The following is a 56423-nucleotide window of genomic DNA, read 5'->3' as shown; positions in this document are numbered from 1 at the left end:
GGGTCTTCTTTTTTATTGCAAAAAAATTATATTGGTAGGAAAAAATTAATACTTAAAAAGAAAAGCATATGCAAAACATAAAATTAAATAGTTTTGAAATAATTATTTAAAGAAATTTTTATAAAAATCAATTCTTACTCTTTATAAATTTTGCTAGTTTAGTTTAAAAATATTTTTAAATCTTCAGATACCTTAAATGCTTATTAATTTAAATTTATTTGTAATTAAATTACCAATTATAGATTTTTATTTTCATAAATTTTACGTAGTTTTTTAATATTTGAAATAAATATTGAATCAATTAAGTAATAATATAAATTAAATTATTAAATATAGCTGTAAAATTTTATGTTCTAATTGTGATTAGTTCTAGTTTACTAAGTTTAATCATTAAAAATTTATTTATTTTATAATTTGATATGTAAAAAAGACTAGTTATTTTATTAAACTAGTCTTTTTATTTTTATTTTTGTTTTAAGTTTTTAATAGGATTATTTATGTGATCTATTTATTTTCTTCTTTTAAAATAAAGTCTATTGTTTCGACAAACATTTGATAACCTATATACAAGCTGTTTTCGTCGATATCAAAAGCGTTATTATGGTGAGATGCGGCTGTGTCTGATCCCAAGATAAAGTGTAGTGCCTTGCCACCATTTTCTTCTACTGCAGCAAGTAGATAGCAAATATCTTCTGATGCATTCATTGCTGGAGCAATTTTAGTATTAAAATCTTTTTCTAAATACTTATTTAAACTATCTCTAAAATCTTCATTTTTTGTATCAAAAGTGATTGAAGATCCCATAAGTTTGATGTCGTATTCAAGGTCATAAGCAAGGCTGATGCCCTTAGTTGAATTTCTAACTTTCTTTTCTAATTCTTTTACTATATCGTCGTTTTCGCCTCTGATTTCAAGTTCAAGATGGGCAAAGCCTGGAACTATATTTCTTTCACTGCCAGTGTTTAAAAGTCCCACATTTAATCTTGTCATGCCTTTTGAGTTTTGAAGTTCGCTGTGTAAGATTAAGCTAAGGCTAGCTGCTCCTAAAAGGGCGTTCTTGCCTCTTTCTGGGAATATTCCTGCGTGTGATGCTTTTCCTTTTAAGTCTATATCAAATTTTTTGGTTGCTAAAAATTTTCTAGTTCCCACGCCGATTGTTCCTGTTGGAGTTCTCATTCCAATATGAAGTCCAAATAAATAGTCTACGCCGTCAACTGCACCTGCTTCTAAAAGTGATTTTGCTCCATGTACTCCTTCTTCTGCTGGTTGAAAGATTATCCTGTAAGAGCCAGAAAGATCCTTATTTTGAATTATATATTTAGCAAGGCCAAGTCCTATTGCCATGTGGCCGTCGTGTCCGCAAGCGTGCATGGTTTCTTTAAATTTAGATTTAAAGTTTTCTTTGTTTGGTATATGAGAAGAATCTTCGGTTTCTTCTATTAAGAGTCCATCTATTTCAAATCTAAAGGCAATTTTTGGGCCAGGTTTTTTGGTATCGTAGTCTACTATTAGTCCAGTGTAGCCTTCTTTTATTTCAGATAGATCAAAGTCTTCTTGGTCTTCTATCATCTCAGCGTGAGCTTTTATTTTTTCATCATTAGGTAGACCTATCCTATCTTTATGGATTTCTTTTCCGTATCTAATATCAGTAAATCCAAGCTTTTTTATTTCTTTAATTAATTGTATTGTTGTTAGCATTTCAAGGTAGCCAGCTTCTGGTATTTGATGAAGTTTTCTTCTATAATTTATTAATTGATCTTTTATATTTTCCATTATTCATCTCCTTTTTATCATAAAAAAAGCATTAGAAATCAATCTAATGCTTAAAAATTATTTTTCAACAGATGCCTTATAGATTTCTTCTATAGAGGAGTCTAGTTTTTTATTAAATTCATCATCGCTTTGATCTGCTTTTAGGCCTTCTGTAAGGGCTCTTGAGAATGAAGCGATTGTGCTTTTGTTTGCTTTTAGAAGTTTGTTTGATTCTTCTCTAGAATATCCACCTGATAGGGCAACAACTCTTAGAGTTTGGTCGAAGTCGTAAAGTTCTTCGTATAGGTTAGCCTTGCTAGGAAGGGTCAATTTAAAGATTACTAAAACATCTTTATCTAATTCTTTTAGGTGTTTTACAAGTTCTTCTTTTAAAAGTTCTTCTATTTCTTCTTTATCCTTAGCATGAATATCAACTTCAGGTTCAATTATTGGAACAAATCCAGCATTAGATATTTTTTTAGCAAGTTCAAATTGTTGGTCAACAACTTTTTTTATGCTTTCTTCGTTAAGTTCTTTTATAACTGATCTCATCTTTGTGCCAAAGATATTTCTTTCTTTAGCATTTTCAAGAAGTTCGTCTAGGTGTTTCATTGGTTTCATAAGTTGAACGCCATCTTTTTCTACATCAAGACCTTCGTCAATTTTTAAGATTGGTAGTATTTGCTTCTTTTCCCAAAGATAATCGCCTGTGTACATGCCGTCGATTTTTGAGTTCATTGTAACTTTAAATAATATAGCTGCAAGTATTCTATCTGATGTAAAAGCAGGAGATTTTATTATTCTAGATCTCATCTTATGAACTAGGTCAAACATCTCTTCTTCGTTTTTATATTGGTCTTCATCGATTCCATAAAGTCTTAAAGCCTTAGGAGTTGATCCACCACTTTGATCTAGAGCAGCAATAAATCCCTTACCATTTTTTATTCTTTCTATTTTTTTACTATCCATAATACCTCCATTAATTATCTAATTACTTATTTAAATTATATCATATATTAGGTAAAATTTGCTTTTCTTGTTTAAGATCAAGATTTATTGTAAAATTCTTCTAGGTGATAAAATGTATTATGCAGTAAAAAAGGGTCGCGAGCCGGGCATATATGAAAGCTGGGATGAATGCAAAAAGATGGTCATGGGCTATAGTGGTGCCATCTATAAAAAATTTAAAAATAAAGATGAGGCTCTTAATTTTATAAATGACCAAGAAGAAATTTTAGAAATAAAGGAAGATGAGATAGAGTTAAAAGAAAATGAAATCATAGCCTATGTTGATGGGTCTTATGATAAAAAAGACAAGTCATTTTCATATGGAACTCTTTTATTTGATAATGATAAAATTTATGAAACAGCATCAAAAAGATTTTGGAAGGAAGATGCTGAGATGAGAAATGTTGCAGGAGAAATTAAGGGCAGCCAATATGCTATGCAAAGAGCCATAGAACTTGGGAAAACAAAGCTTTACATCCACTATGACTATACTGGCATAGAAAATTGGGCAAAGGGCAATTGGAAGGCAAATAAAAAGGGCACAAAAGAGTATGCTGCTTATTATTCTTCTATTAAAGATAAGTTAGATGTGGTTTTTATAAAGGTAAAAGCTCATAGTGGAGTAAAATACAATGAGCTGGTGGATAAATTAGCAAAGGAAGCGAAATAAGTGAGAAAATCTTGGGATGAGTATTTTTTAGAAATAACTGAAATGGTGGCGACAAGGTCGACTTGTGATAGGGCATTTGTTGGATGCGTGCTTGTAAATGAGGACAATAGAATAATATCAACTGGTTATAATGGATCTATAACGGGAAATAAACATTGTGATGAAGTTGGACATACAATGAGAGATGGGCATTGTATAGCGACAATTCATGCTGAAATGAATGCTCTTTTATATTGTGCAAAAGAGGGAATTTCTGTAAAGTCAGCAAAATGCTATGTTACACATTTTCCTTGTTTAAATTGTACTAAGGCTTTGATTCAGGCAGGAATTAAGGCTATAATATACAAGGAAGCTTATAGGGTGGACGATTATGCTCTTGAGCTTTTAAAAAGGAATAAAATAGAAATAAAACAAATAAGTGAGGTGTAAAATGAAAAAATTTATTGGAGAATTTAAAGAATTTATTTCTCGCGGAAATGTTATGGACATGGCAATAGGGGTTATCATAGGTGGAGCATTTGGTAAAATCGTATCTTCACTTGTAGATGATGTTATTATGCCAGCTATAGGAATGCTTTTAGGAAATATTGATTTTTCAAATATCTTTATTGCCCTAGATGGAGCAAATTATCAAACTTATGCTCAAGCCAAAGAAGCAGGGGCAGCAATTGGTATAGGTGTATTTATTAATAACATAGTAAACTTTTTAATTATAGCACTTGTAATATTTTCAGTTATAAAACAAATAAATGCAATGAAAGATAAATTTGCCAAAAAAGAAGAAGAGGCAGCAGCAACTACAAAGACATGCCCGTTCTGTAAGACTGAAATTGCAATAGATGCAAGTAGATGTCCAAACTGCACAAGCCAGCTTGAAAAATAATTACGGACTCGTTTTAGAAGGCGGGGGAGCAAAAGGAGCCTACCAAATAGGCTCCTATTTTGCTTTAAAAGAACTTGGTTTTGAATTTAAATCTGCTGTTGGAACATCAATTGGATCAATAAATGCTGCTATGATAGTGATGAATGAGCCAGAAAAGTGTGCAGAGTTATGGCGAAATTCCAACATGGATTCTTTTATGGACCAAGATAAGAGAAATAAAGTTAAGGAAATATTAAATAACAACAAAATCCAAGATGAAAATATCTTCGATATTCTAAAAAGAAAAGCAAAAGAAAAGATCGATGGAGCTACGATAGATGTAGAACCGCTTAGAAACTTAGTTTTATCTAACATAGATGAAGAAAAAGTTAGAAAATCTGATATGAATTTTGGACTTGTTACCTTTAATTTGACAGATAAAAGAGGAGAAGAGCTATATATAAAAGATATAGCAAAAGGAAAACTTCACAATTATATAATAGCATCTTGCTACTATCCGATTTTTAAACTAGAAAGTCTGGATGGTAAATACTATCTAGATGGAGGATTTTACAATAATCTTCCATATAATATGGTGGAAAGGTTAGGGCAGACACCAGTAATAATAAGAACTCACCCGAGCAAAGTAAAAAATATTTATATACCTAAAAATGCCATAGTTATTGAGCCAAGAAAAACTTATACATCTGCCATGAACTTTGACCCAATCAAGGCTGAGAAACTGATGAGAATAGGTTATTTTGACACTTACAAAAAGATTAAGGGACTTCTAGGCCAAAAATATTATATAGAGCCTTTTGATGAAGATAGGGCATTTAAAATAATAAATGTACTTTTGGATGATGTATTTAATAGTTATATTAATGAAGAAAAATTTAAAAACATATCTAAATATAGAAGATATTTTGAAGAAGTCTTGCCAGAATTTGCAGAAAGTTATGGCTTAGCAGATGATTATAGTTATGTCAAACTTTTGACAATAATATTAGAAAAAGTTGCGGAAAAATTAGATATTGACTACTTAAAAATTTATCAAGCAGAAGAATTACTAGAAGAAATAAAAAAAAGAAAAAATATGCTAGACAATAAAAACAAGAATATTATAGAAAAATTTATAGATGATGTATTAAGAGGTTGATAATTTGAAGATAGATGATATTGTAAAAATTTCAAAAGGCTTAAAGCCAAAAGCAATAGGCATAAATAGAAAATATTCAATTTTCATACCGTTTATAGAAGTTGATGGTGACCTACACCTACTTTTTGAAGTAAGATCAAAAGATTTAAGATCTCAGCCTGGAGATATATGTTATCCAGGGGGAAAAGTAGAAGAAAATGAAGGACCGCTTTTAGCAGCAGTAAGAGAAACAAAAGAAGAATTAAATCTTTCAGACAAGCAAATTGAAATAATTACAGCCTTCGATTATCTAGTAAGTCCTTATGGATCTATAATTCATACAAATATTGGATTTATAAAAGAAGATGTAGAAAATATAAAGCCCAACAAGGCAGAAGTAGACCATATTTTTACTGTACCTTTTGACTATTTTATAGACCATGAGCCACAAATCTATACAGTTAAATTTGATGCAAATAGGGATACAGATTTTCCTTATGATTTAATAGAGAATGGCAAAAATTATAAATTTAAACAAAGTAAAGATAAAGTCATGTTTTATTTATATAAAGATAGAGTAATTTGGGGATTTACAGCGAAAATGACAAATAATTTAGTAAAAAGAATTGTAAATAATTTGTAATATACTTGTAACCTTAAAAGATAAATGGCTTGAAATAGCCATTTGTTTTTTTGACAAGATTAAGCAAAGGTTACATGAAAACATATAAAAGTCTAGAAGCTAGTAATATCAAGCTATAGAGAATTAGTTACAAAATAATTACAAAAAATTTGACAATATAATGAATAACCTTTATACTAAGCAAGTGATTTAAATTAGTTACAAAAAAGTTACAAAAATAACAAAATTGTAATTTTTTAAATTTTAGGAGGTTATTATTTAAGATGGAGACGACAAATTCGTTCAGAAAAAAATTACTAATTATCGGGATACTTGCGATATTTGCTGTTTCAGCTCTAATCATGGGTTTCTCAACAGTACTTGCTAAAGATGTAAATTTAATTGTAGACGGTGAAGAAGAAGTGATTTCAACTTATGCTAATACCGTTGAAGATTTTTTAATATCAGAAGATATAGAATTATCAAAAGATGAAGCAGTTTTTCCTACAAAAGATACAGAAATAACTGATGGAATGGATATAAAAATTGCAAAATATAAAACTATTACATTAAAGATTGGCGATAATGAAGAAAAGAAAAAAGTTTTATCTGAAACTATAGACGATCTTATGGAAGAATTAGGCATAGAGCTTGATGAACATGATGTAGTTACAACAAAACCTGCAAATGAAATTGTAGACAAGGGAATTGTTGGAATTGAAAGAGTAGATAAAAAACAATTTAGTAAAACAGAAGAAATTCCTTATGAATCAGAAGTTATAGAAAACGATGAAATGTATCAAGGAGAAACAAAAGTTGTACAAGTTGGTGTAAAAGGAGAACAAATCCACACTATGCAAAATATATTTGTAAATGACAAATTAGTTTCTATTGAAAATTTAGATACAGAAGTTGTAAAAGAACCTGTAAAAGAAATTGTACATAAGGGAACAAAAGAAGTAGAAGGCTTAAACGGTAAAAAGGTAAAAAAAGTTATAGTAATGCAAGCTACTGCTTATGACCCATCAGCTGGATCAAAAACAGCAATGGGAACAAGAGCAAGAGTAGGAGCTGTTGCAGTAGATCCAAAAGTTATACCACTAGGATCAAAACTTTACATTGAATCTATGGATGGATTTCCAACCTATGGATATGCAACTGCAGAAGACACAGGTGGAGCAATAAAAGGAAACAGAATAGATTTATTCTATAGTACAAATTCACAAGCATTAAAATTTGGTAGAAGAAACGTAAAAGTTTATGTATTAGATTAGAATAGCAAAAAAGCATCTCGCAAGAGATGCTTTTTTTAGGTTGGAATAATATAAAATTTAATAAAGTATCTATTAAATATATTTCTATATGCCGAGCATTTAACCCGCTAATCTAATAAAAACAATGGCAAACTTTTAATAAATTAGCAAATCAAGAAATATATTCAATATAAATATTTATTCATTAAACAAGTTCTTATTATTTATTACCCAAATTTATGAAAATATATCAGAAATTAAAAATTATAGAATTATTATCAAAAATGATATAATAAATTAAGGTGATAGTATGATAAACAAGGAAGAGGTCCTGGAAATATACTTAAGAGAGATGACCAAATACATGACCTATGAAAATTCATTGCAAGCAAGAGATGATTTCATATATATATTAGAAGAAAATATAGGAAAAGACTATTCAAAAGAAAAATTAGAAAATTATTTACAAGATTTGGGCAGCCCCTATTCACTTGCAAGTTCTTATAGAGATAATAAAGATATATTAATTACAGGGAAAAATTATGTGATTTTAAATAAATTGTTAAAAACTTTTTTCCTTTCTTTTATTATAAGTATAGTTATTAGTTTCTTTATAAAAAATATAGCAGATGAAAAATTATTATATTTTTTTGAAGTGTCTAAAAGTTTGATTTTAACAATATTTCTTTCCTCTGTAATAAGTGCCTGGATTTCAGAAAGGGTCAAAAACACAAAAATACTAACCTCGCTATTAAAAGCTTTTTCTATAAAAGAACTCTATAATTATAAAAATACATACAGGATAAAAAATTCAAGATTTATAATTTGTTTTGTATATTCATTTATCATATTTATATCGGCTTTTATGGAATATGATTTGGACTTAAAAAATTATATATTTTTATTAGAACTTGCTTTCTTTTTTCTAGTTTTTAGAGATTTTTCTTATTTTTCAGAAGGAAGCTATGGAAGATATGTAACAATGGTAAACATAGCAAGCAATACAATAGCCATATTAATATTTATGAATTTAGCTAAAAATGTCATTACTTTTAAGGCTATAAAACTTGCTTATTATCTACTTGTAATCTTGGGAATATTAAAGATATTAACTGCTTTAAAAAGATCAAATAGAACGTTTTATCAGCTTAAAGATTGATTTTAGACAAAAATCGGGTATAATAAAAATAGTTTTATATTATATATTTTAGGAGGATTATAATGATTAAAAAAATAACATCAGTTACTTTAGCAAGTGTTTTACTACTATCAGTAGCAACACCAGTAAAAGCTGAAGAAGCAAAAGAAGTAAAAGAAGAAGTAAAAGTTGAACAAAAAATTGAAGACAAAAAAGAAGAAGCAAAAGAAGAAATTAAAGAAGTAAAAGAAGAAGCAAAAGAAGTTAAAGAAGAAGTAAAAGAAGAAGTTAAAAAAGAAGAAGTTAGAAAAGTTAAAGCAACTACTCAAAAAGTAAGACTTGACGACAAAGATGTTGTAATCTATGGATACAATATTGATGGCGAAAACTATTTCAAATTAAGAGATGTAGCTGCAGTATTAAAAGATAGCAAAGTTAAATTTGGCGTAGAATATAAAGATGGTCTAGTAACTCTAACTAAAGGAGCAGACTACAAAGTACTTGATACTGACCAAAAAGAAGTTAAAGCAGAATCAGAAGCAATGCTAACAAATGATAAAGTAAAAGTTGGCGAAACTGATTTAACAGCAAAAGCTTTCAAAATTGACGGAAACAACTACTACAGAGTAAGAGATCTAGGTAAAGCTCTTGATTTTGGAGTAGACTATGATGAAGAAGCTAACACAGTTCTTCTAAGCTCTGAAAAAGTTGCTGAAAATAAAGAAGTAAAAGAAGCACTAAAAAAAGAAGTAGCTAAAGAAGAAACTGTTAAAGCAACAAAAGAATTTAAAGAAGCTAAAGTAGAAGATCAAGCTAAATACGAAGAAGCTCTTGCAGCAGCAAAATCTATAGTTGATGATAAAATCGCAACAGATGAACAAGTAGAAAATGCTTTAAAAGCACTTAAAGAAGCAGAAGAAAAACTTGGTCTAAAAGAAGAAAAAGCTGAAGTAAAAGAAGAAAAAAAAGCTGAAGACAAAAAAGAAGTTAAAGAAGACAAAAAAGTTGAAGAAAAAGAAGTTAAAGAAGCAAAATAATTTAACTTATAAAATTACTTATAAACACTAAAGAGGACCTTAATTGGTTCTCTTTTTTTTATTTATGGATAATTTATTTAAACTTTTAGAAATATAATGCAAATAAAAAGCTTGTCAATCCTAAAAATACAAAGAATAAATATAAATTTTCAAATATAAAAATTTTATTAATTTTAATCACACAAAACTTGACATTCTTTGACCTTTAACCTATACTATAAATAGATTAGCAGTCAAGCTAATCGAGTGCTAAAAAATTAAAGGAGATGTTGATATGAGTATTAGACCATATAGAAGAAGTGATTTAGGATTAATAGACAATGGATTTGAAGATTTTTATAATATGATTGACAGTTTCTTTAATGATGGATTCACACCAGAAAAAGCTATAAAATCTGCTTCATTTAAAGTGGATATAGCAGAGGATGAAAAGGCCTACACAGTAGAAGCTGAACTTCCAGGATTCAAAAAAGATGATATACAAATTACTTTAGAAGATGGAAAATTAACTCTACTAGTTGAAAAGAAGGAAGAAAAAAACGAATCAAATAAAGAAAAAAATTATATTCATAAGGAAAGAAAATTCTCACACATGCAAAGAAGCATGTATTTTAAAGATATAGATGAAGAAGGATTAAAGGCAAGCTTAAATGATGGTGTATTAGAAATCATAGTTCCTAAAAAAGAAATTCAAGACAAAAAGAAACAAATCGAAATTGAATAATAAGATAAAAATTAAAGAAGGGTTTATCCCTTCTTTTTTTAGGTCTTTACAAAAAATTTAAAATATTATGAAAATTCATATTATCAATAATAGCTAGGATTGATAAGGATAAATTTACAATTATCTAATAAGATTATAGATAATTAAGAACTTAGATATTTTACAAAAAATTTATTACACTTATATAAAACATATAGACAAACATCAATATGTTTTATATAATATCAAAGAAAAATATTTATATAAAAGGAGAAAGTGTATATGGATAAATCTTTATATATAAAATATTCTAAAAAATTGAAAGTTCTTAGTGATCCTAAGAGATTGGAAATAATAGATTTATTATCTTGCAGAGAGTTATGTGCATGTGAGATTTTAGAATATTTTCATATAAGTCAACCAACTTTATCAAATGATATGAAAAAATTAGAAGGGGAAGATTTAGTAAAAAGTAGAAGAGATGGGAAAAATACATTCTATACTTTAAATAAGGAAGTTTTAAAAGATTTGAATTATTTTATAAGCCATATAAGTGAAGCTAGTGATGATTGTATTTGTAATATTGAATAAAATTTTTACACAACATATAGATAAAGTTCTATATGTCCATTGAGAGGATGATGATATGAATAAAAGTGAATCAAAAGATATAAATGTATTTCAAAAATATTTAAGTTTGTGGGTATTATTATGTATGTTTGTGGGGGTATTTATAGGTGAAGTTTTTCCATCAGCCGTAGAAGTTTTGTCAAATCTGCAGATAGAAGGAATATCTGTACCTATTGCAATTTTAATTTGGATCATGATTTATCCGATGATGATTAAAGTAGATTTTGAGAGTATAAAAAGAGTCGGGAAAAATCCGAAAGGTCTTTTTGTAACTTGGATTGTCAATTGGCTTATAAAGCCTTTTACCATGTTTTTTATATCGTATATATTTTTCTTTGTGATATTTAAAAATTTAATAGGAGAAGTCTTAGCTAAAGAGTATCTAGCAGGGGCAGTTTTATTAGGGGCGGCTCCATGTACTGCTATGGTTTTTGTTTGGAGCAGTCTTACTAAGGGAAATCCTGCCTATACAGTTGTACAAGTTGCAACGAATGATTTGATAATATTAGTAGCATTTATTCCAATAGTTAAATTTTTACTTGGGGTATCAGATGTTGTTGTGCCTTATAAAACTTTGTTTGTGAGCATATTACTTTTTGTTGCGATTCCATTAATTTTAGGTATAATTACTAGAAAATATATTATAAATAAAAAGGGGAGCCAATATTTTGAAAAAGAATTTGTAAATAAGTTTGATGGGGTTACAACTTTGGGTCTTTTACTAACGCTTATATTAATATTTAGTTTTCAAGCAAGCTTAATAGTAAAAAGTCCAATTCATATTGTTTTGATTGCCGTTCCTTTAATTTTGCAAACATTTTTAATATTTACTATTGCATATATTTCTTGTAAATTATTAAAGCTTCCATTTGAAATAGCTGCTCCAGCTGCTATGATAGGTGCATCAAACTTTTTTGAGTTAGCTGTTGCAGTTTCTGTTGCCTTATTTGGAGTAGGATCAGCTGCTTCCTTGGCTTGTACGGTTGGTGTATTAACAGAGGTTCCGCTGATGCTATTCTTAGTAAATATAGCAAATAAAACAAAGAGATACTTTATTTAAACTAAGCAGGGTAGAATTTTAAAAATGATTAAAAAATAAAAATTTATTAAATTTCATAATTGATATAAAAATGAGTTTTATTTAAAGTTTAAAAAATTCTTATAAAAGAGAGGAATATTATGGAAAAACCTAAAGTGGCATTTATTTGCGTTCACAATTCTTGTCGAAGTCAGATTGCTGAAGCTCTTGGCAAGTTATTAGCTGGAAATGTTTTTTATAGTTATTCAGCAGGGACTCAGGCAAAAGAAGAAATTAATCAAGATGCAGTAAGGCTTATGAAAAAGATTTATAAGATAGATATGGAAGAAAGTCAAAACTCTAAAACAATTGATAAACTTCCAGAAATAGATATTGTTATTACTATGGGTTGTGAAGTTTACTGTCCATTTCTAGAAGCTAAATATAAAGAAGAATGGAATTTAGAAGATCCTACTGGACAAGATGATGAATTTTTTGAAGGTATAATATATAAAATTGAAAACAATATAAAAAAATTAAAAAAAGATATTTTAAATAAGAAAATATTAATTGATTGATATATAAATATAGACTTTATAGTAGAAGAAGGGTTTATCCCTTCTTTTTTGTGGTATTTTTTACTAGAAGAGATTATTAAGATAAGATATAAGCATACAAATAAAAATTTAAATAATATATACTAAAAATAGGAGGACGATATGGATAAAAAGATTTTACTTTACGGATTTAAAGATGATGATAGACTTGCTGAAATAAAAAAATCAGCTAGCAATTTAGGAATAGATATTAAAGAGCTTGATGAGTCGGATTTAAAAAAGACCATAGGAGAACTTATGGATTTAGGAAGTTTTGATCCTAGTCAAGTGTATGAGGGACAAGAAGTCGATACTGAATTTATTTTATTTTCAGATTTTGATAGGAAAATTTTACAAAAATTTGTCCTTGATTTGAGAAAGAAAGATATAAATGTCCCACACAAGTCTGTTGTAACTGAGCACAATAAAACTTGGCAATTAGGTTATCTGATAGACCATATTATGGAAGAACACCAAGTTATGCAGGTTTTTTCTAAACTAAAGGCTTTGATGGGTCCAGCGAAAGAAAAATACCTAGCAAGCAAGGACCAAAAAATAAAAGATGCTATGGATTATGTAATGACTTTGAACGAATTAAATGATGTAAAATATGAAGATGTAATGGATAGATATAAAAAACTAAAGGAGGCAATAGATGAATAAGGAAGAAATTTCAAGAGGCTTGGCAGACTTTATAGATAATTCAGTTTCTGCCTACCATTCAGTTGATAGCATTGAAAAAATCTTAAAAGAAAATAATTTTAAAGAATACAAACTTAGTGATGAAATTAAATTAAAAAAATCTGACAAGGGATATTTTAAATTTAACGGATCAACTATAATAGCTTTTAATATAGGAAGTGAAAATATAGAAGAAGACGGATTTAGGATTATTGGTTCCCACAGCGACTCACCAACTTTTAAAATAAAATCTAACCCAATAATTAAAGATGGGGGCCTTGTAAGACTAAACACAGAAGTATACGGTGGACCAATCTTTTCAACTTGGCTTGATAAACCACTTAGCATAGCAGGCAGGGTTACAGTAAGTTCTGGCGATATCTTAAAACCAAAATCTATGCTTGTAAAAATAGACAAAGACCTTTTAACAATCTCAAACCTATGTATCCATATGAACAGGGAAATAAATAATGGATTTAAATATGAACCACAAAGTCACTTGCTTCCAATTTTAACAAGTGATAGTGATGAAATAAAAGAAGATTATTTAAATGAACTTTTAGCAGAAGAGTTAGGAATAAATAAAGAAGAAATACTTGATTATGATTTATATTTATATGATCGTCAAAAAGCGAGCATGGTTGGACCAAATGAAGAATTTATTTCTGTTGGTAGACAAGACAACCTTAGCATGGCATATACAAGCTTGATGGCACTAGTAGATAGCAAGGCTCAAGCAGTAAATCTTTATATTTGCACAGACAATGAAGAAGTTGGATCAATGTCTTACCAAGGAGCGGATTCTCCAACTAGTGAGCAAGTTATGCAAAGAATTGCACTTGGCTTAAATAAAAGCGAAGAAGAATATTTAAGATCACTTGATAATTCTTTTATGATCTCAGCAGACATGGCACACGCTCTTCATCCTGCCTACAAAGATAAAACTGATCCAAGCAACAGACCAGAGCTGGGACAAGGACCAGTAATTAAATATTCTGCAAATAAAAGTTATTCATCAGATGCTTATTCTGCAGCAGTATTTAAAGAACTTTGCAAAAAAGCAGGAGTTCCAGTCCAAACTTTTTACAACAAGTCTGGATCAAGAGGCGGAAGCACTATTGGACCCATATCTTCAAAGTATTTGAGAATACATTCAGTAGATATTGGAAATCCACTGCTTGCAATGCACTCTATTAGAGAACTCGGATCAAACATGGATAATTATTATGTCTACAAGGTATTTTTAGAATTATTTAACAATTAAACGCACATACCACCTGATGGAGATATAATCTGTCCAGTCATATAGGAATTTTTATCAGAAATTAAAAAACAAACAAGCTCTGCAATTTCTTCAGGCTCTGCCATTCTCATCATGGGAATCTCATTACAGATTTCTTTAATATCGATATCTGAATAGAATTTCATCATGTCAGTATTGACAGTGCCTGGAGCTATTGCATTTACTCTTATATTTGAGGGAGCAAGTTCAAGAGCAAGAGATTTTGTAATAGCTTCAATTGCACCCTTGCTAGCAGCATAGGAAACTTCACAAGAAGCACCATGTGAACCCCAAATGGATGAAAAATTTAAGATAACTCCATTTTTTTCACTCAGCATATATTCAATAGCACACTTTATATTATTAAAAGTACCATGCACATTTACATCAAACATCTTTGTCCAATCTTCATAAGAGAGGTCTTGAAATTGACTTGACTGAGAAATCCCAGCATTATTAATTAAAATATCAACCCCACCAAAAACTTCATTTATCTTATCAAACATTTTTTTCACTTGATTAAAATCAGAAATATCTGCTTGGAGGGCCAGACAATTTATATTTTTTTCCTTAAGCTCTTTTTCAAGTTCTAGAGCAGAATCGATAGAAGAATTGTAATTTATTACAATATTATATATTTTTTCATCAGCAAGTCTTTTAGCTATGGCCTTGCCAATTCCCCTTGCTGCACCTGTTATTAAAACTGTTTTCATATTATCACCAACAAATATTATATATAAAGATACAATTATTTAAAAGATGGGTAAAAATAAATAAGGATGTGATATTTTGAATTCAAATTTATTAGAAGTGATGAAAAAAAGAAGATCTATCTATGCTTTAGATAAAAACGTTGATATAGGCAAGGAAAAATTAGCATCATATATAAAAGAAATCGCCCACCACACTCCAAGTTCATATAATGGACAGTCTCAAAGACTAGTGCTTTTATTTGGAGAAGATCATGACTATCTTTGGGGAAAAATAGTTATGGAAACTTTGAGAAAAAAAGTAGGCGATGAAGAAAAGTTCAAAAAAACTGAAAAGAAAATAAATGGATTTAAAAATGCTTTTGCAAGTATTTTGATTTTTGAAGATGGAAAAGTTAATGAAGAATTAAAAGAAAAATATCCAAAATATGCTGAAAATGTAGACCCTTGGTCTGATGTAAATTCTGGTTTGATAACCATGGCACTATGGTTGGGATTAAGAGATATTGGCCTTGGAGCAAATTTACAACACTACAATCCAATAATTGATGATGAAACAAAAGAAAAATTTGGAATTGATAAAGATTGGATTTTAAAAGCTCAAATGGTTTTTGGAAATATAATTGAAGAACCAAAAGAAAAGAAAAAAATGGATATAGACGAAAAAGTTATAGTTAAATAAATAAAGGACTCTCAGGAGTCCTTATTTTATTATATGAAAATCAAGTGCAGCTTCTGCGATCTCAAAATTTATATTTTTGTCTTTAATAATGTAGCCATCAATATTAATTAGCATCTCTTCATCAGAAGAAATTTGTCCACTCTTTACTAGATAATAATCTACATACTTGCTAGATAAGTGGCTGCCTTTTTTATACTTTCTTATCAAGGGAATGATATTTAATAGGTTGGTATCATCAACCAAAAGCAAATTCAAAAAACCATCATCTATTTTTGCATCAGGAGCTGGATTAAAACCAGACCCATAATAAGATCCGTTGCAAACAGTGGCAAAAAATATAGGAATTTTCCTTTTCTATTTTTAAATCATTTTCATCAAGAAAAGAGATTTTTAATTTAGAAGCCTTTATCTTAAATATTATTTTTAAAACAGCAAGAGCATATGCAAGGCTAGAAAGCCTTGCATATTTATCCAAGAGTTTTAAAGCCTGGTCTAAAACCTTGGCATCAAAACCAGTCGAAAAGATATTTATAGAATAACGGTCGTTTATTTTTATCAAATCAATCTTGCTTAGCTCAGGTTCAAAAGTATCTTCTAAAGAAAAATTTGAATAATCAAAATTTTTAGAAAAGTCGTTTGCAGTTCCCATGGGTATAAGTCCAAGTCCAGCCTTATTCTTAGAAGAAGCAATAATATTTGCAATTTCATTTAGGCTACCATCTCCACCACAAGCATAGATAATTTTTTTATCAAAATTTGGAAAATCTGTATTTAAAAATTTTATGCAAGAATCTTCCAAGTCTTTCTTGCTTTTAGTTTTAACAATTTCAAGTTCGTCCAGTCTATTATTTTTCTTATAGCAGTCTATAATTTCTTTTTCAAACTTATCAAAGTCTTTTTTTCCAGCAGCAGAGCTTAAAATAAATAATTTTTTAATCATTGTTTCACCTAAAATTTATTATAAGACAAAAATCAAATAAAAAACAAAAATAAGAAATAAAAATAAATTTAATATAGTTTTAAATTTATTGTACTTTAGTCAATTATCATGTAAAAAAATCTTGAATATTGTTTAATAAAAGAGTATAATGGAAAAAATATTTAAGAGGAGGAAGAAAATTGACTGCTTTAACAAAGCACATAAATCTCAATGTGCGGCCCTTTTTTAACTAAAGAATGATGTCGTTTAAGTTAAAAATTGAGGAGGAAAATTATGAAAAAAATATTAGTTTTAAGTTTATTGTTAGGAATATTACTTGTTGGATGTAAAGCAAATGACCCAACTGCAAACCAAAATGTTGATGCTACAAATGCAACTAGCGACCAAGAAGCTACAACACAAGCAGGTCAAAGTCTGGAAGATATTAAAAAACAAGGATATATCACAATGGGAACATCAGCTGAATATCCACCATACGAATGGCATGATATTGATGGCTCAAAAGATGAAATCATCGGTGTTGATATTGAAATAGCAAAGGCAATAGCAGATGATTTAGGTGTAGAACTTAAAATTAAAGATATGCAATTTGACGGCTTATTAGCTGCCCTAAATGCAAATGAGATGGATTTTGTTATAGCTGGTATGGCTGCAACAGATGAAAGAAGAGAAGCAGTTGATTTTTCAGATCCATACACTTCACAAGAACAACTTTTATTAGTTAGAGCTGAAGATGCAGATAAATATAAAACAATAGATGATTTAAAAAATATTACTGTTGGTGTTCAACTTGGATCAACTCAAGAAATTTTTGCTAAAGAAAACTTTGAAAAGAATGGAGTTACTGTAACAGGCCTTCCAGATAATAACAACATTATTATGGAACTTAAAAATGGAACATTTGATGCAGCCTTCTTATCAGGTATACCAGCAAATAAATTTGCAGAAATGCACAAAGAATTAAAAGTTATAGATATACAAGCTCCACCAGAAGATGCTTATTCAATAGCAATCAAAAAAGGAAATGCAGAACTTGTAGAACAAATTAATAAAACATTAACTAAATTAAACGAAAATGACCAAGTTAAAGCTTGGGAAAAAGAATATTTTGAACTATCAACAGATAAATAGGAGATAATAGTGTTTATACAAAATGAATTAGATTTTATTAGAAAATACTACTATGCTTATTTATCAGGAATAGGGATTACAGTTCTTCTATCACTTATAGGCGTAGTATTTGGAAGTCTTTTAGGACTTTTAATAGCCACTATGAGACTTAGTAACAAAAAAGTTTTAAGAGGCATATCTAGAGTTTATATAGAAACTATTAGAGGAACACCACTTATGGTTCAACTTTTAATTATCTTTTTCGGACTGAAGACAGTTATACCAAAGGATATGGAATTTTTAAGAAGTTCCATATTACTTTGTTCAATTGCTATAATCGTAAACGCCGGAGCATATATTGCAGAAATTTTTAGAGGTGGTATTAATTCTGTTGATAAGGGACAAACAGAAGCAGCTAGATCGCTTGGTCTAACAAAATCTCAAACCCTAAAAAATATAATTTTGCCACAAGCTGTAAAAATTATTCTTCCTTCACTAGGAAATGAATTTATAGCTCTAATTAAGGAAACTGCAATTGTAATAATGGTTGGTGTGCCAGATATTATTTATAAGGCAACAGCTGTTAAAGCACAAACCTATATGCCAATCAAGCCAATGGTCTATGCTGCAATATGCTATCTTATATTGACCCTAAGCTTATCAAAACTTATGGCTGTATGGGAAAGGAGTTTGGCTAATGATTAAAACTGTAGATCTAAAAAAGAATTTTGGAAAATTAGAAGTTTTAAAAGGGATAAATGAAGAAGTAAAGGACGGAGAAGTCCTTGTTGTTATAGGACCATCTGGATCTGGTAAATCAACCTTTTTAAGATGTCTCAACCTACTTGAAGAAGTAAATGGTGGAGAAATTTATGTTGATGGAGTTAAGATAAATGATCCAAAAGTAGATATAGATAAGGTTAGACAAAAAATGGGAATGGTTTTCCAATCTTTCAACCTATTCCCACACAAAACTGTTTTAGAAAACATAACACTTGCCCCAATTCTTACAAATAAGATGACAAAAGAAGAGGCAGAAAAGAAAGCTATAGACCTATTAAAAAGAGTTGGACTAGAAGATAAAAAGGACCAATATCCTAAAAAATTATCTGGTGGCCAACAACAAAGAATAGCTATAGTTAGGGCCCTAGCTATGGAGCCTGAAGTTATGTTATTTGATGAACCAACATCAGCACTTGACCCGGAAATGGTCGGAGAAGTACTTGATGTAATCAAGCAACTTGCACAAGAAGGCATGACCATGGTTATAGTAACTCATGAAATGGGCTTTGCTAGAGAAGTTGCTGACAGGGTAATATTTATAGATTCCGGTGTGGTTTTAGAATCAAACACACCAGATGAAATATTTAATAACCCACAAAATGAAAGAACTAAAAGTTTCTTAAGCAAGATACTTTAATTAGTTTTTTCTCTTAGACTTTTTTGATTTTTTTGCTTGGGCTTCGTCTCTTTGTCTTTTCTTACTCAAATGAGTTAAAGAAAAATAGGCAACAGCCATAGTAGATAAAACGCCAACCAAGTATTCAATATCATAAGTAACATGACCATTTTTTATGTAAACTACTAGGGTATAAACAATGGCAGATAATATAAATAGTGGAAAATATGCAAGGGCATATTGTAGTAATTTTTTCATTAAAATTCTCCTTTGCTGATTTATTATTTATACTTTACTATAAAAGCAAAAAAAATTCATTAAGCAAATAAAAAAGGGTGATAATTCACCCTTTTTTTTTACGCATTTTCAACAGAAGTTACCTTGTAGCCAGCATCTTCAATTGCTTTTTTAAGTTTTTCATCTTCAACATCTTCTTTAGATTCAACTTTTGCAGCATTTCTTAATAAAGAAACTTTAACACTATCTAATTCGTTTATATTTTCAAGTGATTCAGTAACATGTTTTACGCAATTTTCGCAAGACATGCCTTCAATATTAATTATTTTTTTCATTATATTACCTCCATATATTCATATTATAGCATATTAGAAAAAAGTAAAAAAATTATAATAAAATGGCTTGCAAATGGGATAAAAATGAATTGAAAAAATCTATTATGGTATAATTAAGAAAAGAAATTAGGTGAAAAATATGGCATTTATTGAAGTTAGAAATTTATATAAAAATTATAAAATGGGCGAAACAATAATAACTGCAAATGAAGACATAAGCTTTGATATAGAAGAAGCAGAATTTGCTTTAGTTGTTGGACCATCTGGAGCAGGTAAGTCAACACTTTTAAATATTATGGGTGGAATGGATACAGCCAGCTCTGGAAGAATAAAAATTGGAGATAAAATTATTTCAGACATGGATTCTAAAGAACTTACTAAGTATAGAAGAGATGACATGGGTTTTGTATTTCAATTTTATAATTTAATACCTAATTTAACTGCACTTGAAAATGTAGAACTTGCAAGCCAAATTGTTAGAGATTCAAAAGATCCAAAAAAAGTTTTAGAATCTGTTGGACTAAAAGATAGGATGAATAATTTTCCTTCTCAATTATCTGGAGGAGAACAACAAAGGGTGGCAATAGCAAGAGCAATTGCGAAAAGTCCAAGCATACTTTTATGCGACGAACCAACAGGAGCACTTGACTATAACACTGGAAGACAAGTTTTATCCCTACTAAAATCACTCACAAAAACATTTTCTACAACTGTAATAATAATAACTCACAACCACGCCATAGCACCTGCAGCAGATAAGGTTATAGAAATTGTAGATGCAAAGGTAAGAAATATAGAAATAAATGAAAATCCTGCTAATATCGAGGATATAGAATGGTAGGCGGTAGTTTTGAATTTAATAAATAAAGATACATTTAGAGATATAAAAAAATCATACTCTAGATTCTTATCAATTCTTCTAATCGTTGCCTTGGGAGTATTTATTTTTATTGGATTAATAACAACAGGAACAATCATGAGAGACAGCCTGGATAAATTAGTCAAAGAGCAAAATTATGAAGATATTATGATTACTTCCAGCTTGGAATTTGAGAACAAGGACATAAGACTGATAGAATCTTTGGATAATATAGAAGAATTGGAATATGCCTATGACCAAGACCTATCAGTAAAGGGCGATGTTCTTTTGCTAAAGCTTACTAATATGCCCTTTAAAATTAATATGCCTATCATAAGAGAGGGTCGACCGCCAAAAGCGGGCGAGATTATCCTAGATAGAGTTTTAAAAGAAAAAGGATATAAGATAGGTCAAACAATAAAATTCAATAAGGAAGTAAATAAATTTTCATTAGAAGATGAAGATAAAGAAGATAAATTAAATAGCTATGAATTTAAAATAGTTGGCTTTTTTGATTCAGCCCAAAATATAATGAAAGATTTCAGGGGTTATTCTTTAAGGGGATTAGGTAGTCTAGACGGATTGGCATATATTGATGCAGAAAATTTCAATATGGATCCGACAATAGCTAGAATAATTTTAACAAGCACAAAAGGGTTAAAAACTAGTTCACAAGAATATAAGGACCAAGTCGAAGAAGCGAGAGAGGACCTAGACATACTCTTTAAACAAAGACCAAAAGAAAGACTTTATGGCATAAAAACAGACATAGAAGACGAAATCGAAAGTGGAGAAGATAAGATTGATGATGCAGAAGAAAGACTAGTCAAAGGTAAGGATGATTTAGAAAAAGCAAAGGATAAATTATTCAAGGCCAAAAAAGATTATGCCAGTGGAGAAAGTGAGCTAGAAAGTAAAACTTCTGATGCTAGGTCAAAATTAGATGAGGAAAAAAATAAGTTATATAAGTCTAAATCTGACTTAGAAAGCGGAGAAAAAGAATTAGCAGACGCAGATGGAAAATTAAAAAAGGGAAGAAGCGACCTAGACCAAGCAAAAGTAGATATAGTAAAAGGTCAAGACCAATACCTTGAAGGAAAAAGTAAATATGACCAAGGACTTGGAGAATTAAAGTCAGGAAAAACCCAAATAGATGAGGGCGAAAAACAGCTAAGAGAAGGAAGAGATGAACTCGAAAAAGGCTGGGCAAAAATAGATGAGTCCAAGAAAAAAATTAATGATGGTCAAAAAGAAATAGAAGAAAATGATAAGAAAATAAAAGATGGACAAGAAAAAATAAATCAAGCTATAAACCAGCTTGCAGGGTCTTTATCTATGACAACATCTGATTTAAACCAACTTGAAGATAAGATCAACGAATTAGATTCACAACTTGCTCAAGCAAAAAGTCTTTTATCTTCCTACCAAGAAGTAAATTCATCAATTGAACAAGCAAAGGCTGGAATAGATCAGCTAAATGCAGCAAAGGCACAAGTGGACCAAGCCATAGCCTTAAAGCAAACTGAGCTTCAAGATCCAAACCTATCAGAAGAAGATAGGGCAAGAATAAATGCAGAAATTTCTGCCATGCAAGCAAAATCATCTGAATTAGATTTACAAATAAAAGATTTGAATAATAAACTCCAAGTAGCAAATGCTAGCAAAGCCAGCCTAGACCAAGCAGTTTCTAGACTTCCAGCTGACATGAGAAGCCTTGATGCAGTAAATGCTTATCAATCAAAAATCAAAGAAGCAAGATCTGGAATAAGACAGATAAGAGATAATTCAAAAGAACTTGAAGTTGGAAAAGCAAAACTTGACCAATCTAAAGAACAACTTGAAGATGGAAAGAAACAAATAGCAGAAGCAGAACAAAAGGCTCAAGAAGGAGAATATAAGTATCGAGAAAATAAAGCAAAGATTGATCAGGCAAAAGAAAAGTATGAAAAAGGAAAAGCTGAACTAGAAGATTCTAAAATCAAGCTAGATGATGCAAATCAGAAACTAAAAAAAGCAAGAAATGATTATGACAAGGGCGAAAAAGAATACCAAGAAAATTATGGCAAGTATTTAGAGTCCAAAGGCAAATTAGAAAGTGGAAAAGACCAATACGAAGCTGGTTTAAAAACTTATCAAGAATCTGAAGAAGAATTTGACAAAGAATATAAATCAGCCAGAGGAAAGCTAGACGATGCTAAAAGCAAGCTATACAAGGGAGAAAGGGATCTAGCCAAGGGTGAAAAAGAATATCAAGATAAGTCAATTGAAGCAAATCAAGAGATTTCAGATGCAAAAATAAAACTTGATGATGCAAGAAGAATAATGAGAATTTTAAAAGAACCTATCTACTCGATAAGTCCTAGATATTTAAACTTTGCTCTGAATAATTACTATGACTTTTCAGACAGGGTCGACTCCTTGTCCTTAGTATTTCCAGTTTTCTTCTTTTTAATTGCATTATTAGTTTCATTTACCAGCATGACAAGGATGGTAGATGAGCAAAGAATTACAATAGGAACCTACAAGGCACTGGGCTATGAAAATTCTAAAATTGCAAGAAAATATTTTAACTATGGAGCCTTGGCATCAGTTATTGGAGGTCTAATTGGTTCTATTCTAGGATCTTATATACTTCCAAATATAATAGCCAATGCATATTTCACAGGAACCATACTTGAAAATCAAATAAGCATTAGATTTTTCCCAATAAGAATGATTTTATCAATCTTGGTTGGCTTGTTATTCACTGCCTTTGCTGCCTTACTCGCAGCTAAAAAACTATTAAAAGAAGACACAAAACTTATTAAGAGTAAAAGCGCCGACATCAGGAAATAGGATTTTCCTAGAAAGGATAAGTCCAATATGGAATAAAATGAGCTTTTTGCACAAGGTAACTGCTAGAAACTTATTTAGATACAAGGGCAGGATGATAATGACAGTTATCGGAGTTATGGGCTGCATGTCGCTATTAATTTTAGGCTTTGGACTAAAGAGATCTATAAATGGAATTGAACTTATCCAATATGAAAGCCTGCAAAAATATAATTTAGCAGTATCCTATGACCAAGAAATAGATCCAGAAGCCTATGAATCTTATAGGCAAGATGTAGATAGTTTAAAAATCGATTATGGAAAATTTTATCAAGAAAATTTCAAGGTTAAATTTCCAGCTATAGACCAAGACTTAACTTTAATAATTCCAGAAGATGACAAAGAATTATCTGACTACTTCCTTTTAAGAGATAGAAAGACCAAGGAAAAAATTGATCTTCCAAAAAGAGGAGCAGTGATAACAGCAAAACTTGCAGAATTAAAAGATTTAAAAGTTGGAGATAGCATAGAAATCATAGACATAGAAGATAAAATCCACACAGTTGAGATAGCAGCAATATGTGAAATGTGTAATGGTCATTATTTATTTATGAATAAAGATTATTATGAAAAATTGTTTGGTTATGAATTTAATAGCAATACAGACTTTATGAAATTAAACTTAGATAAGTCAGACAGACAAAAATTAGCTGCAAAGTTCACAGAAAATAAGGCGGTACTTTCAAGTTTTGATACTGAAAATGCAAAAAATATAATGAATAAATTTATGTATTCGATATCAAAAATTGAGCTAATAGTAATCGTTGCTTCAAGCACGCTAGCAGTTGTAGTTTTATATAGCTTAACTAATATAAATATTGAAGAAAGGAAAAGAGAGCTATCAACAATAAAAGTTCTCGGATTCTATCCAAAAGAAATGACCATGTATGTGTATAGAGAATCCTTTGTTTTGACCTTGCTGGGAATATTAATCGGGATCTTCGTAGGATCAATACTCCACCACAGTGTTTTAAAAATTGTAGAACCAAATGTCATGATGTTTGATCCATCAATAGGGATAGAAACTTTTATCATAGCAGGTCTTATAACATTTGTTGTCAGCCTTTTAGTTATGGTAATATTCCATAAGAAACTAAAAAACATTGATATGATAGAGTCATTAAAATCAAATGAGTAAATCTTTATATGAAGATGGTTTCATATGATATAATATTAGTATTAATACGCACGGAGGTATGTTTTGGAAAAAATTATAGTAAAAAAGAGTCCTGCACTTGTTGGATCTGTCAGGGTTAGCGGTGCGAAAAATGCCGCACTTCCAATACTGGCCGCATCTATATTGGGTACAGAAGATATATTTTTAGAAGATGTACCAGAACTAAAAGATGTTGAAATTATTATTGAAGTCTTAGAAAGTCTAGGTTGCAAAATTGAAAAACTAGGCAAAAATAACTTAAAAATTAATTCAAAAAATTTAAATAATACAGAGACTGATTACCAGTTAATGAACAAAATGAGAGCGTCATTCTTGGTTATGGGACCATTATTAGCTAGAATGGGAGAGACAAGCACATCTTTTCCTGGAGGATGTAATATTGGATCAAGACCAATAGATCTTCACCTAAAAGGCTTTGAAGCCCTTGGAGCAAAGATTGATATGAATGAGGATGTCATAGTAGCTTCATGTGATGAACTTGTTGGAGCAAATATATATTTAGACTTTCCATCAGTTGGGGCGACTGAAAATATAATCATGGCTGCTACAACTGCAAAGGGAGAAACAATTATTGATAATGCAGCTAAGGAACCTGAAATAGTAGACCTTGCAAACTTTTTAAATAAAATGGGAGCAAAGGTTATGGGTGCTGGAACATCAACAATACAAATAAAGGGTGTAGAAAAACTAAGAGGTTGTTCTCATCAAATTATACCTGATAGGATAGAAGCTGGAACTTTTATGGTAGCAGCAGCTATTAGCGATGGAGATATAGAAGTTGAAAATGTGATATCTTCTCATATGAGACCAATAATAGCCAAACTAATTGAATCAGGTGCAAAAGTTATAGAAGACGATGATAAGATTAGGGTAATTGGTTGTAAAGAAAAAAAGGCAATAAATATAAAAACCCTGCCTTATCCAGGATTTCCAACAGATATGCAAGCTCAATTCTTAGCCTTGATGACCCAACTTGAAGGAGAAAGTCATGCAATCGAAACTGTTTTTGAAAACAGGTTTATGCATGTAAATGAACTAAAGAGAATGGGAGCAAATATAGAAATTGATGACAGAGATGCAGCAGTATTTGGGGCAAGTAAGCTCCACGGAGCAGAAGTTAGGGCAACTGATCTAAGAGCAGGAGCAGCCTTGATACTTGCAGGAATTGTTGCAGAAGGCGAAACAATTATTTCTGATATTTATCATATCGACAGAGGATATGAAGATATAGAAGAAAAATTTAGAAGCCTTGGAGCAAATATTGAAAGAATAAATTTATAAGAAAATGAAAGACTTAAGTTTAAAAACTTAGGTCTTTTTTATTTCATAAAATTTTATATAAATGCTCTTTTTATTTTGACAATTACAAGTCTTGGTTATAAAATCTAGCTAGAAAAATTATAAAAATAAAATATAAGATAGGTAGAAAATGGAAAATAATTCAATAAATAAAATCTACAATAAAATAAGTTCAAATCCTCCACTTGTGCTGGCCTTAGCTTTTGCACTTTTAATTACTCTTGGAGGACTTCTTTTGTCTTTGCCATTTGTCAGCAAAAGTGGTCAAGCAACAAGTCTATTTGATTCATTTTTCACAGCCTCAAGTGCATCATGTGTAACAGGGCTCACAACTGTAAATACGGCTGGACATTGGAATCTATATGGACAAATTATAATTATTTTTCTAATTCAAATTGGTGGACTGGGAGTCATGAGTTTTGCATCGCTTATTCCACTAATATTAGGAGAAAAATTTGGCTTAAAATCTAGGCAAATATTAAGAGAACAGTTTAATATAAAAAATTTGAATGGGATTATTAGACTTTTTAGGTATGTTTTAATCTTTACTTTTAGTGTAGAACTAATAGGAGCCTTGATCTTGTCTATATCTTTTATTCCAAAATTTGGTATAAAAACTGGAATCTGGTATTCAGTCTTTCACTCAATATCAGCCTTTTGTAATGCAGGATTTGATATACTTGGCGACTCAATAATTTTATACAAGGATGACTTTATAATAAATATATGTCTAGAACTTTTAACAATTATTGGGGGTCTTGGATTTATAGTAACCGGTGAACTGTATTATAAAAGAGACTTAAAAAAAATCTCAACTCATTCAAAAATAGTTTTAATAGTGACTGGCCTATTAATTCTACTTGGAACTTTAGGATTTTTTATATTAGAAAAAAGTGGCGGAGTCTTGGCGGACCAAAGTTTGGGAAGTTCAATACTTCAATCAAGTTTTCAATCTGTTGTTGCAAGGACATCTGGATTTTCATCTGTGGATCTTTCAAAAATAAAAGATTCAACGGCCCTTCTTTTAATGACCCTTATGTTTATAGGAGGATCTCCAGGTTCAACAGCTGGTGGAATAAAGACAACAACCTTTGCGGTCTTAATTCTATCAACTGTATCCATAGTAAAGGGAGAAAGAGAAACAATAGTTTTTGATAGACATATTGATGACCAAGTTGTAAAAAAAGCCTTGGCAATTTTTACTATAAGTATATCTATAGTCATGCTACTAACCTTCACTTTAAGTATAAGCGAAAACTTTAAGACCATAGATATATTATTTGAAACAGTTTCTGCTCTTGCAACAGTAGGCACAAGCAAGGGAATAACTTCAGATTTTTCAAACTTGGGAAAAATTTTAATCACAATTTGTATGTATATAGGTAGGCTGGGACCAATAACGATGGGCTATGCCTTTGGAATGAAAGCAAAAGATAGGCTGCTTAGGTATCCTGAATGCTTTATTAATATAGGATAGGAGAATTATGAAGAAAAATGTTATTGTACTAGGTCTTGGAAGATTTGGTACTGCAGTTGCAAAAAAACTCTATGAAAAAAATGTAGAAGTTATGGCTGTTGATATAAACTATAATAAGGTACAAAAAATAGCAGACAACGTTACAAGTGCTGTCCAAGCAGATATGACAGATGAGGAAGCTATGGAAGAGCTTGGAATATCAAATTTTGATGTGGCAGTTATAGGAACAGGAACCAATCTGGAAGCTTCAATAGAAGCAAGCTTAATATGTAAAGATGCAGGAGTCCAAACAATTATAGCCAAGGCAACAAGTGAAACCCATGCGAGGATTTTAGAAAAAATCGGCGTAGATAAAATTACTTATCCAGAACTTGATACAGGAAACAGACTTGCCAATATAATTTCTGGGTCAAACATACTTGAAATGCTAAAATTTTCTAGTGAATTTACCCTAGTGGAATTAAAGGCAAGAAAAAAATGGATAGGAAAAAGTTTAAGAGATTTAGACTTAAGAGATAAATATGAGGTCAATGTAGTGGCATTTAAAAGAGATGATCAGATAATTTTTACTCCAGGACCTGATGAAAAAATTCAAGAAGATGATAATCTACTTATAATTGCAAAAACTGAAAATCTTTCAGAATTAGAAGATAAAGATTGATAAGTAAAAAAGAAAGGAAAGTGCTATGAAAAAAAGAAGCGAAATATCTAAAAAAGAAAAATGGGCAATAGAAGACTTATATGCAGATGATCCTAGTTTTTATAAAGATCTAGAAAGATTAAAAAATTTGGCAGATGATTTTTTAAAAAACTATAAAAATATAGGAAACGAAGAAGAATTATTAGCGTCTCTAGATGCTTATTCTGATATAATACATCTTTCAGGAGACCTTCAAACTTTTGCAGAAATAACAAAAGAAGTTGATGCAACAGACCAAAATCCAGTAAAAAGAGAAGCTAATCTATTAAATGCTTTATCAAATATCTGGGCAGAACTTTCTTTTTATATGCTAGAAATTTCAAAACTAGATCCAGAAATTTTAGAAAAAGCAGCAAAAGATAGGCCAGAATATAAATACTTTTTAAAAAGAATAAAAGACCAAGCTAAATACAAATTAGATCAAGGCCAAGAAAGCCTACTTGCAAAACTTGCTCCTAGCCTAGATGCAGCTTATCAAAACTATAACGATACAAGATACGGAGATATGTCTTTTGAAAACTTTGACTACCAAGGCCAAGAAATCAACCTAAACCACAATACCTTCGAAGAATATCTTGAACTTGACCCAAGAACAGAAGTTAGAAGAGAAGCCTTTAAAAGATACCACGACACTTTAAGAAAATATGAAAACACAACAGCTTCCATCTACAACAATCAAATAACAAATGAAAAAAGAATATCAGACATAAGAGGCTATAAATCAGTATTCCACTATTTATTAGATAGGCAAGATGTGGATTTTGATATATATGAAAATCACATAGACCTTATTATGAAAGAACTAGCTCCACACATGAGAAAATATGCAAATATTATCAAAAGACACTACGGACTGGACAAGATGACTTATGCAGATTTAAAACTAGGAATAGATTTAGATTTTGAACCAGAAGTCAGCATAGAAGAAGCAAGAGACCAAATAGTAAAAGGACTTTCTCCACTAGGAAAAGACTATACTGATATGATAAAAAAAGCCTTTGATGAAAACTGGATTGACTATGCACAAAACATAGGCAAGAGAACTGGAGCCTTTTGTTCAAGTCCATACGGATCTCATCCATTTATAATGACAACTTATAACAATAAGATGAGCCAAGTTATGACCCTATCTCATGAACTAGGTCATGCTGGACAAGGAATACTATCAAATGCAAATCAAAAAGCTTTAAACGCAGAAATGAGCATGTATTTTGTAGAAGCTCCTTCAACTGCAAATGAAATAACAATGGAAAGATTTTTACTAAAAAATGCAAAATCTAAAAGAGAAAAACTTTGGGTACTAACAACAATGATTAGCAAAACTTACTACCACAACTTTGTAACCCACTTCCTAGAAGCGGCTTTCCAAAGAGAAGTTTATAGAAGAGTTGATAAGAAAGAAAGCTTGACAGCAGAAGAATTAAATCAAATATTTAATGATAAACTAAAAGAATTTTGGTCTGATTCAGTAAAACTTGTTCCTGGTTCTGAACTAACTTGGATGAGACAACCTCACTACTATATGGGACTTTACTCATTTACCTACCAAGCAGGCCTTACAATTGGAACAATGATTTCTGATAAACTTGTAAATGGCACAGAAGCAGATAGAGATAAATGGCTAGAAGTTTTAAAACTAGGTGGATCTATGGGACCAATAGAACTTTCAAAAGCAGCAGGACTTGATATGTCTAGCACAAAACCACTTTCAGACACAATAGCCTTTATAGGATCAATAATAGATGAAATAGATAAATTATTAGAAGAATTAAATATGTATAAAAACTAAAATATAAGGGCTAGATAACTAGCCCTTTTTTATACTCAAATTAAATTTTATAAATAGTTTTCAAATAAAAAAGACAAAGCTAAAAATAATAGCCTTGTCTTTTTAAAATTATTTAATTATTCTTCAACTTCTTCAAATTCAGATTTGCTAGCTCCACAAACTGGACATTCCCAATCTTCTGGAAGATCTGCAAAAGCAGTTCCAGCGTCAATTCCGCCGTCTTCATCGCCCACGCTAGGATCATATATATAACCGCAAACTGTACATTCGAATTTTTTCATTAATAAAAAACTCCTTTCATATATTAAGTTAATAATTTTTTACCTAAATTGTAAAATTTAATTGTCATATTAGATTATATAAAAGTTTAGCTATTAATTCAAAGGGTAATTATAAATTGAGGAAGTGAATATATGTCTACTACATTTGAGTACGAAGGAAAAGTTAAAAGTGATTTAAACCAGCTTAAAAGTTTTCTTGAAAATGCAGTACTTGATTTAAAAAAATATATTTGCGATGAAGATACTATGTTTGATCTGAAATTAATATTAGATGAATTAATGGTTAATAGTTTGTTCCACGGCAATAAGAAGGATTCTAAAAAAGACATTTCTTTATCAATTCGTATAAAAGATGAAAACGTGATAATAGATATTGAAGACGAAGGCAATGGAGTAGACTTTGACTTTGATAATTACGATTTTACAAGTAGATCATCGAGCGGTAGAGGGCTAATACTTGTAAAAGCTCTTACAGATAGCCTGACATTTGATAAAAATAGGGTAACTGCAGTAAAAAAAATATAATTACATATTGATAATCAAAGATTTCCTTACTTTGACTGGTTACAAATAAACGTATGTTTACAAAACATACGTTTATTTGCTATAATCATAAAAGGTGATGGAATTGGAATTAATCGACAAATTAGCCATATTAACAGATGCTGCAAAATATGATGCCTCTTGTTCATCAAGCAACTCAAACAGGAAAAATAAAGACGGCATAGGAAATGGTCATATGAGTGGGATATGTCATTCTTGGAGCGAAGACGGAAGATGTATATCACTTTTAAAAATCCTATATACAAACAAGTGCATATATAATTGTGATTATTGTATAAATAGGGCCCAAAATGATGTAAAAAGAGAAGAATTTACACCAGAAGAAGTTGCCTATTTAACCATAAATTTTTACAAGAGAAATTATATAGAAGGACTTTTTCTATCAAGTGGCGTAATAAAATCTCCAGATTACACAATGGAAAAATTAATTGAAGTAGCAAAAATTCTTAGAAATAAAGAAAAGTTCTACGGCTATATACATATGAAATCAATACCAGGAGCCTCATCTGAATTAGTAAAAGAATTAGGAGAACTTGTCGATAGATTATCCATAAATATAGAGCTTCCAACAGCAAATTCATTAACAGCCTTGGCACCACAAAAGTCATATCAAAAAATTTTCCAACCCATGAAATTTGTATCAGACCAGCTTGTAATAAACAAGGAAGAAAGAAAAAAATTCAAATCAGCACCCAAATTTGTAACAGCAGGACAAACCACACAAATGATAATCGGAGCTAGTGGAGAAAATGATTTGGCAATTATGAACAGGGCACAAAGTTTGTACGATAATTTTACTATGAAAAGAGTTTATTATTCAGCCTATATACCAGTAAATTCTGCCCAGCTTAGCCAAAAATTAAAAAATCCACCCCTACTTAGGGAGCATAGGATATACCAAGCAGACTTTCTGCTTAGATTTTATGGATTTAAAACTGGTCAACTCCTAAATGATGACCAACCAAACTTTGATTTAAAAATGGATCCTAAGATGAATTGGGCAATAAACCACATAAATCTTTTTCCTATAGAAATAAATAGGGCAAGCTATGAAGAACTGTTGTTGATTCCAGGCTTTGGCAGGACTTATGCAAGAAGAATTATAAAAGCAAGATCCTACGCCGCTTTAAAATATGACGACTTAAAAACACTAAAAATTTCTACCAAAAGAGCTAAAAACTTTATAACTGTCATGGGAGCCTATAGGGGAGATAAATTTACAAGCGTTGACACTCTAAGATACTTAATGACAGAAGATAAATTTAAAAAGCCACAACAAATAAGTTTTTTCGGTGATGAAAATGAAATACTTGTATGATGGAACTTATGAAGGCTTTTTAAGCACAGTCTTCGATGCTTACAAAGTAATAGAAGATATAGAAATTAAGAAAAAGACAGACCAGATTAATTTTTTTGAAGATTGCATATTAACAAAAACAGACCTAGACAAGGCAAAAAGAGTAGAACTTGCCATGGAAGAAAAAATATCCAGAAGATTTTCAGATAGTGTGTTTTTATGCTTTAGCTCCAGACAAGAAAATCCAGAAACTAGCATAGCAAGAGTCATAAAATTAGTTTTTACAAAAGGGCTTAAAGTATTGAGCAGTCCAAATCCAGATTGCAAAAAATTTATGGCAATGATTAAAAATGTATATTCAGAAAACCATAAATACAAGGGTCTACTTAGGTTTAAAAAACTAGAAAATCAAATTCTCTTTGCTATAATTGAGCCAGAAAATGATATCTTAGAAATTTTACTGGGTCATTTTGCAAAAAGACTCATGAATGAAAAATTTATAATCTATGATAAAAACAGAAAAAAAGCTGGCTTTTATGCAAATAAAGAGTGCAGGATATATAAGGTTGATAATCTAAATATCGAATATGACCAAGATGAGGACTTTCTTGAGGACGCTTGGATAAGATTTTACAATTGTGTTAAAATAGAGAACAGAGATAACAAAAAATTGATGGCAGCTAACATGCCTAAAAGATATTGGAGATATTTGCCAGAAAGGGGTAATAAAAATGGGATCATTAAAGGGAACTAAAACAGCAGTAAACCTATTAACTTCATTTGCAGGGGAATCGCAAGCAAATGCAAGATACACTTACTATGCAGCTAAGGCTAGATCAGATAAATACATTCAAATTGCTAATATTTTTGAAGAAACAGCAAGAAACGAACTAGCTCATGCTAAGAGACTTTATAAATTCTTAGTAAAAGATTTAGACGGAGAAGAACTAGCAATAGATGGATCATATCCAATCCACTTAGGTGACACTCTTTCAAACCTAAAAGCATCAGCTGCTGGAGAAAATGGAGAACATGAAAGTATGTATCCTGAATTTGCAAAAGTTGCAAAAGAAGAAGGATTTGATGAAATAGCTTCAGTTGAAAAACACCATGAAGCAAGATTTTTAAAATTAGCTAAAAACTTTGAAGAAGGAAAACTATTCAAAAAAGATAATATTGTACTTTGGAAATGTAACAACTGCGGATATATTTATGAAGGAAAAGAAGCTCCAGAAATATGTCCAGCATGTGATCATCCACAAGGATTCTTCGAAGTATTTAAGGAATTATATTAATTAGACAATTTAATAAGAGAAAATGAGCAGCCTTTGAGCTGCTTTTTCTTTTGCCTAAAATTAGCCAATAAAAGCAAACTATTCTTAAATATGATTTGGGTATAAATAAGATAACAAAGGAGGTCAATATGGAAAATATATTAAAAGGACAAGTAATTGAATTAAAAGAACAAATCGACTACATAGAAAATAAGGTAAATGAAATATACTTAAAAGATACAGACCATGTAAAATTAATTTTAATATCCTTTGATGAAAATACTGCCCTTGATCCACATGGATCCCCAGGAGATGCCCTGATTATCCCATTAGAAGGAGAAGGCTATGCAGTAAATGAAGGTGAAGATGTAAAACATAAAATTTATCCAGGCAAGCAATTTGTATTTAAAAAAGGAGTAGTCCACCACGTAGAAGCAGTAACAAAATTTAAGATGCTTGTGGTTTTACCAGTGGAAGAATAAATAAAAAAAGATAAGATTATAAGAAGTTCGCTCTTGGCGGACTTTTTTTATACAAGAATAATAGAAGAGTAATATTTATAAAAAATTAAAACATATTTGAAATTAGCAAGTAGATAGATAAAAATGAAAGAAATTGAAAATTTAGAAAATAAATACATTGAAAGATTTGGAAGTATGTTTCCAAACATCGACATATCTGAAGAATATGAAAAAGAAATAATATTAGAATGTTTGAAACAAGGAAAAGATGCCTATGAATTAGGATACTTCACTTTAGATCCAAACATTTTATATTGATACAATACTAAGGGTAAGTTTTTATTAAAAAAATATTTTTAGAAAATAGAATTTTCAAGATAAGAATTTTTAAAATGGGCAAAAAAATAACCATCTAAAAAGATGGTTAAAATAATGGTCGGGGTGAGAGGATTTGAACCCCCGGCCCCATGGTCCCAAACCACGTGCGCTACCAAACTGCGCTACACCCCGACGAACTACTTTACTAGTATACAAGATTTTTTTAAAAAATGCAAGTAATTTTTTATTTATTTTTTACACTAAAAGAATTATAACAAAATATAATTATAAATACAAGTTCAATTTATAGAAATTGAATTCTAAAAAATTGACTTATAAAATTTGCACTTGTATAATATTTTAAAGAAATGAGGTATTAGGTGAAAGGAATAATATTTGATTTAGATGGAACCCTGATCGATTCCATGACAATGTATAGAAGCTTATCTAAAAATTATTTAAGAAAATTTGATATAGAATTAGATGAAGATGTTGCTCACAAATTAACGGTGATGGATCTTGCAACCAGCATAAATTATTTGATTGATTATTATGATTTAAAAAAAGATCCAATAGAGGTCTACAATGACTACCAAGAGATGATAATTGATTTTTACTCAAACAGAGTTGAATTTAAAGAAGCTGCAGAAGAAACACTTAAGCACTATATAGAAAAAGGCTATACTCTAGCACTCGGCACAGCGACTCAAAGACATCTCTTAGCCCATGTATTTAAAAGGCTGGAACTAGAAAAATATTTTGATTACATTCAATCTGTTGAAGATATAGAAATATCAAAATCCAAGAGAGAATTTTTTGATATCTTGGCTCAAAAAATGGGCGTAGAAAATCAAGAAATTATGGTCTATGATGATGCACCCTACGCTCTAGTCGCTGCAAAAGAGGCTGGCATGCAAACGACAGCAGTCTATGATGTAACTGCAGGAAAAGCTTGGGAAGATATGAAAGCAAAAAATGATTATCATATAAAATCCTTTAAAGAAGTCTTGAACAAATGAGACAAATTTTATTCTTTTTGCCAAGAGTAATATTTGTCTTTATCTTTAGCTTTATCATTTTCTCTTTAATAAGGACTCGGTTTTTTAAAGAATATAAATATAAATCAAACTCAAAAAGAGAATTTGTATATTCTCTATTTGCAGGATACGCCTCTGCACTCAGCCTAATATTATTTATGCCAAATGCCTACTTATCAAATAAGGGAATAGAATTGTCATCAAACAATTTCGATTTTATAGGAGATTTTAAGGAAAGAATCCACCAAGGCAATTGGGGAGTAAATATAGTTCCTTTTAGAACCATAAAGAATTATATAAATTATTCCGCTTCTTTTCATATATTCTCTAATATAATTGGCAATATCTTAATATTTATTCCACTAGCTTATATGCTAATTTACCTCTATAAACCTTTGAGAAATTTAAAAAAATTTATGATAACACTTACACTAATTTCATTTTTTATAGAATTTTTTCAATTTTTCATGGGCAGGTCAGTAGATATAGATGATATTATTTTAAATCTTTTGGGTGGATTAATAGCTTACTTAATATTTAATCTAAAAAGTCATTTTGACCAAAAAGACTAAATGTTATATAATGTTTAAATAGACTCGTGGGGATGAAACTGGCTTCGACGGGGATTTGGAGCCTTCAGCAGCGAGCAGTTGTGAGAAGCAACTTAAAAAGTCTCAAAAAAATTAAGCGAAAACGAAAATTACGCTCTAGCAGCCTAAGCGCTGCTCATCTTATGTTAGAGGCCCACGGCTAATAATAAGGTGTCAAATTAGTGGGAAACAAAGTTCTGTAAGTCATCATAGCAGGATGGGTATTTATGATGATATAGTTTAAATATCGTGACAATTCGAGATTTAAACCGAATTTAAAAAATATGTCTGCGCTCGGAGAGGCTGATTGTGAAGAGTTTTCGGACACGGGTTCGACTCCCGTCATCTCCACCATAAATTGTTAGATTCCATAGAATTTATTTTAAACAAATAGATTTTATGGAATTTTTTTATTCTGAACTATAAAGGCTAATAAATATGAAAAGCTTCTAGATGGAAAAAAGATAAGCTTTTTTATATAATTTACTTAATAAATTTTGATAAGGGATTAGATATTTGTATAAATTTTATTTTTAAACAGGAGAGAAAAACAAATGAATTATAAAAGAGAAAGCTTGCCAAATTTTAGATATTCTCTGCACGATGCCAGCCTAAATAAAATATAAATTTGGGCAAATAAAAAGAGAAGTGGTATTTAAACCATTTCTCTTTTTTGATTATAATGGAAAATATAAGTAGAAATTTCATAAAAAAGAGCTGTTAAAATCTTGCCTTTTGAAAAAATAAAAACATTTAGTTGTTTAAGATAATTTATAGCTTATAATTAAAAAAAATTAAAAATGATTATTTAAAATAAGATTTTTTATAAAAGAAATTTAAAAATTGAAATAAAAATAAATTTGGGCAAATAAAAAAGCCTTGACTAATCAAGACTTAAATATCGAATATATTATCAACATAAACCCTGCTTGCCTTTATTTTATCTTTGGCAAGTATTGAATGTTCATGAATTAACTTTTCAAACCTTTTTGGATCAGAAGTTGTAAAAAATTTTACTCTACCTTCATTTTCTTCATCATTAAAGGCATTCATTTCCTTTAAAGTATCCATCAATTCTAAAGCAGTATTGTGAGCGGGGTCTACTAAAAATACATCCTTTTCTTCTTCTTTAAATATTTTTTTGAAGTTTGCTCTTGCTAAAGGATAGTGGGTACAACCAAAAATCAAAGTATCATAATCAAAGTCACCGAACTCATCTAAATAATTTTTTATAACAGCCTTGCCAACTTCATCAAAGGCATGTCCGTTTTCAATATTTAAAACAAGGTCGGAACAAGCGACTGCTTGAACTTCTATATCAGGGTTTAATTTTTTTATAAATTTATTATAAAGGCCACTATGCACAGTTGCATCAGTAGCAACAAGAGCAATTTTATTGTTTCTTGTAACAGTAACAGCATCGCGACTACCGGGTCTTACAACATCTATAATAGGAAAATCATAAGAATCTCTTAGATTATCAATGGCACAAGAAGAAACTGTATTGCAGGCAATTACAACTGCCTTTAAATTTTCACGAGAAATAAATTCAATACATTCTTTAGAGTGTTTTTTTATATCATCAATTGGCCTGATTCCATAGGGCATTCTTATTGTATCTCCAATATAAACGTAGTTTTCGTGTGGGAGTAACTTAAGAAGTTTGTTGAGAACGCTGATTCCACCAACTCCACTGTCAAAAATTCCAATGGATCTGTTATCCATTTATACTACTCTCCCTTCATTTTTATATCCGAAATAACATTTTATCACAAAGATTCAATAATTTTAAGATATTTTATCAGAACTTGCTAATATTATTGTTATAATAGTACAGAATATATTATACTATATTGTAAAAGTCTTGAAAGCTACAAGTCTTAAATATATAATATTATTGCTAATTGTAAAAAATAAATGGAGGGAAAAATGAGACTAACTCAATTATACATGCCAACTTTAAAAGACGATCCTCAAGATGCAGAGATACAATCTCATGCACTTCTTGTTAGAGGAGCTTTTATAAGAAAATCGGCAAGTGGAATTTATAGCTATTTACCTCTTGGATACAGAATAGTTAGAAAAATTGAAAACATAGTTAGACAAGAGATGGATAGGGCAGGTTCACAAGAAATTCTTATGTCTGCAATTCAACCAAGAGAAATTTGGGAAGCAACAGGCAGATGGGAAAGATTTGGACCTGAAATGTTTAAACTCAAAGATAGAAATGATAGAGAGTTTTGTCTTGGACCCACAGCGGAAGAGTATTTTACAACATTAATAAAAGACGAAGTAAAATCATATAAGCAATTACCATTAAACCTATATCAAATACAAACAAAATACAGAGATGAAAAAAGACCTAGATTTGGAATAAATAGAACTAGGGAATTTTCAATGAAAGATGCCTACTCATTTGACAGAGATCCTGAAGGATTAGAAAAATCCTACATGATAATGTATAGAGCTTATGAAAAAATATTTGATAGGCTTGAACTTGATTATAAAATTGTTGAAGGTGACAATGGTTCTATGGGTGGACACAAGAGCCATGAATTTATTGCACTTTCAGAAGTGGGCGAAGGCGAAATAGCATATTCAGAAAATGGTAAATATGCAGCGACTGTTGAAAAAGCACCAGTAGATTACCCTGTTGGGGAAAAAGAAGAAGAAAAAGAACTAGAAGAAGTTAAGACACCAAATTGCAAAACAATAGAAGAAGTTTCAACTTATCTAGAAGAAGATAAGGCAAAATGTCTAAAAGCAATTGATCTTATGGCAAATGGAGAAAAAGTTGTAGTATTTATACCTGGAGATAGGGAATTAAATATGGCAAAACTTGAATCCTACCTAATGCTACCAGACCATCAAATTGAAATGATGTCAGATGAAGAAATTATATCTATAGGATCAGCTCCAGGCTTTACTGGACCAAAAGGCCTAGAAGATGTAAGAATAATACTTGACAAATCAGTAACAAAACTTCAAAATTTAGTAATCGGTGCTAACAAAGAATCTAGTCACTATATAAATGCAAACTACAAAAGAGACTTTGACGGAGAAATAGCAGAAGATCTTCTACTAGTAAAAGAAGAAGACACAATTCCAGGCACAAATGACCTATACCACTTTGCAAGAGGTATAGAAGTTGGAAATATTTTCCAATTAGGGACAAAATATGCTGAAGGACTACATGCAAACTACCTAGATGAAAATGGAAAAGAACAAGTAATTTGGATGGGTTCATATGGAGTTGGAGTAACAAGATGTGTATCAGCAATTGCAGAGCAATACCTAGATGAAAAAGGAATTGCTTGGCCAATGGTAGTTGCACCATACCACGCTATTGTCACAGTATTAAAAGCAAACGATAAATCTCAAGCTGAACTTGGAGAAAAAATCTACCAAGACCTTATAGACCAAGGTTTTGAAGTTTTAATAGATGATAGAAAAGATAGACCAGGAGTTAAATTTAACGATAGAGACCTAATCGGTATTCCAGTAAGAATAACAGTTGGAAGAAGAGCAGAAGAAGATATAGTTGAATACTCCCTAAGAAGTGATCTAGATAATAAAGAAGAAATATCATCACAAGAAGCCTTAGACAAGGCAAGTCAATATATAAAAGAACACTTAAACAAATAGGTGGTATAATGGCAGATATAAAATATGAAATAGTAAAAGAAATTGCTGTTTTATCAGAAAAAGCATCAGGCTGGACCAAGGAAATAAATCTTGTATCTTGGAACGGAAGAGATGCAAAATATGACATAAGAGAATGGGCTCCAGGACACGAAAGAATGTCAAAGGGAATAACCCTAACAGAAGAAGAAATGAATATAATCTTAGAAGCCTTAAAATAAGAACAAATAAATGATTAATATATATCTATATGATAAAATGTTAGTATAAATTAGAAAGCGAGTTATGGAGGAAATTATGACCGAAATTAGTAAAAAGGAAAAAAACACTGTATTTTTTGAAATAACACTTCCAGCAGAAGAAGTTAAAAATGCAGAAACAGAAATATTTAAAAAGAATAGACAATATTTTCAAGTACCAGGATTTAGAAAGGGAAAAGCACCTAGAAAAATCATAGAAAATATGTATGGAAAAGACATATTTTTAGAAGATGCTATCAACGAAATTCTACCTGAAAAATACGAAGAAGCAGTAAAAGAACTTGAACTAGAAGTTGTTGACCAACCACATGTTGATATAGATGAAGCTAAACCAGGCGAAGATGTTGTAGCAAAAGTTCATGTTGATGTAAAACCAGAAGTTAAACTTGGTGAATATAAAGGCATCGAAGTAGAAGAAGTTAAATATGAAGTAACAGATGAATTAATTGAATCTGATTTGGAAAACCAAAGACAAATGAACGCTAGAAGAATCAACGTTGATGATAGACCAGCTCAAGAAAAAGATAAAGTAAATATCGACTTTACTGGAAAAATCGACGGAGAAGAATTCGAAGGTGGAGCAGCCGAAAAACAAGATATAGAACTTGGATCAAACACATTTGTTCCGGGATTTGAAGAACAAATTATCGGTCACAATGTAGGAGACGAATTTGATATCAAAGTAAACTTCCCAGATGACTACGGTGCAGAAGAACTACAAGGGAAAGAAGCAATATTCTCTATAAAACTACATTCAATCTCTTACGATGAATTACCAGAACTTGATGATGAATTCATAAAAGACATCTCTGATTTCGATACAGTTGATGAATACAAGGCTGATCTTAGAAAGAAAAGAGAAGAAGAATTTAAATACAGAGAAGACCAAGAAAAAGAAAAAAATATCCTAGACAAAGTAGTTGAAGGCATGGAAGTAGACGTACCACAAGGTATGATCGACCATCAAATCGACCTACAAATCCAAAACTTTGACCAAAGTCTAAGAGCACAAGGTATGGCACTAGAAGACTATATCAAGATGATCGGTTCAGACATGGACGCTTTTAGAAAAAATCTACAAGGCGACGCTGAAGACCAAGTTAAAACAATGCTTGCAGTAGAAGCAATTGCAGATAAAGAAGGTCTTGATGTTACAGAAGAAGAAATCTTAGAAGAAGTAGAAAGAATGTGCGAACAATACTTCGGAAAAGATCCTGAACAAAAAGAAAAAATGAAAAAACAAATGCTTGAAGCTAATAAAGAAGGCGTAGAAGAAAACTTAAGAAACAGAAAAGCAATTGACTTCTTAGTTGAACATGCAAAATTTGTAGAAGCAAAAGAAGAAAAAGAAGAAGACAAAAAAGAAGAAAGCAAAGAAGAAGATAAATAAGAGTATTTAGAAAGAATGGTGGTAACATGGCATTAGTACCAATGGTTGTTGAACAAACAAATAGGGGAGAAAGATCCTACGACATTTATTCAAGACTACTAAAAGAAAGAATCATCTTTATAAGTGGCGAAATTGAAAATACAATGGCAGATCTTATAGTGGCACAACTTCTTTATCTAGAAGCAGAAGACCCAACAAAAGATATTCAAGTATATATCAATAGTCCAGGTGGATCAGTAAATGCAGGATTTGCAATCTATGACACCATGCAATATATAAAATGTGATGTATCAACAATGTGTATTGGACTTGCAGCATCAATGGGAGCCTTCCTACTAGCTGCAGGAACAAAGGGTAAAAGATTTTCACTACCAAACTCAGACATTTTGATCCATCAACCACTTGGCGGAGCTCAAGGACAAGCTTCAGACATACAAATTCATGCTGAAAAAATACTTGAAATCCGAGAAAGAATAAATCATATTCTTGCAGAAAGAACCGGACAAAAATTAGAAAAGATAGAAAAAGATACAGATAGGGATTACTATCTAAATCCAGAAGAAGCTGTTGAATACGGTTTAATAGATAAAGTGGTAACAAGTAGAGATTGAGGTGACTCATGCAAGAAAACGAACATGGACTAAGATGTTCCTTCTGTGGCAAAACTCAAAATCAAGTTAAGAGATTAATTTCTGGGCCAAATGTTTGCATATGCAACGAATGTGTAGATCTTTGCCAAGAAATTATGGACAACGAAAAAGTTGAAGGCGAAAACGACCTAGAACTTGAACTAAAAAAGCCAGCAGAAATAAAGAGCATATTAGATTCTTATGTTATTCAACAAGAAAAGGCAAAAAAAGCTTTGGCAGTTGCAGTGTATAATCACTACAAAAGAATAACATCAAAAATAAAAAGAGATACAGATATAGAATTGCAAAAATCAAACATTTTAATGGTAGGGCCAACAGGAAGTGGTAAAACATTATTAGCACAAACCTTGGCAAGAACCTTGAATGTTCCATTTGCAATAGCAGATGCAACAACTCTTACAGAAGCAGGATACGTAGGAGAAGACGTCGAAAACATAATCCTAAAGCTAATACAAGCAGCAGATTATGATATAGAAAAAGCCGAAACAGGCATAATCTATATAGACGAAATAGATAAAATAGCAAGGAAATCAGAAAATGTATCAATAACAAGAGATGTAAGTGGCGAAGGAGTTCAACAAGCGCTATTAAAAATAATAGAAGGAACAATCGCAAACGTACCGCCTCAAGGTGGCAGAAAACATCCAAATCAAGAATTTCTAAAGGTAGATACAAGTGATATCCTATTTATCTGTGGAGGATCATTTGATGGAATAGAATCAATTATCGAATCAAGAATATCAAAATCATCCATGGGATTTGGATCAGAAATCATCGATAAAAAAGCTCAAAAGAAAGACATACTAACCAAGGTTCAAACAGAAGACCTTTTAAAATTTGGTTTAATACCTGAGCTAATAGGTAGACTTCCTGTAACAGTAACCCTAGAAGAACTCGATGAAGATGCTATGATAGAAATCTTAACTAAGCCAAAAAATGCCTTAGTTAAACAATACAAAGAATTATTAAAATTTGACAATGTCGAACTTGAATTTGACAGATCTGCTCTTGAATATATAGCAAAAAAAGCCATAGAAAAAAAGGCAGGAGCAAGAGGATTAAGAGGAATAATCGAATCCACAATCATGGATATAATGTATGAAATTCCATCAAGAGAAGACGTTGAAAAAATTATTATTACTCGGGAAAGTGTTGAAGATAACAAACTCCCAAAACTGATATTAAAAAATAAGTAAGATAGGGCTCATCTTAAATAGATGAGCTTTGTTTATAATGGTAGGTGATAAAATGTCAGAAAAAACAAAAATACCAGTGATTGCCCTAAGAGATCTAATAATATTTCCTAGAACAGTAAGCCACTTCGACTGCGGCAGATCCAAATCAATAGCAGCAATAGAAGAAGCAGAAATGAAAGACTCAAAAGTTTTTCTAATAGCACAAAAAGATGCAGAGATAGAAAATCCAAAAGCAGAAGATCTCTTTGAATACGGAACAATAGCAATCATAAAACAAATATTAAAATTACCAGGTGGAATAGTTAGAGTCCTAGTAGAAGGAGAAACTAGAGCAAAAGCAGAAAATATAGAAACAGAAGGCGACTATATAAAAGCAAACTACCAAGAATTTATAGAAAAAGAAGAAGAGCCTACAAATGAAATCTTGGCAGCAAAAAGACTAGTAAAAGAAGATATAGATGAATATAGCAACCTAGACACAAAACTTGTACCAGGCCTACTTCAATCAGTAGTAGATGAATCAACAGCATCATCCCTAGTCGACACAGCAGCCATGTATATATCCTTAGAACTAAAAGAAGCACAAGAACTTTTAGAAACACTAGATCCCTACGATAGAATGCTAAAATTCCACGCTATCATGAAAAGAGAACTTGAACTTTTATCCATAGAAAAAAACATCGACTCAAAAGTTAAATACAATATGAATAAAATTCAAAAAGAATACTATCTAAAAGAACAAATAAAAGTAATCAACAAAGAACTCGGAGAAGATAGCGAAGAAGATACAATTCTAAACTATGAAATAAAAATAGAAGAAAAAAATCTGCCAGAATACGTAAAAGAAAAAGCAGAAAAAGAACTATCCAAACTAAAAAAAGTAAACTCAGCATCCCCAGAATACACAGTAATATTAAACTACCTTGATTGGATCCTAGACCTTCCTTGGACAGAAATGGACGAAGAAGATATAGACCTAAATGAGGCAAGAGAAATATTAAACAATGAACACTACGGCCTAAAAGAAATAAAAGAAAGAATTCTAGAATTTATAGCCGTAAGAAAACTATCAGAGGGAAACCATAAAGGACCAATACTTTGCTTTGTAGGTCCACCAGGAGTAGGAAAAACATCAATCGCATCATCAATTGCAAAAGCACTAAACAAGGAATTTGTAAGAATGAGCGTTGGCGGAGTAACAGACGAATCAGAAATCAGAGGCCACAGAAGAACCTATGTAGGAGCAATGCCAGGAAGAATAATAAACCTTCTAAAAAAAGCTGGCAAAAACAATCCAGTATTTTTATTCGATGAAATAGATAAAATTGGAAACGACTACAGAGGCGACCCAGCCAGTGCAATGCTAGAAGTTTTAGACCCAGAACAAAACAACACCTTCACAGATAGATATCTAGAACTTCCATTTGATCTATCAAATGTATTCTTCATAGCAACAGCAAACACAACACAAACAATCCCAGATGCACTCCTAGACAGGATGGAAATAATAAGACTATCAGGCTACACAGCAAAAGAAAAATTTGAAATAGCAAAAAAACACCTGATAACAAAACAAACAAAAGAAAATGGACTAACACCATCCAAATTTAAAATAAGCGACTCAGCCCTAAGAAAAATAATAGACAACTACACAAGAGAAGCAGGAGTAAGAGGACTAGAAAAAGAAATATCAAAAGCAGCAAGACACACTGCCCTAGATATAATAGAAAATGACAAAAAATCAGTCTCCTTAACAATAAGAAACATAACAGAATTTTTAGGCGAAGAAAAATACTCCTTCGATACAGTCGATAAACTAAATAAAATCGGATCAGTAACAGGACTAGCATGGACAAGAGTAGGCGGAGTAACCCTAGAAGTAGAAACAGCAATCATGAAAGGAACAGGAAAACTAACACTGACAGGACAACTAGGAAATGTAATGAAAGAATCAGCCATGGCAGCCATATCCTATATAGCAAGCAACTCAGCATACTACAAAGTAAGTCCAGACTTTAGAACAAAAAAAGACATCCACATCCACGTCCCAGAAGGAGCAGTACCAAAAGATGGGCCATCAGCCGGAGTAACCATGGTAACATCAGTCCTATCAGCACTGACAAAAAGAAAAGTCTATAACGACATAGCAATGACCGGTGAAATAAGCCTAAGAGGAAAAGTAATGCCAATCGGTGGATTAAAAGAAAAACTACTAGCAGCAGAAAGAATGGGCATAAAAAGAGTAGTAGTTCCAATCGACAACAAAAAAGACGTCCTAGAAATAGAAGACGACGTAACAAAAAATCTTGAAATCCACTATGCAAAAGACGTAAAAGAAGTAATAAAATTAGCCTTGAAGGAGAAATAATGAAAATAAAAAAAGCAGACCTTGAAAAAGTTGCTGCTCTAAGAGAACAATATCCAGACATGGACCTTCCTGAAATAGCCTTTGTAGGCAGATCAAACGTAGGAAAATCATCAATGATAAACGCCATGCTAAACAGAAAATCACTAGCAAAAACATCATCAACACCAGGCAAAACAAGAACAATAAACTTTTACAGAGTAAACGATGATTTAAGACTAGTAGACTTGCCAGGATACGGCTATGCAAAAGTATCAAAAAAAGAAAAAGGATCTTGGTCATCAATCATAAACACCTATCTAAACCATAGGGAAAACCTAATAGAAGTAATCCTATTAGTAGATGCAAGACACGAGCCAACAGACCAAGACAAGCAAATGTTTGAAGCAATAAGACAAATCGGATATTCAGGAATAGTAATAGCAACAAAAGCAGATAAAATATCAAAATCAAAATACAACAAATCAGCAAATATCATAGCCAAGAAATTAGGTATGGAAGTAAAAGAGAATATAATATTCTTTTCATCAACAAATAAAGAATACGTTGATGAACTTTGGGATATATTTGAGGATATGATAGAGTTTCATAGAGAAGAAGAGTGATCTTCTTCTTTATTTTTTTCTTCTTTAGGATCCAAGCTTGTTTTTCAATTGAAATTTTATTTTAAATTTCAATTTTACTTCTTTTCTCCTATATTTGTTCTTCAATTGCCAATTTATTTAATTTCCCAATTTTATTTCTTTATATCGAAAGTAATCATTCAAATCCAAGCTTTACTATAGATTTCACGTTTGAATTATTTAGGAGGGAAAATTAGGACGTTCCGATATTTTATCTCTTTTTTATTTATTTATGTATAAGCATATCTGTTAAATCCAAATTTAGTATAATTTTCTAATTTTATACTTTTAAAGTTTTTATATTTACCTTATTTGATTTCCCAGACAAAATATTTAATTCTAATTTTTTATAAAGGGGAGAGATAAGGGCGTTGCGATTCGCCCTTTAATCTCTCCCCTTAACCCCTCTCTGTAATCCCTAACGCTTTACACATCTGTTTCTAAACTTTCTTGAATAATTCAAGTTTATTGATTATTTCAGCACATTACAAAAAGCAGACATCCTAAAAATTTCGAACTCGCTTCGATTTCGCTCAGCTCAAACACAAAATTTTTTAACGGATGTCTTTGCTTTTTGATCAAAGTTGAAACATATCTCTTCGTATTTACGATAAGATATGTTGTCAGCTAACCAAAAATAAAATATAGCCGTTAAGAAATCCATCTGTTTGAACGTTAGTGAGTTATGGATTTTAGGCTATATTTTATTTTTGTAATGTGTTGTCAGTTAAGGAATTTAAATCTTCATGTAGAGTTTAGAAACAGATACAAGAAGCGTTAGGGTGTAATAAATGGGGGTTAAGGGGGAAAACATGAGGGCGAATCGCAACGCCCTTCGTTTTCCCCCTAGTTAATAAGTTGAAATACAGTTGAAGTTGTGGTTAGAAGAACAGATTTATATCTAAAGAAGTAAACTCGAAACACAAAACAACTTTCAAATTAAAAACCAATTCTAGAAACAGAAACTAAAACTCTAAACAAAAACCACATTTAGAAACAGATATAAAAACCCGAAACAAAAAACAAATTTAGAAACAAAAATAAAAAACTAAAACAGAAAATAAATTTAAAAGCAGAAACAAAAATTCAAAATGAAAACTAAAGTTGAAAACAAAAAATAAAACACAAAAAAACACAAAAAGTGCAAAAAAAATAAAATGGACACAGTAAAATCCATTTTATTTATGTAGTAAGTAAGGAAATAAAATAACAAAATATCAAAAAAACAATATTTAATATTGGAGAAAACCCTTTAAAAAGGAAGGGGTATACTCTTATCAAAAAAGATAAAAGTTACTGCTATATAAATAATTTAAAAAATTATTATAATCTATAATCTTATGTAGGCATAACCTTCATTTTGTAAACGAGCGATCCTAGTAATAACAGAATCTTCAACAATAACAAAATGAGGAAGCATATCTTCGCTAAGCTTATTTAGTTCAAGACCTCTTCTACCAATAATCCATCTAACATTAGGATTACCTAATATACCATCAAAATCCATGCCAATATATTTTCCAAATAAAGAGGCAGCCTTGCTCATAACAATTATTTCAACAATAGCATCAGGTTCTCTATCAATAAGATCCTTAATATTTGCCATTGTAGATTCCCATTTTTCAAGTTCAACTATGTGAAATACAACCTTTAACATAATGACATCCTTTCTTTTCTTCTAGCCAATAACTATCTTGTAATAGCTTTATACCCAAAAAAATAAAAATAATAAAAAAGGGAGCAAAAAGCTCCCCAAAATAAATAAAATTAATTTTTCATTAGTTCCCTAATAGCCTCAGTAAGCTTTGGCACAATTTCAAATAAATCAGCACAAATACAATAATGAGCCACCTTGAAAATATCTGCATCAGGATCATTGTTAATAGCAATAATAGTACCAGAATCCCTCATACCTTGAATATGTTGAGCAGATCCAGAAATACCAATCGCAATATAAACCCTAGGTTGAATCTTCAAACCAGACATCCCAACAAAACTATCCTGTGGAATCCATAATTGATCAGCAAGAGGCTTAGAGCCAGAAACAGCAGCCCCAATCTCCTTAGCAAGGTCTTTAAGAAGATACAAATTCTTAGGATCTCTCAAACCAAGACCACCAGAAACAACAACCTTGGCCTTAGAAACATCCTGTTCAATATCAAGCTTCTTGATAAGACCAGCAATCTCAGTAAGAAGATCATCTTGAGAAACTTTAACCTCAAAATCTATAATCTCGCCCTTTCTAGACTTATTATAATTAGCAGGCTTAAAAACCCTCTCACTAACAGTTCCAATCAAAGGCTTAGTAGAAATCCTAATATCAGAATACAATTGACCATTAAAAGTAGGTCTAATCCAACGAATATCCCTTTCGCCCTCGCAAGGAATAAGATCAACGCAATCAGCAACAAGACCAAGCTCTTTTCTAGCACAAATCCTACCACCCAAATCACGTCCGTTTTCAGTAGCAGGAATCAATAAAGCAAAAGGATTAAACTCATCAATAACCTTATCCAAAACCCTAGTATAAGGAAGAGTCCTATAAGAAGCAAGCTCCTTATCTTGCACCCTAATAACCTTATCAGCGCCATAATAAATAGCCTCTTTAGAAGCATCATCAAGCCCATCGCCAATCAAAAGAGCAACAAGCTCTTCCTCGAAATGATCAGCAAGCTCTCTAGCCTTGCCTAAAATTTCAACACTAACAGGGGCAAGTTGGTCGTCATGCAAACTAGCAACAACAAAAATTCCTTTATCCATATCAAACACCCCCTAAACCAATTTAAGCTCTTTGAAAAGATCAAGAAGCTTGTCAGTCTGCTCATCAAGATCGCCTTCGATGAAAGTGCCCTTAGCAGCCTCTTCGTCTTGGAAAATACTAACAACATCAGTAGCAGAACCATTAGCGCCGGTCTTTTCTACATCAGCAGAAATATCATCAGCAGATAAAACCTTAACATCATCATCACTAATCTTTTCAAGCTTAGACTTTCTAAGCTTAACAGGCTCATTAGCATCCTTAATAATAGTAAAAAGACAAGGAGCCTTCAAAATAGCCTTTTCAGTTCCATTATATAAACTTCTTAAAACAAGAAACTTATCATCCTTAAATAAAATCTTTTTAGCATAAGTCGCTTGATTAATACCAAGCCTTTCAGCAAGCTCAGGACCAACCTGACCAGTATCACCATCAGAAGTCTGAGCGCCAGTAATCACAACATCGAAATCACCAATGTGCTTAGCCGCCATAGCAAGAGTATAAGAAGTAGCCAAAGTGTCAGATCCCCTAAAATTATTGTCACTAACAACAAAAGCCTCATCAGCACCCATAGCTAAACATTCCTTGGCAGTCTCAACAGCACTAGGAGATCCCATAGTTAAAGTAGTAACACTACCACTAGTTTGCTTTTTAAGATCAAGCGCCATAGTCAAAGCATTGAGATCACAAGCATTAATAACAGACACAGCACTAGACCTATCTAAGTTATTAGTCTCAGGATCAATCTTAACCTTATTAGGAAACTTAGGCACCCTTTTAATACATACCAAATATTTCATAAATACCTCCTATTACTATAATTATACACTACAATTAATATAAATATAAATATTGCTTTACTTAAAAACAAAACACTATAATATATATAATAACATTAATAAAAATAAACATAAAATAAAGGAGGACAAAATGAAAGCAGTAATAACAATAATAGGAGCAGACAAAATCGGAATCGTACATAAAGTAACAGGACTAATGGAAAAATTTAACCTAAATATAATAGATATATCCCAAACAGTAATGGATAAATACTTTACCATGGTAATGCTAATCGACTTATCAAAAAGCAAAGAAGACTTCGACCAAATAGTAGAAGCCTTCGATAAACTCGGAAAAGAAATCGGCATGGACATCAAAATTCAACACCAAGACATCTTCGATGCCATGCACCAAATCTAAGATAAAAATCTAAGACAAGGAGAAAGTAAAACTATGGACAACAAAAAAATACTAGAAACAATCAGAATGCTAGAACAAGAGCACCTAGACATAAGAACAGTAACCATGGGCATCTCACTACTAGATTGCATAGACAAAGACCCAGAAATCGCCAACAAAAAAATCTACGACAAAATGATCAAATGCGCAGACAAACTAGTAGAAACAACAAACTCAGTCTCAAAACTCTACGGCATACCAATAATAAACAACAGAATATCCGTAACACCAATCTCACTAATAGCAGCAGCAACAGACCTAGAAGACTACACAAGCTATGCAAAAACCCTAGACAAAGTCGCAAAAGAAGTCGGAGTAGACTTCGTCGGAGGATTCTCAGCCCTAGTACATAAAGGATTTAATAAATCTGATATAAGATTAATAAACTCGATCCCAAATGCACTCTCCCAAACAGACTACGTTTGCTCATCAGTAAACGTCGGCTCAAGTAAAACAGGAATCAACATGGAAGCAGTAGCAATGATGGGCGGAAAAATAAAAGAATTAGCAGAAAAAACAAAAGACCAAGACTCAATCGGCTGTGCAAAACTAGTCGTATTTGCAAACGCAGTAGAAGATAACCCCTTTATGGCAGGAGCCTTCCACGGAGTAGGAGAATCAGACACAACAATCAACGTCGGCATCTCAGGTCCCGGAGTAGTAAAAAAAGCCCTAGAAAAAGTAAGAGGAAAAAGCTTCGATGAAGTAGCAGAAACAATCAAAAAAACCTCCTTCAAAATCTCAAGAATGGGCGAACTAGTCGGAAGAGAAGTATCAAAAAGACTAGACACAAACTTCGGCATAATCGATCTATCCCTAGCACCAACCCCAGCAGTAGGCGACTCAGTAGCAAGAATACTAGAAGAAATAGGAATCGATACAGTAGGAGGCCACGGAACAACAGCAGCCCTAGCCCTATTAAACGACGCAGTAAAAAAAGGCGGCATCATGGCATCATCCCACGTCGGCGGACTATCAGGAGCCTTCATCCCAGTCTCAGAAGACGAAGGCATGATATCAGCAGTAAGATCAGGACACCTAAGCTTCGATAAACTAGAAGCCATGACATCAGTCTGCTCAGTAGGACTAGACATGATAGCCATTCCAGGCGATACACCAAAAGAAACCATATCAGCCATAATAGCAGACGAAGCAGCAATCGGAGTAATAAACAACAAAACAACAGCAGTAAGAGTAATCCCAGTAGTAGGCAAAAAAGTAGGCGACCAAGCAGAATTCGGCGGACTATTAGGCTATGCACCAATCATGGACATAGGAGATAATAAAGCAGATAGATTTATAGAAAGAAAAGGATTGATACCTGCGCCAATACATTCATTTAAAAATTAAAAATAAAAAGTATTTTTATTTAAATTTTTTTGAAAAAAATTAAAAATTATTTATCTTCATATATATAAGAAGAAATTGATTTTTATATTTATATTTATTAATTAATATTTATTATGGAATATAAGCTCGCCTAAGTGAGTTTATATTCTTTTTTTTATTTTTTATTTAAAATCTAAACTTTTTCTTCAATTGAATCTTGTTTTGTATTTCTACATTTCTTCCTTAAATTTAAATCTATTCTTCTAACCACAACTTCAACTATATTTCAGCTTATTAATTAGGGGGAAAACGAAGGGCGTTGCGAATCGCCCTCATGTTTTCCCCCTTAACCCCCATTTATTACACCCTAACGCTTCTTGTATCTGTTTATATACTCTACATAAAGATTTAAATTCCTTAACTGACATCACATTACAAAAATAAAATATAGCCTAAAATCCATAACTCACTAACGTTCAAACAGATGGATTTCTTAACGGCTATATTTTATTTTTGGTTAGCTGACAACATATCTTATCGTAAATACGAAGAGATATCCCGTGAGAACGAGCAAAAAGTAAAGACATCCGTTAAAAAAATTTTGTGTTTGAGCTGAGCGAAAGCGAAGCGAGTTCGAAATTTTTAGGATGTCTGCTTTTTGTAATGAGTTGTATATTAAATAGCTAAAATCATCTAATACAGTTTAGAAACAGATGTGTAAAGCGTTAGGGATTATCGAGAGGGGTTAAGGGGAGAGATTAAAGGGCGAATCGCAACGCCCTTATCTCTCCCCTTTAAGAAAATTTTGAAATAAAAGTTTTGATTGTGAAATGATGTTATGAAATATAAAAATAAAAAATATATAAATTAGAAATTTAAAATAAGTTTAGATTTAACAGATATATTTATACACACATAAATATATAAAAAGAGAGAAAATATCGGGACGTCCTAATTTTCCCTCCTAAATAAATAATATTTAAAATTTATAATAAAGCTGGGATTTGAATAATAACTTCATATATAAAGAAGTAAAATTGAAATTTAAAATAAAATTGCAACTGAAAAACAACTTTAGAAACAAAGAAGTAAAGCTGAAATACAGAATAAATTTAAAACTGAAAAACAACTTTAGAAACAAAAAGCAAAGCCAAAACACACAACAACTTTGCAATTAAAAGACAAGTATGTATACAAATATAAAAACAAAATTTTATAAACTTTAATTCAAAAGTTTGAAAAAAAACCTAATTCCGCTATAATATTTAAAGTAGACTAAAAACACAAAAGACAAAAGGCAATTTGAAAAAGCGAATGCAATTGCAAAACAAAAATCAAATTGCAAAACAAAACGCAAAAACAATATTACAAAAATGTGGCAAAAGTAAAAATCCCAAAAAGGGAAAGCTTAAAAACAAGGCAAAATACAGAAAAGTTACAAAAAAGTAAAAATTTAACTTTTGTAATACAACTGTAATTTTACTTTAAAGGCATTTAGTGTATAATAATAACACAGGAGGAACAATGACAATTAAATATTATTTTAGTGCATGAGTAATTTTTACTTGTCACCTCTAGCTGCATATTCGTGCAGCGACAAAAGTTAAGACTTTTGTAGGTCTACAAAAATTTTAAGGAGGTCGTAAGACAAGATGAACAAGAAAATTTTATCTCTAGTACTTGCACTTGTAATGGTACTAGGAACATTCACAACTGTCTTCGCCGAAGAAGCTAAAACTGAAAAAGTTGAAAAAGTAGTTGGAAAAGATAACAAAATCCAATACGTAATCGACAAAAAATTCGTTGAAGGCTATGGCGATGGAGACTACGGATATGATAAAAATATCAAAAGATCCGAAATTACTAAATTATTAGTTTATGCTAATGGTAACAAAGAACTTGCAGAAAAACTTCAAGGTGCTATGCAATTATATTCAGATGTAAACGCTGAATACTGGGCAAACGGAGTTATTTCAGTTGGTTCAACAGTACCATCAAAAGCTAATAACCTACCAATGTTAAATGGTTATCCAGATGGAACATTTAAAGGTGAAAACGACGTAACTTATGCAGAACTTGCAAAAATGTTAGTTGTATTAGTTAAAGAAGATTTAACTGCTGACATGGCAAAAGAAGCTAACAAAAATTGGGCAACTCAATGGATGACATGGGCAACTCAATTAGGAATTCTTGATGATGTTAATGTAACTAACTCTGGAGCAGCTGCAAACAGAGCAGACGCATTCACAATGCTTTACAATGCACTTTACAAAATGGTTGAATTCAAGAGATTCCCAACTAACGAAAAAATTGGTGTTCTTTCTTCATTAAGAAATGACAAACTAGTTCTTAACCAAGACTCTGAAAAACAAACTTACACTATCACAAAAGATACTGTATTTGTTGGAGCTTACAAAGAAAGTGAATATGGAAAAAATATCGTTAAAGTAAAAGATATTAACGATCCAGACTTCTATCTAGGTTCTCTAGTAAGAATTATGGTTAACGACAAAAATGAAGTTTCTCATATTCTTGAACTAGGTAACCCTAAAGAAATGGCTATCGGTAGAACAGAAAATACTGCTGGTAAAAACCCAAGATGGGAAGGCGTAGCTGACTACACTGTAGAAACTGGAGTTACTCCAATTGGAACTCTTAAAAACACAAGCGACGATGTTAAAGCTTACTATGAAGGATATGTAACATTTGATCTTAAGTCAAACAGATCATCTGCTTCTGATATCAACTTCTACAAAGTTTTAAACAAAGAAGCTGCAAAAGCTAAAAAAGAAAAAGCAAAAGTTGAATTAGTTAAAAAACTAAAAATCAACGATAACACTAAAGTTTATGTAGCTAACCCAGCTAACAACCAAATGAGAGAAGTTAAAGGAATCAACGAAGCTCTAAGCCTAATTGGTTTCAGAAACTATCAAGCAGGATATGCTGTACCAAACGTATATGCAGGATTTGATTCAGATTCATATGAAGCAACTCTTAAAGGATATGACAATGGTAAAGCAACTGCTAAAGTTATCGTATTCAACGTTGTAACTAAAGATCAAGGTGGCGAAGTTCTAAGAGTTGTTCACAATTCAGCTTACAATGGAAACGCAACACTTGAAGACACTGATGGTGTATTAAAAGACCAATCATTCATCAAAAACATTGCACACTTCCCATATAACTATGGTGACCTATATGATGTTATTGAATTAAAATGGGAATCTTACAACAACAACTATGACATTATCGAAAAGAGAATTGATCATAGCGATACAGATGTTTTCCCAGTAGTTAGAGTTAAAGAACTTCATGACAATGACAACATCATTGTAGAAGATAGATTTGGTAACGAATCTTCAATCCATGTTGGAGATGCTGATATCTTTAACGCTAAACAATACAAAGATCTAAGAGTTGGCGACTTCTTACAATATGAAAATGATGAACACAACAAGAAAATAAGCAATAACATTGATACTTTATCAATTCTTCCAAGAGATAATAAAGATGTAATTGCTAAATTCAATGCTTCTCATTCAATTCAAGCAACACTAAAAGCAGTTCAAGGTAACACTGCTAATGGTATTGTTAAAGAAGTTAACAACACAGCTTATCCTTACACTGTAACAATTGATGTTCAATACAGCAACTGGGATAAAGTTGGTACAGGAATCGAAGTATTCCAAGTAGCTAAAGCTGATGCAGATAAATTAGCTGAAAACATAGACAGAAACGTTAAATTCCTATTTAACGATAAAGACTATGACAAAGACTACAACAGAATGTACTTTGCATTCAACTTTGAATCAAATGATGGTAAAGCTCTAGCTAAACCAGCTGAAAAAGCTAATGATTTAGATGCTCTACTAGCATTAATTGACAAAGCTGACAAAGCATACAATCCTGATAAAGTAACTGATAAAAATCTTAAACAAGCTAAAAAAGATTTAGATAAGATTAATGAAGCTATTGATGGATTAACTATAGGCGATAAAGCAAAATATAAGGAAAACAAACCTTATGTAGACGCTGTAGACAAATTAGAAAAACAAATCAAAGGTAAAGAAACTGATTCAAAAGTAGCTGAAATTAAAGCAAAAGCTGACAAATTACCTTCAGAAGAAGAAATTAAGAAATTAACTACTCAAGCTGAACTTAATAAATTAGCTCAAGAATTTAATAAAGTAGCTTTTGAATATAATGAATTAAAAGATCTTACTTCAGATGAAGCAAAAGCTTTAAAAGCACAACTTACTAAAACTGCTGGATATATTACAGCTCAAGACGCAACTGTAGAACCAGATATAGATATAGCTTATCCACTAGTTACTTTAAAATAATAGTTTTATTTTAAATCGATGGATTAAAAGATTAAACCCGAGAGGAGACTCCCGGGTTTTCTTTTTTTATTTTATTTTCTGTTTCCTTTTATCCCCTACCAAACAATCCCCACCTCAACTTTAAAGCACTTACTCAACCCTAAATTCTCATTTCAACCTTAAAACTCTTATTTAAACTAAAATTCCTATTCCAATTTCATAACTCTAACTCAACTTAAAATTCCCACCCCAATATTAAATTCCAAACTCAAAATAAATTCTCACTTCAAAATTTACTATCCCACTCCAAAAGCAAAGCAGACCCAGACCCTAAATAGGGCTTTTTATTTTTTGTTTCTAAACTTTGTTTTTAATTTGAAAGTTGGTTTTTGTTTCAACTTTACTTCTTTAGGTAGAAATCTGTTCTTCTAACCACAACTTTAATTTATATTTCAACTTATTAACTAGGGGGAAAACGAAGGGCGTTGCGAATCGCCCTCATGTTTTCCCCCTTAACCCCCATTTATTACACCCTAACGCTTCTTGTATCTGTTTCTAAACTCTACATAAAGATTAAAATTCCTTAACTGACAACACATTACAAAAATAAAATATAGCCGTTAAGAAATCCATCTGTTTGAACGTTAGTGAGTTATGGATTTTAGGCTATATTTTATTTTTGATTATCGTCCCAACATATCTATTCGTATTTACGATAAGATAAGCCGTAAGTTAATCCTAGAAGAAAAAAATTGATTATACGTTAAGGAAATCCAACAGTTTGATAGGAAGTGTTTTGGATTTCTAGTATAATCAATTTTTTTCTACATACAGAACTGTCAAGGTGTAAAA

At 31.2% G+C, this 56423-nt stretch carries 56 protein-coding genes, 1 tRNA gene and 1 other RNA gene; 45 read left to right on the top strand and 13 right to left on the bottom strand.

Features of this window, described 5'->3' with window-relative positions; genetic code table 11:
* Nucleotides 1–504: 504 nt before the first annotated feature.
* Nucleotides 505–1773, bottom strand: a complete 1269-nt coding sequence (locus tag HGPB_RS08385) for an amidohydrolase (protein WP_019133244.1) — start codon at nt 1771–1773, stop codon at nt 505–507.
* Between the two features lie 57 nt (nt 1774–1830).
* Entirely contained in the window at nt 1831–2721 is an 891-nt protein-coding gene (locus HGPB_RS08380) for a fructose bisphosphate aldolase (protein ID WP_019133243.1), read from the bottom strand.
* A 112-nt stretch (nt 2722–2833) separates the two neighbouring features.
* Between HGPB_RS08380 and HGPB_RS08375 the strand changes: the two genes are divergently transcribed.
* The 14 genes from HGPB_RS08375 (at nt 2834) to HGPB_RS08310 (ending at nt 14372) form a co-directional block, all read left to right on the top strand.
* The gene (locus tag HGPB_RS08375; protein WP_019133242.1) at nt 2834–3430 is read left to right on the top strand and encodes a ribonuclease H1 domain-containing protein; all 597 of its coding nucleotides are present in this window, start codon (nt 2834–2836) and stop codon (nt 3428–3430) included.
* On the top strand, nt 3431–3859 hold the full coding sequence (locus HGPB_RS08370; protein WP_019133241.1) for a deoxycytidylate deaminase: 429 nt from the start codon (nt 3431–3433) through the stop codon (nt 3857–3859).
* Nucleotide 3860: 1 nt separating this feature from the next.
* Nucleotides 3861–4313 (top strand): large conductance mechanosensitive channel protein MscL, encoded by a 453-nt coding sequence (gene mscL / locus HGPB_RS08365; protein ID WP_019133240.1) that lies wholly within the window; start codon nt 3861–3863, stop codon nt 4311–4313.
* Entirely contained in the window at nt 4270–5451 is a 1182-nt protein-coding gene (locus HGPB_RS08360; protein ID WP_051008352.1) for a patatin-like phospholipase family protein, read from the top strand. Before mscL ends, HGPB_RS08360 begins: the two co-directional genes overlap by 44 nt.
* A 4-nt stretch (nt 5452–5455) precedes the next feature.
* Complete coding sequence (locus HGPB_RS08355; protein ID WP_019133238.1) at nt 5456–6073, top strand: NUDIX hydrolase; 618 nt, start codon at nt 5456–5458, stop codon at nt 6071–6073.
* Nucleotides 6074–6336: 263 nt separating this feature from the next.
* The gene (locus HGPB_RS08350; protein ID WP_019133237.1) at nt 6337–7326 is read left to right on the top strand and encodes a resuscitation-promoting factor; all 990 of its coding nucleotides are present in this window, start codon (nt 6337–6339) and stop codon (nt 7324–7326) included.
* Nucleotides 7327–7615: 289 nt separating this feature from the next.
* Nucleotides 7616–8464: a hypothetical protein gene (locus tag HGPB_RS08345; RefSeq protein WP_019133236.1), complete on the top strand. Its 849-nt coding sequence runs from the start codon at nt 7616–7618 to the stop codon at nt 8462–8464.
* Nucleotides 8465–8526: 62 nt separating this feature from the next.
* Complete coding sequence (locus tag HGPB_RS08340; protein ID WP_019133235.1) at nt 8527–9480, top strand: FIVAR domain-containing protein; 954 nt, start codon at nt 8527–8529, stop codon at nt 9478–9480.
* A gap of 274 nt (nt 9481–9754) precedes the next feature.
* Nucleotides 9755–10204 (top strand): Hsp20/alpha crystallin family protein, encoded by a 450-nt coding sequence (locus HGPB_RS08335; RefSeq protein WP_019133234.1) that lies wholly within the window; start codon nt 9755–9757, stop codon nt 10202–10204.
* Between the two features lie 261 nt (nt 10205–10465).
* The gene (locus HGPB_RS08330; protein WP_019133233.1) at nt 10466–10774 is read left to right on the top strand and encodes an ArsR/SmtB family transcription factor; all 309 of its coding nucleotides are present in this window, start codon (nt 10466–10468) and stop codon (nt 10772–10774) included.
* A gap of 55 nt (nt 10775–10829) precedes the next feature.
* Nucleotides 10830–11873 carry an ACR3 family arsenite efflux transporter gene (arsB, locus tag HGPB_RS08325; RefSeq protein ID WP_019133232.1) on the top strand — a complete coding sequence of 348 codons (1044 nt, stop codon included), beginning with the start codon at nt 10830–10832 and terminating at the stop codon, nt 11871–11873.
* A 119-nt stretch (nt 11874–11992) separates the two neighbouring features.
* On the top strand, nt 11993–12409 hold the full coding sequence (locus HGPB_RS08320) for an arsenate reductase/protein-tyrosine-phosphatase family protein (protein WP_019133231.1): 417 nt from the start codon (nt 11993–11995) through the stop codon (nt 12407–12409).
* Between the two features lie 141 nt (nt 12410–12550).
* Nucleotides 12551–13090 (top strand): DUF3783 domain-containing protein, encoded by a 540-nt coding sequence (locus HGPB_RS08315; protein WP_019133230.1) that lies wholly within the window; start codon nt 12551–12553, stop codon nt 13088–13090.
* A complete protein-coding gene (locus tag HGPB_RS08310; protein WP_019133229.1) occupies nt 13083–14372 on the top strand; it encodes a M18 family aminopeptidase in 1290 nt (429 codons plus the stop codon). The genes HGPB_RS08315 and HGPB_RS08310 overlap by 8 nt, the downstream gene beginning before the upstream one ends.
* On the opposite strand, the gene ymfI is transcribed toward HGPB_RS08310, so the two are convergent.
* Complete coding sequence (gene ymfI / locus HGPB_RS08305; RefSeq protein ID WP_019133228.1) at nt 14369–15103, bottom strand: elongation factor P 5-aminopentanone reductase; 735 nt, start codon at nt 15101–15103, stop codon at nt 14369–14371. The two genes, HGPB_RS08310 and ymfI, sit on opposite strands and share 4 nt — an antisense overlap.
* Nucleotides 15104–15179: 76 nt before the next feature.
* Here ymfI and HGPB_RS08300 point away from each other — a divergent pair, with 76 nt between their 5' ends.
* On the top strand, nt 15180–15782 hold the full coding sequence (locus HGPB_RS08300) for a nitroreductase family protein (protein WP_019133227.1): 603 nt from the start codon (nt 15180–15182) through the stop codon (nt 15780–15782).
* A gap of 21 nt (nt 15783–15803) precedes the next feature.
* Here the strand turns inward: HGPB_RS08300 and HGPB_RS08525 are convergent, their stop codons facing one another.
* Both HGPB_RS08525 and HGPB_RS08295 read right to left on the bottom strand, forming a co-directional pair.
* Nucleotides 15804–16121, bottom strand: a complete 318-nt coding sequence (locus tag HGPB_RS08525) for a diacylglycerol/lipid kinase family protein (protein WP_316245540.1) — start codon at nt 16119–16121, stop codon at nt 15804–15806.
* Nucleotides 16072–16722 carry a diacylglycerol/lipid kinase family protein gene (locus tag HGPB_RS08295; protein ID WP_051008350.1) on the bottom strand — a complete coding sequence of 217 codons (651 nt, stop codon included), beginning with the start codon at nt 16720–16722 and terminating at the stop codon, nt 16072–16074. Before HGPB_RS08295 ends, HGPB_RS08525 begins: the two co-directional genes overlap by 50 nt.
* A 273-nt stretch (nt 16723–16995) precedes the next feature.
* Here HGPB_RS08295 and HGPB_RS08290 point away from each other — a divergent pair, with 273 nt between their 5' ends.
* Genes HGPB_RS08290 through HGPB_RS08280 form a run of 3 tightly spaced genes read left to right on the top strand, consistent with a single transcriptional unit; the run spans nt 16996 to nt 19252 of the window.
* Complete coding sequence (locus HGPB_RS08290; protein WP_019133226.1) at nt 16996–17853, top strand: transporter substrate-binding domain-containing protein; 858 nt, start codon at nt 16996–16998, stop codon at nt 17851–17853.
* A 9-nt stretch (nt 17854–17862) separates the two neighbouring features.
* Nucleotides 17863–18537, top strand: a complete 675-nt coding sequence (locus tag HGPB_RS08285) for an amino acid ABC transporter permease (protein WP_019133225.1) — start codon at nt 17863–17865, stop codon at nt 18535–18537.
* Complete coding sequence (locus HGPB_RS08280; protein WP_019133224.1) at nt 18530–19252, top strand: amino acid ABC transporter ATP-binding protein; 723 nt, start codon at nt 18530–18532, stop codon at nt 19250–19252. The genes HGPB_RS08285 and HGPB_RS08280 overlap by 8 nt, the downstream gene beginning before the upstream one ends.
* Here HGPB_RS08280 and HGPB_RS08275 read toward each other — a convergent pair whose 3' ends face one another.
* Together HGPB_RS08275 and HGPB_RS08270 are read right to left on the bottom strand one after the other, a co-directional pair.
* Entirely contained in the window at nt 19253–19489 is a 237-nt protein-coding gene (locus HGPB_RS08275; RefSeq protein WP_019133223.1) for an AzlD domain-containing protein, read from the bottom strand.
* A 98-nt stretch (nt 19490–19587) separates the two neighbouring features.
* Nucleotides 19588–19803, bottom strand: coding sequence for a heavy-metal-associated domain-containing protein (locus HGPB_RS08270; protein WP_019133222.1), 216 nt, complete (start codon nt 19801–19803; stop codon nt 19588–19590).
* Between the two features lie 139 nt (nt 19804–19942).
* Between HGPB_RS08270 and HGPB_RS08265 the strand changes: the two genes are divergently transcribed.
* The 7 genes from HGPB_RS08265 to pepF all read left to right on the top strand — a co-directional run bounded on the left by HGPB_RS08265 (nt 19943) and on the right by pepF (nt 29975).
* Entirely contained in the window at nt 19943–20644 is a 702-nt protein-coding gene (locus tag HGPB_RS08265; protein WP_019133221.1) for an ABC transporter ATP-binding protein, read from the top strand.
* A 9-nt stretch (nt 20645–20653) separates the two neighbouring features.
* Nucleotides 20654–23497, top strand: coding sequence for an FtsX-like permease family protein (locus tag HGPB_RS08260; RefSeq protein ID WP_051008349.1), 2844 nt, complete (start codon nt 20654–20656; stop codon nt 23495–23497).
* Between the two features lie 37 nt (nt 23498–23534).
* On the top strand, nt 23535–24671 hold the full coding sequence (locus HGPB_RS08520; RefSeq protein ID WP_081578490.1) for an ABC transporter permease: 1137 nt from the start codon (nt 23535–23537) through the stop codon (nt 24669–24671).
* 63 nt (nt 24672–24734) lie between these two features.
* The gene (gene murA / locus HGPB_RS08255; protein WP_019133219.1) at nt 24735–25991 is read left to right on the top strand and encodes a UDP-N-acetylglucosamine 1-carboxyvinyltransferase; all 1257 of its coding nucleotides are present in this window, start codon (nt 24735–24737) and stop codon (nt 25989–25991) included.
* 148 nt (nt 25992–26139) lie between these two features.
* Nucleotides 26140–27486, top strand: coding sequence for a TrkH family potassium uptake protein (locus HGPB_RS08250; RefSeq protein WP_019133218.1), 1347 nt, complete (start codon nt 26140–26142; stop codon nt 27484–27486).
* A 7-nt stretch (nt 27487–27493) separates the two neighbouring features.
* Nucleotides 27494–28147, top strand: a complete 654-nt coding sequence (locus tag HGPB_RS08245; RefSeq protein ID WP_019133217.1) for a potassium channel family protein — start codon at nt 27494–27496, stop codon at nt 28145–28147.
* 25 nt (nt 28148–28172) lie between these two features.
* Nucleotides 28173–29975, top strand: coding sequence for an oligoendopeptidase F (gene pepF, locus HGPB_RS08240; protein WP_019133216.1), 1803 nt, complete (start codon nt 28173–28175; stop codon nt 29973–29975).
* 116 nt (nt 29976–30091) lie between these two features.
* Here the strand turns inward: pepF and rd are convergent, their stop codons facing one another.
* Nucleotides 30092–30256 (bottom strand): rubredoxin, encoded by a 165-nt coding sequence (gene rd / locus HGPB_RS08725; RefSeq protein ID WP_019133215.1) that lies wholly within the window; start codon nt 30254–30256, stop codon nt 30092–30094.
* A gap of 132 nt (nt 30257–30388) precedes the next feature.
* Between rd and HGPB_RS08235 the strand changes: the two genes are divergently transcribed.
* From HGPB_RS08235 to HGPB_RS08210, 6 genes are all read left to right on the top strand, one after another.
* The gene (locus HGPB_RS08235) at nt 30389–30781 is read left to right on the top strand and encodes an ATP-binding protein (RefSeq protein WP_019133214.1); all 393 of its coding nucleotides are present in this window, start codon (nt 30389–30391) and stop codon (nt 30779–30781) included.
* Nucleotides 30782–30884: 103 nt separating this feature from the next.
* Nucleotides 30885–32138 carry a putative DNA modification/repair radical SAM protein gene (locus HGPB_RS08230; RefSeq protein WP_019133213.1) on the top strand — a complete coding sequence of 418 codons (1254 nt, stop codon included), beginning with the start codon at nt 30885–30887 and terminating at the stop codon, nt 32136–32138.
* Nucleotides 32122–32871 carry a TIGR03915 family putative DNA repair protein gene (locus tag HGPB_RS08225; protein ID WP_019133212.1) on the top strand — a complete coding sequence of 250 codons (750 nt, stop codon included), beginning with the start codon at nt 32122–32124 and terminating at the stop codon, nt 32869–32871. Before HGPB_RS08230 ends, HGPB_RS08225 begins: the two co-directional genes overlap by 17 nt.
* Nucleotides 32849–33412, top strand: a complete 564-nt coding sequence (gene rbr / locus HGPB_RS08220) for a rubrerythrin (protein WP_019133211.1) — start codon at nt 32849–32851, stop codon at nt 33410–33412. Before HGPB_RS08225 ends, rbr begins: the two co-directional genes overlap by 23 nt.
* 128 nt (nt 33413–33540) lie before the next feature.
* Nucleotides 33541–33873 carry a cupin domain-containing protein gene (locus HGPB_RS08215; RefSeq protein ID WP_019133210.1) on the top strand — a complete coding sequence of 111 codons (333 nt, stop codon included), beginning with the start codon at nt 33541–33543 and terminating at the stop codon, nt 33871–33873.
* Between the two features lie 123 nt (nt 33874–33996).
* Nucleotides 33997–34170, top strand: coding sequence for a hypothetical protein (locus tag HGPB_RS08210; RefSeq protein WP_019133209.1), 174 nt, complete (start codon nt 33997–33999; stop codon nt 34168–34170).
* Between the two features lie 115 nt (nt 34171–34285).
* Here the strand turns inward: HGPB_RS08210 and HGPB_RS08205 are convergent.
* Nucleotides 34286–34362 (bottom strand) — tRNA-Pro (locus HGPB_RS08205).
* Nucleotides 34363–34550: 188 nt separating this feature from the next.
* On the opposite strand from HGPB_RS08205, the gene HGPB_RS08200 reads away from it, so the two are divergent.
* The 3 genes from HGPB_RS08200 (at nt 34551) to ssrA (ending at nt 36151) form a co-directional block, all read left to right on the top strand.
* Entirely contained in the window at nt 34551–35189 is a 639-nt protein-coding gene (locus tag HGPB_RS08200; protein ID WP_019133208.1) for an HAD family hydrolase, read from the top strand.
* The gene (locus tag HGPB_RS08195; protein ID WP_019133207.1) at nt 35186–35779 is read left to right on the top strand and encodes a VanZ family protein; all 594 of its coding nucleotides are present in this window, start codon (nt 35186–35188) and stop codon (nt 35777–35779) included. Before HGPB_RS08200 ends, HGPB_RS08195 begins: the two co-directional genes overlap by 4 nt.
* Before the next feature lie 28 nt (nt 35780–35807).
* Nucleotides 35808–36151, top strand: a transfer-messenger RNA (tmRNA) gene (ssrA, locus tag HGPB_RS08720).
* 540 nt (nt 36152–36691) lie between these two features.
* On the opposite strand, the gene murI is transcribed toward ssrA, so the two are convergent.
* On the bottom strand, nt 36692–37522 hold the full coding sequence (murI, locus tag HGPB_RS08190) for a glutamate racemase (protein ID WP_019133206.1): 831 nt from the start codon (nt 37520–37522) through the stop codon (nt 36692–36694).
* Between the two features lie 204 nt (nt 37523–37726).
* On the opposite strand from murI, the gene HGPB_RS08185 reads away from it, so the two are divergent.
* From HGPB_RS08185 to yihA, 7 genes are all read left to right on the top strand, one after another.
* The gene (locus HGPB_RS08185) at nt 37727–39442 is read left to right on the top strand and encodes a proline--tRNA ligase (protein ID WP_019133205.1); all 1716 of its coding nucleotides are present in this window, start codon (nt 37727–37729) and stop codon (nt 39440–39442) included.
* 8 nt (nt 39443–39450) lie between these two features.
* Complete coding sequence (locus HGPB_RS08180) at nt 39451–39660, top strand: YdbC family protein (protein ID WP_019133204.1); 210 nt, start codon at nt 39451–39453, stop codon at nt 39658–39660.
* Between the two features lie 76 nt (nt 39661–39736).
* Nucleotides 39737–41089, top strand: a complete 1353-nt coding sequence (gene tig / locus HGPB_RS08175) for a trigger factor (protein ID WP_019133203.1) — start codon at nt 39737–39739, stop codon at nt 41087–41089.
* Between the two features lie 26 nt (nt 41090–41115).
* Nucleotides 41116–41700 (top strand): ATP-dependent Clp endopeptidase proteolytic subunit ClpP, encoded by a 585-nt coding sequence (gene clpP, locus HGPB_RS08170; RefSeq protein ID WP_019133202.1) that lies wholly within the window; start codon nt 41116–41118, stop codon nt 41698–41700.
* Nucleotides 41701–41708: 8 nt separating this feature from the next.
* Entirely contained in the window at nt 41709–42935 is a 1227-nt protein-coding gene (gene clpX, locus HGPB_RS08165) for an ATP-dependent Clp protease ATP-binding subunit ClpX (protein ID WP_019133201.1), read from the top strand.
* Nucleotides 42936–42987: 52 nt separating this feature from the next.
* A complete protein-coding gene (lon, locus tag HGPB_RS08160) occupies nt 42988–45303 on the top strand; it encodes an endopeptidase La (RefSeq protein ID WP_019133200.1) in 2316 nt (771 codons plus the stop codon).
* Entirely contained in the window at nt 45303–45905 is a 603-nt protein-coding gene (yihA, locus tag HGPB_RS08155; RefSeq protein ID WP_019133199.1) for a ribosome biogenesis GTP-binding protein YihA/YsxC, read from the top strand. Before lon ends, yihA begins: the two co-directional genes overlap by 1 nt.
* Before the next feature lie 1348 nt (nt 45906–47253).
* Here the strand turns inward: yihA and HGPB_RS08150 are convergent.
* The 3 genes from HGPB_RS08150 to HGPB_RS08140 form a co-directional block, all read right to left on the bottom strand.
* The gene (locus HGPB_RS08150) at nt 47254–47580 is read right to left on the bottom strand and encodes a DsrE family protein (RefSeq protein WP_019133198.1); all 327 of its coding nucleotides are present in this window, start codon (nt 47578–47580) and stop codon (nt 47254–47256) included.
* A 110-nt stretch (nt 47581–47690) separates the two neighbouring features.
* On the bottom strand, nt 47691–48683 hold the full coding sequence (locus HGPB_RS08145) for an electron transfer flavoprotein subunit alpha/FixB family protein (protein WP_019133197.1): 993 nt from the start codon (nt 48681–48683) through the stop codon (nt 47691–47693).
* A gap of 12 nt (nt 48684–48695) precedes the next feature.
* Complete coding sequence (locus HGPB_RS08140; RefSeq protein ID WP_019133196.1) at nt 48696–49481, bottom strand: electron transfer flavoprotein subunit beta/FixA family protein; 786 nt, start codon at nt 49479–49481, stop codon at nt 48696–48698.
* A gap of 130 nt (nt 49482–49611) precedes the next feature.
* Here HGPB_RS08140 and HGPB_RS08135 point away from each other — a divergent pair, with 130 nt between their 5' ends.
* The 4 genes from HGPB_RS08135 (at nt 49612) to HGPB_RS08125 (ending at nt 55592) form a co-directional block, all read left to right on the top strand.
* A complete protein-coding gene (locus HGPB_RS08135; protein WP_019133195.1) occupies nt 49612–49881 on the top strand; it encodes an ACT domain-containing protein in 270 nt (89 codons plus the stop codon).
* Nucleotides 49882–49914: 33 nt separating this feature from the next.
* Nucleotides 49915–51270 carry a PFL family protein gene (locus HGPB_RS08130; RefSeq protein WP_019133194.1) on the top strand — a complete coding sequence of 452 codons (1356 nt, stop codon included), beginning with the start codon at nt 49915–49917 and terminating at the stop codon, nt 51268–51270.
* Nucleotides 51271–52551: 1281 nt separating this feature from the next.
* The gene (locus tag HGPB_RS08880; RefSeq protein WP_019133193.1) at nt 52552–52698 is read left to right on the top strand and encodes a hypothetical protein; all 147 of its coding nucleotides are present in this window, start codon (nt 52552–52554) and stop codon (nt 52696–52698) included.
* Between the two features lie 203 nt (nt 52699–52901).
* Nucleotides 52902–55592, top strand: coding sequence for an S-layer homology domain-containing protein (locus HGPB_RS08125; protein ID WP_019133192.1), 2691 nt, complete (start codon nt 52902–52904; stop codon nt 55590–55592).
* The last annotated feature ends 831 nt before the right edge of the window (nt 55593–56423 follow it).

Origin of the sequence: Peptoniphilus obesi ph1 (assembly GCF_000311865.1) — a bacterium.
Lineage (GTDB): Bacteria > Bacillota > Clostridia > Tissierellales > Peptoniphilaceae > Peptoniphilus_E > Peptoniphilus_E obesi.
The sequence above is the reverse complement of the archived record's forward strand: the minus strand, read 5'-3'. Positions and strand labels throughout refer to the sequence as shown.

Excerpts from the sequence above, each read along its gene's own strand:
- HGPB_RS08315 (WP_019133230.1), top strand. The coding sequence starts at position 12,551 with ATGGATAAAAAGATTTTACTTTACGGATTTAAAGATGATGATAGACTT.
- HGPB_RS08235 (WP_019133214.1), top strand. The coding sequence starts at position 30,389 with ATGTCTACTACATTTGAGTACGAAGGAAAAGTTAAAAGTGATTTAAAC.
- HGPB_RS08180 (WP_019133204.1), top strand. The coding sequence starts at position 39,451 with ATGGCAGATATAAAATATGAAATAGTAAAAGAAATTGCTGTTTTATCA.
- mscL (WP_019133240.1), top strand. The coding sequence starts at position 3,861 with ATGAAAAAATTTATTGGAGAATTTAAAGAATTTATTTCTCGCGGAAAT.
- HGPB_RS08320 (WP_019133231.1), top strand. The coding sequence starts at position 11,993 with ATGGAAAAACCTAAAGTGGCATTTATTTGCGTTCACAATTCTTGTCGA.
- HGPB_RS08295 (WP_051008350.1), bottom strand. The coding sequence starts at position 16,722 with ATGATTAAAAAATTATTTATTTTAAGCTCTGCTGCTGGAAAAAAAGAC.
- arsB (WP_019133232.1), top strand. The coding sequence starts at position 10,830 with ATGAATAAAAGTGAATCAAAAGATATAAATGTATTTCAAAAATATTTA.
- HGPB_RS08345 (WP_019133236.1), top strand. The coding sequence starts at position 7,616 with ATGATAAACAAGGAAGAGGTCCTGGAAATATACTTAAGAGAGATGACC.
- HGPB_RS08225 (WP_019133212.1), top strand. The coding sequence starts at position 32,122 with ATGAAATACTTGTATGATGGAACTTATGAAGGCTTTTTAAGCACAGTC.
- HGPB_RS08385 (WP_019133244.1), bottom strand. The coding sequence starts at position 1,773 with ATGGAAAATATAAAAGATCAATTAATAAATTATAGAAGAAAACTTCAT.
- HGPB_RS08125 (WP_019133192.1), top strand. The coding sequence starts at position 52,902 with ATGAACAAGAAAATTTTATCTCTAGTACTTGCACTTGTAATGGTACTA.
- HGPB_RS08360 (WP_051008352.1), top strand. The coding sequence starts at position 4,270 with ATGCAAGTAGATGTCCAAACTGCACAAGCCAGCTTGAAAAATAATTAC.
- HGPB_RS08290 (WP_019133226.1), top strand. The coding sequence starts at position 16,996 with ATGAAAAAAATATTAGTTTTAAGTTTATTGTTAGGAATATTACTTGTT.
- yihA (WP_019133199.1), top strand. The coding sequence starts at position 45,303 with ATGAAAATAAAAAAAGCAGACCTTGAAAAAGTTGCTGCTCTAAGAGAA.
- HGPB_RS08150 (WP_019133198.1), bottom strand. The coding sequence starts at position 47,580 with ATGTTAAAGGTTGTATTTCACATAGTTGAACTTGAAAAATGGGAATCT.
- HGPB_RS08130 (WP_019133194.1), top strand. The coding sequence starts at position 49,915 with ATGGACAACAAAAAAATACTAGAAACAATCAGAATGCTAGAACAAGAG.
- HGPB_RS08265 (WP_019133221.1), top strand. The coding sequence starts at position 19,943 with ATGGCATTTATTGAAGTTAGAAATTTATATAAAAATTATAAAATGGGC.
- clpX (WP_019133201.1), top strand. The coding sequence starts at position 41,709 with ATGCAAGAAAACGAACATGGACTAAGATGTTCCTTCTGTGGCAAAACT.
- lon (WP_019133200.1), top strand. The coding sequence starts at position 42,988 with ATGTCAGAAAAAACAAAAATACCAGTGATTGCCCTAAGAGATCTAATA.
- HGPB_RS08275 (WP_019133223.1), bottom strand. The coding sequence starts at position 19,489 with ATGAAAAAATTACTACAATATGCCCTTGCATATTTTCCACTATTTATA.
- rbr (WP_019133211.1), top strand. The coding sequence starts at position 32,849 with ATGGGATCATTAAAGGGAACTAAAACAGCAGTAAACCTATTAACTTCA.
- ymfI (WP_019133228.1), bottom strand. The coding sequence starts at position 15,103 with ATGAAAACAGTTTTAATAACAGGTGCAGCAAGGGGAATTGGCAAGGCC.
- HGPB_RS08215 (WP_019133210.1), top strand. The coding sequence starts at position 33,541 with ATGGAAAATATATTAAAAGGACAAGTAATTGAATTAAAAGAACAAATC.
- HGPB_RS08185 (WP_019133205.1), top strand. The coding sequence starts at position 37,727 with ATGAGACTAACTCAATTATACATGCCAACTTTAAAAGACGATCCTCAA.
- tig (WP_019133203.1), top strand. The coding sequence starts at position 39,737 with ATGACCGAAATTAGTAAAAAGGAAAAAAACACTGTATTTTTTGAAATA.
- HGPB_RS08280 (WP_019133224.1), top strand. The coding sequence starts at position 18,530 with ATGATTAAAACTGTAGATCTAAAAAAGAATTTTGGAAAATTAGAAGTT.
- pepF (WP_019133216.1), top strand. The coding sequence starts at position 28,173 with ATGAAAAAAAGAAGCGAAATATCTAAAAAAGAAAAATGGGCAATAGAA.
- HGPB_RS08245 (WP_019133217.1), top strand. The coding sequence starts at position 27,494 with ATGAAGAAAAATGTTATTGTACTAGGTCTTGGAAGATTTGGTACTGCA.
- HGPB_RS08135 (WP_019133195.1), top strand. The coding sequence starts at position 49,612 with ATGAAAGCAGTAATAACAATAATAGGAGCAGACAAAATCGGAATCGTA.
- HGPB_RS08335 (WP_019133234.1), top strand. The coding sequence starts at position 9,755 with ATGAGTATTAGACCATATAGAAGAAGTGATTTAGGATTAATAGACAAT.
- murI (WP_019133206.1), bottom strand. The coding sequence starts at position 37,522 with ATGGATAACAGATCCATTGGAATTTTTGACAGTGGAGTTGGTGGAATC.
- HGPB_RS08350 (WP_019133237.1), top strand. The coding sequence starts at position 6,337 with ATGGAGACGACAAATTCGTTCAGAAAAAAATTACTAATTATCGGGATA.
- HGPB_RS08270 (WP_019133222.1), bottom strand. The coding sequence starts at position 19,803 with ATGAAAAAAATAATTAATATTGAAGGCATGTCTTGCGAAAATTGCGTA.
- HGPB_RS08330 (WP_019133233.1), top strand. The coding sequence starts at position 10,466 with ATGGATAAATCTTTATATATAAAATATTCTAAAAAATTGAAAGTTCTT.
- HGPB_RS08340 (WP_019133235.1), top strand. The coding sequence starts at position 8,527 with ATGATTAAAAAAATAACATCAGTTACTTTAGCAAGTGTTTTACTACTA.
- rd (WP_019133215.1), bottom strand. The coding sequence starts at position 30,256 with ATGAAAAAATTCGAATGTACAGTTTGCGGTTATATATATGATCCTAGC.
- HGPB_RS08195 (WP_019133207.1), top strand. The coding sequence starts at position 35,186 with ATGAGACAAATTTTATTCTTTTTGCCAAGAGTAATATTTGTCTTTATC.
- clpP (WP_019133202.1), top strand. The coding sequence starts at position 41,116 with ATGGCATTAGTACCAATGGTTGTTGAACAAACAAATAGGGGAGAAAGA.
- HGPB_RS08210 (WP_019133209.1), top strand. The coding sequence starts at position 33,997 with ATGAAAGAAATTGAAAATTTAGAAAATAAATACATTGAAAGATTTGGA.
- HGPB_RS08375 (WP_019133242.1), top strand. The coding sequence starts at position 2,834 with ATGTATTATGCAGTAAAAAAGGGTCGCGAGCCGGGCATATATGAAAGC.
- HGPB_RS08140 (WP_019133196.1), bottom strand. The coding sequence starts at position 49,481 with ATGAAATATTTGGTATGTATTAAAAGGGTGCCTAAGTTTCCTAATAAG.
- HGPB_RS08520 (WP_081578490.1), top strand. The coding sequence starts at position 23,535 with ATGAGCTTTTTGCACAAGGTAACTGCTAGAAACTTATTTAGATACAAG.
- HGPB_RS08250 (WP_019133218.1), top strand. The coding sequence starts at position 26,140 with ATGGAAAATAATTCAATAAATAAAATCTACAATAAAATAAGTTCAAAT.
- HGPB_RS08380 (WP_019133243.1), bottom strand. The coding sequence starts at position 2,721 with ATGGATAGTAAAAAAATAGAAAGAATAAAAAATGGTAAGGGATTTATT.
- HGPB_RS08310 (WP_019133229.1), top strand. The coding sequence starts at position 13,083 with ATGAATAAGGAAGAAATTTCAAGAGGCTTGGCAGACTTTATAGATAAT.
- HGPB_RS08145 (WP_019133197.1), bottom strand. The coding sequence starts at position 48,683 with ATGGATAAAGGAATTTTTGTTGTTGCTAGTTTGCATGACGACCAACTT.